Consider the following 57,671-nt stretch of genomic DNA (forward strand, 5'->3'; position numbering starts at 1 on the left):
TACGGTGGGGTCGCTCCCAAGAACGAGAGCATATTCGATATGCCTACATAATCAACAGCAGCAGCATACAATTCCGGCGTTTTCGTAATGCCCGTCAAGGTTGAGAATCCGCCAAACGATTGGCCATAAATACCAACTCGTTTCGGATCAGCAATCCCTTGCTGAATCGCCCACTTCACACCGTCAGTAATATCATCTTGAATTTTCAATCCCCATTGTTTATCTCCTGCATTCATAAAGGACTTCCCATACCCCATGGATGCACGGAAATTCATTTGAAGTACGGCATACCCGCGGTTTGCGAGCAATTGTGCTTCCGGGTTGAAGCCCCACGTATCACGTGTCCACGGCCCACCATGCGGATTAACGATCATCGGCAGGTTTTGAGGCTTTTTATTTTTCGGTAGAGTTAAGTAACCGTGAATCGTTAATCCGTCTCTGCTCTTGTAAGAGATCGGGTACATATCAGCCATCTGATCTGGTTTAAGCCACGGACTCAGATTACCTAAGGATGTTAACTCACCGGATACGCTATCATAAAAATAATACATCCCGTAAGTCTTGTCATTCGAAACACTAACGATCACCTTCGTCATATCCTCGTTATAATCGTTTAGCCCGATTTCACTTTCACTGACGCCAAGCTTCTGCTGCATCTTACGGTACATCGCCTCGAATTTATCATCGAAAAACTCCAAATGCGCTTTATCTGTCACATAGATAGCCGCCAGCATTTTATCTTGATTTTTGTCGTAATATGCTCCAGTCACATCAACTTCCGGATGCTGATACAGAACTTCTTCCTTACCCTTTAAATTCAGCTTGACGAGCGCCGTCTTGTCCCGACCGTTATTGGAGACCGCATAGATCGATTTACCGTCTGCCGAGAAACCAAGCGGATTTATCGTATCCCCAAAATTTAACGTAACCAGCGGTTTGAACGCCTCTTCCTCCGTATCGCGGTACAACAATGTACTTACGACACCGTCGCTTTCAGAAGCGAGCCGAATCTTACCTTGGCGATCAGCTACCCATGCCGTAATGTTCCCTGGGTTTTTGGCGATCAGCTTCGTTTCCCCTGTCTTTACATTCAATTTATATACATCGAAGATGGTAGCATCTTCTTTATTCATCGAGATTAGAATTTCGTCTTTCACACCAGATAAATCGCTCACGAGTTGAACACTGACCTTACCGTAAGGCGTCAAATCCACTTCCTTATTGCCATTAAAAGTGGACGAATACAAATGGAAATTCTCGTCTCCGCCCTTATCTTTGCGATATAGAATGTTATCGCCTTTCCAGAAGAAGCCAGCGATATCGCGATCCTTCGAGCTTGTCACGCGAATAGGCTCACTTTTCTCTCCAATTTTCTCTACGAACACATTGGAACGGTTCTCCCAAGTACCCGCATAAGAAAGATACTTGCCATCTGGAGAAAGCTCATACCCAAAGCTGCCCGGATTCCGCAAGAAGTCTTCCACGGAAATTTGTGACACACTTCTGTCGTCCATTGTGGATAGCATTTTATGGCTGTAATTTTTAAGCACAACAGCCGCTTGAGCTACAGTCACTGGCTGATCTTCGTGTAAGCTTCCATCTGTATCCCCTTGAATGAGCCCAAGTGCCTTGGCGCTTGCCGCATATTCGGCCAAGCTCGTTTCTCCCTGTTCCTTACCGAGTGCTCGCACCATCATGCGTGCCATCTCGCCGCGTTTGATCGAAGCGTCAACGGAAGTGAATTCTCCTTCCTTCAACCACCCTTTCTCGGAAGCAACCTTCATCGGATCGATGCCATGTTGATAGGTAAGCGATACTACCGCATAGCGGATAAATTCTTTAACAGAAATCTCTTGATTTTGTTGTACCCCTTTGTCAACAATTCCCTTCGTTACGAGTGTCTGTACTCCATCTTGATACCATGGTGCTGCCTGTTTCGCTCCATCCTGTGCCATGACTGACACGGAAACGGATACGGCCATAATAGCCGCAACCGCTGTGGAGACTAGTCTTTTTCTTGCATTCATGATTTAAGTTTCCCCTCACTACTGGTAGCGTTACCCTAAATTTCTTAGGGAATTCGCGTAAAAATATCAAATATACTCTACCAAGTTAACGAATATCGATCTGATCAATTTTGCGAATCACCATGTATCCGACCACTATTCCAAGCACGGCTAGTAGAATCGAGACGACTTCCTGCCCTTGAAAAGCCTTGGTCAATCGAATCGTTCGTACTATATGCTCCATAATCTTTCCTCCTCTCGCTCTCTCATAACGATATCTTACAGGACGTCATCTTCTTTTTTCTTTCTTTACTCTTACGAATTTCTTAAGCTGACTCTATGTGCGATGATGCTCATGAAAAACTAGCGTATACATCATTCAAACACATGATCGAGATACCGGAGCCAGCAATCCGTTGGGATCATTGCAGAAGTTTATTCAGAAGTCAGTTCCTCGCTAAGTATTTGGTAGCTGCAAGGCGGACGGCAGGTTTCACCGGAGCAGATGGACAATTATCTTCATGAACTGCTTAATAAGGATTTATTCTGGAAGTAGAGAAACGCCCAGGAGAATGAAGCCATACCTGCCAGCAGCACCTAACTCGTCAAATTCTAGTACAGAATAGGTACAGATCCGCGTCAATAACGGAAAGTTATTGAAATCCCTTATATCAAACAGAAAACCCTCTGATGCCAGCCATTGTAGCGTGACATCAGAGGGTTATTTCACTATTTATTTACAGCTACGATTTACGCTTGGTTCGCAGCGTTAGCGAGCTTCTTCTTGCGTCCTATTACTAATGGAACAGTTGGGGATGTGTTGTAATAAACAATTGCTACATATACTTCCGATGCTAGCTTTCCTTCGGAAAGCTTTTAGGCGAATGCAGCAAATGCCTCCAAGTAGCTTTTTCCCCAAAAATCTTTCAGCTTCGTAAGAATCGATTCCGTCTCCTCCGCTACTTTCGCTTTTTGTCTAGCACTAATATGATGTTAAGAAGCCGCGCTACGATAGCTTCTTTAACGAGATCGTGAAAACGGTCCGTTCATACGGCTTGCTTGCGACGCGAATTTCCCCGCCCATCAGCTCGATCAGTCTTTTCGTAATCGTCAGACCCAAACCGCTGCCCTGGAATCTTTTATTCCTTGAATCCTCCAGCGTATACATCCGCTCGAAAATAAGCTCCTGATCCCGTTCATGAATACCTTTGCCTTTATCCCAAATGTCGATAAGCACCCGGCCCTGCTCATCCCGCAGCTTCATGCCGATCACCTTGCCCTGTGAACCATAACGGATCGCATTGCTCAGCACATTGTTTAATGCGCGGTTTAGTCCCTCTTCATTGCCCCATGCATAAAGCGGCGTTTCCGGAATATCGATGTCAGCCTGCAACCCTTCGGATTCGATCAGATCATAAAACATCAGCATGCTGTTTCTGGAAATTTCATTGATATGTATGCGGGTCAGGGGCATCTCCTTATCCCCCGATTCCAGCTTGGCCAGGTCAAAAAAACGGTTGATCAACTCTACGATCTCTACAGTCTTCGTATGCACCTTATCCAGTAGCCGCTCCCTTTCCTCCATTGGCAAGTCGGCCTTCTGGTTCAACGTTTCGATATAACCGAGCACCACGGTAAGCGGCGTCTTCAAATCATGCGATATGTTTGCCAACATCCGGCGCATCGCGATTTCTGTACGCATAAATCCTGTCTCGGACTGCCTGGTTTGCAAAAGCAAGTGATTGATAGCAATCAACAGTCTACGATATCCTGGATCCTCCGTAAAAAGCAGCAGTTGCTCCTGCGAGGACGAATCCTCAATCGTATTCAGTTTATCGATGATGTAGCCGAGCTGCTTAGCTCTTTTTTTCCGACCCATCCACTGCATCACATTCAGCAACGCCAACATGATCACAACAATCAGCAGAACGGCAACCACTAAAATTCCCCCAAACGGTAGCCGATGCCCCACAGCGTTTTGATGTACTGCGGATCGGAGGGCTGATCTTCAATTTTGTCGCGCAAACGGCTCATATGCACATTAATGACATTTTCATCGCCGAAATAGTCGTCATTCCAGACGGATGTGAAAATGTGCTGCTTGGTGAATACCTTTTTCGGATTCGTCATAAACAGCTTTAAGATTTGCAGTTCTTTGGCCGTCAGCTTGATCTCCTGGCCGTTTTTGGTCACGGTCAAATGATCCAGATCCATCTCTAGTTCATGGACCCGGATGATTTTATTTTGCTCAGTTGGGGGTGCTATTGCATAAGCCGTCACGCGGCGGATAGCGGCCTTCACTCTAGCCGTCAGCTCAATCATCGAAAAAGGTTTCGTAATATAGTCATCCGCGCCAAAACCAAGGCCGAGCGCCTTGTCCACTTCCCCATCCTTTGCGGATACGATCAGTACCGGCACATGGCTTTTCTCCCTGACTTTTTTAAGAAAATCCATACCGCTGATCTTGGGCAGCATCATATCCAGCAGTACGAGGTCATAATCTCGTTCGGCAAACCGCTCGAGCGCCTCCTCTCCGTCTTTGGCAAGCACCACCTGAAAACCTTCCATCGTCAAATAGCTCTCTACCATTTCGCCAATCGAGCTGTCATCCTCTACAAGAAGTATGTTCGAAGCCACGTCATTCACGCCTTTCTTTTTACGTCCATAACTCTAATATACTGGAAACAACGGCTCCGAGGTATATTCAGATTCATCTTCAAATAACCGCTCAAACTAAAATAACCCCACAAACTGATCTGTTGCAGCCTTGCGTACCGCCGAGTGTCGCATGAAGCACGTGTACAAAAATACAAATCGAAGGCTGCATGACCCGCATCTTTTAAATGTGAGGGATGCACAATGGACGCTATTTTAGAACGTTGTTGCGGTCTGGACGTTCATCAACTCATGCCAGCTCTTGGGCGGGGGGATGTCCAGGCAACCATGAGAGTGCTGGCAAAAAGAAAAGTTCTCGCATTCCTAAGGGCAAACGCATGCTCAAAGCGGTTTTATGCCAATGCGCATGGTCGGCCTCCATGACCAAAAGCTCTAGAATGCGGGCATTTTTTGACCGGATCGTCAAACGATAAGGGAAGACGGATTGTAATATGAAGTGCGACACCTAAAACAAAATGACCCATGCTGGTTTCGTGTAACATATTCCATTCGACTGATTCCTTCCATCCGGCTAAAGCCTAATTAGTTTCTAATGACTTTGTGTTAATACTTTCGTTCCATAAAAGAAATAGACCGCCCTTGGTCAGGATCACGGTCTATTTCTGATCGAATTCCTATAGTAAGGCCGCTCTTATGGCGGTACGCTGTACTCGGGGATCGTGTTCGCGCACGGTCCCTCTTCCATTCTACGCATGAGTACGGCTCTTCCGCAGATTCCGGTTCATTCTATCGCCCTTAGTGACCGGACTGGTGCGTCTTTGATTGTTCCTGCGCATGTGCGCTGCCGGATAGATTCAGCAGAACGACCCCCGCGATGATCAGCAGGATCGAGAATATTTTCAGACCATTAATCTGCTCCGCAAAGAACATATAACCGATGACGGTAATGATCATGATGCCAAGTCCCGACCAGATCGCGTAAGCTACGGATATTTCAATCTGCTTCAAGCTCAGCGTCAGGAAGCTCAAGCTGCAAATATAGAACACCACCAGCAGCACGCTGGGCAGCGGTTTGCTGAATCCCTCCGACAGCTTCATGTTCAGTGTCCCAGCCACTTCAAATAGAATAGCCAAACTTAAATATAACCAATGCATAATCTCAAGACTCCTCCCGTTTCTCTGCGGCAATGCCGAACAATAAGATGTCCATGACGGACTGCAGCAACTCCCCTAGCGGCAATTGATGCTTCACCGTTGCCCTCGAATCATAAATCTGATGGAGCGAGCCGAGATACAGATCAATGAACAGCGGCATATGAATTCGTTTGATACTTCCCTCGGCCATCCCCTGCTCCATCAGCTCAGTAACAATGCCCCATTCCTCTCTGAAAAAGGTGTCCAGCTTCTCCCACTGCGCATAAAGCGAGCGCTTCAGATCCGGCAGCATTCCCAAATCCATCTTCTCCATCTCCTGCGGCAGACAGATTAGAATCTGATGAATCTTCTCCAGAACGGTAAGCTCCTCATCCCCCGCAATTTCATGTTCGCGCTGCTGAATATGCCGGATCATTCCGTCGATGATATGTTCGACAATCTCTTCCTTGGATGAAAAGTGCTCATAGATCGTCCGTTTACTAATTGCAAGGCCGCGGGCCAGATCACTAACCGTAAAAGTAAACCCCTGCCGCTGAATTAAGCGGATCGTTTCATTCAATATTCGCTCGCGCAAGTGAACAAACTCCCCTTCTGGTACTAAAAATACTTTACCGGTACCATTAGTATTATAACGCCTCCATCGGCATAAAATCCAGACATGATTTCTATAAAATATACGTGAAGAAAAATGCGATCGTGCACTTTCTCAAGAGCCGGACCGCCGCTTAGCAGGCTAGACCCTCTGGAGTTAATCTGATCTCATAAAAAAAGAGCCTGCTTACATACCGTAAGCAGGCTCTTATCCAGAAAACAACCCTTTAATCAAACCGCACGTCGCCAATGCCGAACCAAGGAAAATTTCCGGCCGCAGCATAGGCGCAGAACGCGGCAGCTGTCAGTAATCCGACGACCAGAAGATCGTAGCGGGAATAACGAGACGGGTAATAATACGTTCGGGCCTTCGCCCGGTCTCCGTCAAATTGCTTGGCCTCCATCGCAGCGGCTACCCGATGGGCCCGGCGGATGCTCTGCGCCAGCAGCGGCACCACATACAGTCCTGCGCGATTCACCATGCCGCGAATCCCGCGAATCGGGCGAACTCCTCGCACTTTCAAGGCTTGGCGGCGGATTACATATTCCTCCCACACCATGGGCAGCAGCCGGATCGAAGCCATGAAGCTGTAGGCATATTTGGGCGCCAGCCTCAGCTTCTGCATCAGGCTGTAGAATAAATCCACCGAGGACGTTGTCGTAACGAGCAGCAGTCCCTCCGAAGCAAAGGCAATTCCTTTAAAGCCCAAATGCAGCCCCCGGTAGAAGCTTTCTTCCGATACCCGGAACAATCCCCACTCCCACCAGATCGTCTCCCCCTTACCGAACAGCATCATGGAAGAGGCGGACGATATGAAGGCAAGCAGAAACGGAATAAAGAACAACAGCATTTTCCACGGCTTCACCCCGCTGAGCACCACCAGACAGACCATAAAGATAAGCGCCTGATACAAAACAAAATCAAGATCATGGGTTAACACCGTCATGAAAAACAGCGCACAGATCAGTCCCAGCTTCACCACCGGATTCGCCCGGTGCAGCCAAGTGATCCGCACGGGGTTCCATATATTCATGCGTTCACCCCCGTGAGGCGTTGATCGGCCGCGGCTAAGATACCCCGTGGGACGACAGCGCCCTTCACTCCCTTAGCCGTCTGCTCGGATGCAATCCCGCCAGAGCAGCGCGGGGAAGGCATGCTCGAGGTCAGCCGTCCCTCCCGGATTTCCCATATATGCGTGGCAACCCGCTGCGCTATCTCCATTTCATGCGTCACCATGAGAATGGCGGTTCCCGCGCGGCGCAGCTGCTCGCACATCTCCAGAATCGCGAACGTATTCCGCGCATCCTGCCCGAAGGTTGGCTCATCCAGGAGCAGGACGGACGGCTGTCTTGCCATGGCCGTAGCCACGCTCAAGCGGCGCTTTTGGCCTGTCGACAGCTGGTACGGATGCCTAGCCTCCATGCCCTTCAGTCCAAAGCGTTCAAGACAGCGGTCGGCCTGCGCCTTCGCTTCCTCCGGCGGCACATGATCCACCAGCAGCGAGTAAACCACCTCATCCCCGATGCGCTCCGTCAGGAATTGAAGCTCCGGATTCTGAAACACGAATCCGATTTGGCGCAGCTGCTGCTCTCTCTTCTTTCGCACCTTCCGGCGCTTGCCCTGAATGACCTCTTCCCCGCAAAGCACATAGGTCCCTTCGGAGCGCAGCAGCCCCATCAAACTTAACAGCAGCGAGCTTTTGCCTGCTCCGTTCGGCCCTACCACCGCAATGAATTGTCCCGGAAACACCTCTGCCGAAGAGAGCGTGATGACAGGTTTATCCCATCGGAACCCTCTGAAATCCGCCAGTTGAATGACAGGCTCCCCTCGCTGAGCGTACGTCGGAGCAGCCTCATGTACAAGATTACCCGACTCATCGTCAAACACGTCGACCGGAGCGAATAACTCTCTGCCCGCCCGGGTCTGCGCGTAACCTTCCCATACGCCGGGATACCAGATTCCATAAGCTTGGAGTTCCCGCTCATATTCAGCGAATATCGCTGCTGGGGGACCTTCGCCCAGAATCACCCCATCCGGGCTGAACAGCACGACACGATCCACATATTGGGCCATTTCTTCAATCCGGTGCTCCACGATGATCAGCGTACGCCCTTCCGAAACGGCCTTCACCGCGGACCAGATTTGCTCCCTGCCTTCCGGGTCGAGCAGCGCAGACGGCTCGTCAAGCAACAGCACTTCCGGCTCCAGCAGCAGAGCCGATGCCAGCGCAAGTCGCTGCTTCATGCCTTGGGACAAATGCCCGATCGGCATATGGAGCTCCTCAAGATCAAGCCCCACCTCGCGCAGGGCCGCTTGCATCCGATCCTTCATCTCGTCACGAGGGACACTTAGATTTTCCAGTACGAAAGCCAGCTCTTCATCCACGTACGGCATACAGAACTGGGTATCCGGATCTTGAAATACATAACCCCAAGAGCGTGGAATCAGCTGGGCCTCGCATTTCATCGGCACCTCCGTCGCGCGGGGAATCATCCCGCTAAGCACCTGCAGCAGCGTGGATTTGCCACAGCCGCTCGGACCGAGCAGCAGCACCTTCTCCCCGCGGACAGCCGAGAAGGAGAGGTCTTTGAACATCAATCGCTCCTCGCCCGGATACTTCAGACGCAATCCCTCTACATACACGGCCGGTTCCGGAAGCATCTCAGCAGACTGAGCCGGAACCTGGCTAACCGTGGCATTAGACATGGCGCGGATCATCCAGTGCTTCGTAATCCTTCTTCGACGCAGGACGGAGCAGGGATGTCACGCCCGTACGGTCGAGCGCTTTAGCCAGCAGGAGCATAAGAAGGCCTGCAATGACAGCGCCGCTAAGTACCCGCATACCGTATTTAGCGAGGAACATCCACGTCTGCAGGTCATCCGTATAGCTGTAATAGAAGTCCATGATCATCGAGCCGATGGCTGCACCGGCACCGGCAATCGCCAGCGTCCACGCCGAGGTGCTCCGATAACGGAACGCCGCGAATACCAATTCAGCCCCCAGTCCTTGAATGACGCCATACAGCAGTAGGGTCAATCCCCAGCCGCTGCCAAACAGCACTTCTACGTGGGCCGCCGCCACTTCCGCGATAATGGCCACTCCCGGCTTCCGGATCAACAAGTAAGCAAGCGTGGCTGCAGCGAACCACATGCCGTATAACAACTCATCCGCTTCAAAGAACAGCGGTTTTAACAGATTGTAAACCGAACCCCAGAAGTGATAAATGACGCCAAGCACCAGTGATACCAGTACCGTAACCAAAATATCGCTTAACCGCAGTCCTTTTCGGGGCTGAACCCCCAACTTCTCTTGCACAGACGTTCCCATAACAACACATTCCCCTCTCCACCTCTATTTTTGTGTAAACACAACAAAAAACCGTCTGGAAAAACGCGCAGACGGAAAAATAGGCCCTATGTAGGCAGGGTCGGATATTCTCTACGCTGGCATTACCCAGTTCAGATTAACGGTCAACAGCGGATAGCAGCTGCAATCTCAGCCTGATTCACTCAAGCCCCCGTATTCCTATTCGGTTTTATGTTAACTTTAAAATACACATTCACTCCGGAATAAGCAAGAACCTTTTTTCAAAAATGGCTATTTATTGATTTCCATCTCATTCTATGTCAATATCAGAGTGATTGGCTTTTCCACCAACGTTTATTGCTGACACCTATGTACAAAGGAGAATGACATGGCTAAACAATTGCTGCGTCTGATGACTGAGCTGTCTTCCCGCAAGTGGCTGTCCCGAATCATGGGGCATTGTTCCCACAGCCGGCTGAGCCGTCATCTAATACCTGCATTCATACGAATTTATCAAATTCCGGCGCACGAAGCGGAGAAAGAAATCAACGAATACCGCTCACTGAACGAGTTCTTTTCCCGCCGGTTAAAAATAGGCCTCCGCGCCATAGATGACACCGCCGACGCCATGGTAAGCCCAGTCGATGCCACAATTTCGGCAATGGGCGTCGTCAACGCCGGTACCATTCTGAGCGTTAAGGGACAGGATTATACCTTGAGCGAGCTGCTCGCGAAATCACCGAGAATGGAAAACTACATCCACGGTTATGCATTTGTATTGTATTTAAGCCCGACCGACTATCATCGCATTCATTCCCCGGTAACCGGTGTTCAGGCGGAAAGCGAGCATTTGAAGGGACGCGTTTACCCCGTGAACGATTTTGCGATGACCCATATCCGGAATGTGCTCAGCCGCAATGAGCGCCTCATTACCTATATTGCGCATGAGTTCGGCGAAGTCGCCGTCGTGAAGGTCGGAGCCATGAACGTAAGCAGCATCCGTTATGCTGACGAGAACGTGAAAAAATACGAAATCGGCGATGAACTCGCGTACTTTGAATTCGGCTCTACAGTTGTACTTTTGACGGAGAACGGCACGTTTACCCCTCGCGGTGATCTGGAACCCGGCTCCAAGGTGAAGATGGGAGAACTGCTCGGTTTGCTTCACCCGTCCCCATCCAGAAAAGGGTGATTCCATTTACCTTACCAAACATCGCATGACAAGTTAAGGCCATGAATCATTCGCTGCATGCATGATTAACGCCGACCCAGCATCCGATAAATGATCCGCTGAAACAGCCGATCCGGCAGTACGCCCTTGATCCATGCGATCACCCGCGTGCCTCGGGGCAACATATAGCGGAACCTGGGCTTAGCCATGGACGCAATTTTTGCCACAAGCCTGGCTACCTCCTGCGGATCCCCGCTTCCCCTGGCTGTCCGCTCGGAATAGTCCAGCACGCCCTTCAGCAGACCGCTGTAGGGTGATCCTTCCTTCACCGTAAGCTCCCCAAAGCTTTTGTTCCAGATCGGCGTACCATAGGCACCAGGCTGGATCAGCACGACATCAATGCCAAAGGGCATTACTTCCATGGACAGGCTTTCGCCAAACCCTTCCAGCGCAAATTTGGAGGACGCATAGGGTCCATAACCCGGAAATCCGACCACGCCGCTAATGCTGCTCATGAGAATGATTTTGGATTTTTCGGTTCGCCGGAGCAGCGGCAGCATATGCTGTGTCACCGATACGGTCCCGAAAAAATTCGTCTCCATCTGCTTTCGCCAGCCGCTAAGCGGCACTTCCTCCACCATGCCGCCTACCGCCTCCCCGGCGTTGTTCACCAGCACGTCCAAGCGGCCATACCTTTTCTCTAACTCCAAGGCAGCGGCCTTGACTTGTCCCTCGATGCAGATATCCAGCTGAAATACGTGAATACGCTTGGCAACATCGGCTTGTTCGGCTCGGGCCAACAGTTCTGCAGCCGCCTCCGGCCTGCGCAGACCCGCTGCCACGTCATAACCTGCTTTTGCCAGCTCCAAGCTGATGTGCAGTCCGAACCCGCTCGACGCGCCCGTGATCAGCGCAACCTTTCCTGCTCCTGCCGTTACCACCGGATCACCGCTTGCTCGGCCAATGCCACTCTCTCCATCACACCCATCACCCTTCCGTTTTCGAAATGCCTGCCCGGCCATTTTTCTAACCCTGCGTTTAGCGCTTTATGCTTACTCCTAATATAACAAAATTTCGCAACGTAATCAGAGCCCCTATCCATATGTGCATCCTTTTACAACGTAATCAGACAGAGTCCCTATCGATATATGTATCCACTAAATAGCCCCACAAAGTGGAGCCTATGCTTCGATGCTTATTCCAAATACTTTGCGGGGACCCTAAAAACATATCGAAAAAAGGGAGCCATTTAGCTCCCTTTTGCGTTCATCCAGAGAAAAGCGTATATGATAACGGGATTCAACGTCACCCGTATGTAGGCCAGGTTTCATTTAAAACCATACATCCTGATGATCCTGAGTCGTTGTCTTCATGCGGCGCAAGCGATTTCTGAAAATAGCGCAGCCACCACGACTGAAGAAACGTCCACGCACCCGTCTTCTTGGGCTCATTCCTCTCTCCCCCCTTCATAAAATAAAACTGTATCTCGTTTTTTACCCTAAATCGCTTGCTATGAAACCATTAACCCCTCCTACCAATCAGGTAAGTTATGGAAGGGCGAGGAAATCACCGAATCTCGGATGGGCTCTTGCCCGTATACTGCTTAAATTGCCGGCTAAAAAAGAAAATATCCCGGTAACCCAGCGCGTCAGCTACCTCCGTTACGTTCATGCCTTGGTGCAGCAGCAGATGCTGCGCTCGCTCGATCCGCATCTGAATGATGTATGATTGCACCGGCGTGCCGATCAGTTCCTTGAACTTGATCGAGAAGTAACGGGGGGACAACCCCGCTCTAGCGGCCAAATCTTCTACCCGATGGGGAACCCCCGGGTGCTGACGGACATAATTCGCGATTTCATGGATAGCCTCTGACAGCTGATTGCTTGCTTTTTTGACCACCGGCTCAGCAAGATCTGAACGCAGCAGATGAATCATCAGCTGTTTCAGAATAAGCTGCCCCTCCTCCAATGATCCATAGGGCTTGTCCAGATACAAACGCACGTAGCGCGCGAGCAAATATTCAAAATCCATCGTTTCCGTCAGCTTGCGATAGGATGCAGGGATATGCTGCACCGGGTCGGCCACATCAAAATGGATATATGTCAATACGAGCGGTTTCTGCGGATTGTGCGTCGCACTCGTATGATCTCCTGGTCGGAACAGGAAGCAGCTTCCTTTTCCCACAGCAAAGGGCTCGTCATTGAGCTCGACCGTGCCTTCACCGCTCCATACATAGAACAAATCATAATTCTGCATGGGTCTTTCGCGTTTTTGCCATTTCCAGCCTGGCTCACATACGATTTTGGCAAGCGCAGACATGATTATAAAAGAAGACGGCGATGCATTTAGCATCACGTCATAACCCCCTCATCTCATTCAAAAATTGACCTCTTTTCCATCATACCCGTTTTTTATGTTTTTTGCATGTCCAGCCATGCCTGCGCAATCCGGGTAACCCCTTCTTCAATGCTGGCTATGTCCAGATGCGAGAAGCCAAAGCATGCGGCAGGCAATCCGGGTATACGATGATATACCGATGCATCCCGAAACATGACACCGCGTTTGCGGGCAGCTTCTTGGAACTGGGCATACTCTTCCTCGGAGCGCAGCCAGTTCGCATAAACATGCAGGCCGGCATCGCCGGGATGAAGACGAAACAGTTCGGAGGCATGCGTATCCATCGCCTGGCGAAGCGCCTCATACCGTGCGCCATACAGTCGAGTCATTCTTCTAAGATGCCGACCGTAACCCCCTCGCACAATAAAGCGCGCCAGCGCGCGCTGCTCCAATACGGCTGGTGAGATCGGCTCGTACAGAGCCTTAGCCTGCACAACCGCCTCAACCAGGCTTGGGGGCAGCACGGCATACCCGATGCGGAGCCCGGTGAACATCGTTTTGGAGAACGAACCGACAAAGATGACACGTCCCTCGTTATCCAGCATTCGCAAGGGCTCAATTGGCTTGCCGCCCCAGCGGAACTCGCTGTCGTAATCATCCTCGATAATAAAGGCCTGACGGCTTCGCGCCCAATTCAGCAGCGCCCGTCTTCGCTCCAGCGGCAGCACCGCTCCCGTCGGGTATTGACGGCTGGGGCTTACGACAAGCAGACTTGCGTCCCAGTCACGCGGTATCAATCCGGTATCGTCTACCGGGGATGGCAGCGGAATCCCGCCACTCAGGCTGATGCCCCGATAGATTCCTTGATAGCCGGGATCCTCCATGACCACCTGATCGCCAGGATCAACCAGCAGCTGAAACATGAGGACTAACCCCTGCATGGATCCGCTGAAGATCACGATCTGCTCGGGGTCGGCCTGGATTCCCCGCGTAAAACGCAGGTGTCCGGCTATCGCCTGGCGCAGTTCGAGGTCTCCCTCCGGCGGCGCTCCGTTCTGCAGCTCGACTCCCCCGCTTCCACCTGCATAGGATAACGCGCTCCGCCACTCCGAATACGGAAAATCCTCCATGGGCATCCGTGCATTCGCGAATGAGATTGTACCTGGGGGAGGTTCTCTCAGCAGCATCTGTGCCGAGGTATAATCCCCGCTTTGGCTCACCAGTCGTTGCCCCCAAGTAGAGAGCACCGGCGCTCCCTCGGCCAGCGGCGGCTGGTCTATCATGGCAATCCCCTCTGCTACGTAAGTTCCGCTGCCCTGCCTGGACACAACATAACCTTCGGCCATCAGCATGTCATAGCTCTGCGCGGCCGATCCTCTGGACACACCATACAGCTTGGCCAGCTCGCGTGTGGCGGGAAGGCGGGTTCCTTCCGGCAGCTTGCCGCTATGAATGGCAGCGCGAATCGCGTGGTATAGAGCCAAATATTTATATCGATATTGTTCCACATATGTCTCAAACGGCAATCCCAGCTCCATCATGACGACTCCTATCATTCTTGATATAAAATTGGACTATATAAATTACTCTAAATTGGCGCTTTTTCCTTGTCAATATTCATCATAAACTGTTATTCAAAATGATAGGGGGAGCGTTTAACCATGAGAAGAGACGAGTTTGCGATGGAGGATCAACAAGAGATCGAGGATTTCCTCAGCGGCATAAGCTTTGGTTTCCTTGGAACAGCCGATGAAGAGGGGATTCCGCGTGTAACGCCATTGAACTTTGCCTATGTTAACGGAGCGTTCTATTTTCACGGCAGCCGAATGGGTGAAAAAATGGATCATCTGCGCCGGACGCCCGCCGTGTGCTTTACCATAGCTGATGAGTATGCCCTCATCCCTTCCTATTTCTCCGATCCGGAGATGGCCTGCCCGGCTACGGCCTACTTCAAAAGCGTAACGGCGATCGGCGAGGTGGTGATCGTGGATGATCTGGAGGAAAAGGCTCTTGCGATGGAGGCACTGATGACAAAACTGCAGCCTGAAGGCGGATACCGCGCCATTGACGCGAATGACCGGGCTTATATCCCCAGACTGAAAGGGGTAGCGGTCATCAAACTCGCTCCGCAGCGAATGAGCGCCAAGTTCAAGTTCGGCCAGAACCTGAAGCCGGATTCGCTTCAGACCGTAGTCGAAGGGCTTGAATGCCGGGGCAAAGAGCGGGATAAAGAAACCGCCGGACTGATATGCAAGTATCATCCTGGACCGCGTTAAAGCATTACAATTATCCGTGACGGTTACTGGGCTAAGTGGTATAATGTTAGGCAATGAAAACGTAAAGGCAACTTGTCACCTACACTTACCTTAACCAAAAGTATTCGGAAGGAAGGAATCAGTTCATGAACCCATTGGTTGGTCAATTGAATGGAAAAATGCAAGCCGGCAATCCGCATGTGTATGACATGCTCTCCACACTCGGCAAAGAAATCTACTTCCCGAAAGAAGGCATCCTGAGCCAATCTGCGGAAGCGACGAGCCATGCGAAAAAATATAACGCTACGATCGGTATTGCAACCGAAGGCGGAGTCCCGATGCATCTGGGCGTCATCCAGGACAAACTTTCGGCTTACCAGCCGAAGGATCTGTACCCGTATGCCCCTCCAGCAGGCAAACCGGAGCTGCGCTCCGTTTGGCGAAACAAGATGATTCAGGAGAACCCTTCGCTCGAAGGCAAAAGCTTCAGCAATCCCATCGTCACGAATGCGCTGACGCATGGTCTTAGCATCGTAGCCGATTTGTTCGTGGATGAAGGGGACGCCGTGATTTATCCCGATAAGAACTGGGAGAATTACGAGCTGACATTCGGCATTCGCCGCCATGGCATTCATGTAACCTATCCTCTCTTTACGGACGATATGAAATTTAACGCCGAAGGACTTCGTCAGGCTCTGCTCAGCCAGAAGGATAAAGGCAAAGCGGTTGTTCTGTTGAACTTCCCGAACAACCCGACGGGCTATACGCCTGGCGCTCAGGAAGGGGCTGCCATCGTGTCCGCGATCCAGGAAGCGGCCGAAGCCGGCATGAATATTGTCGTCGTTACGGATGATGCGTATTTTGGATTGTTCTTTGAAGATTCGCTGAAGGAATCGCTCTTCGGACGTCTGGCAGGCCTTCACCCTCGCGTGCTTCCTGTGAAGGTCGACGGTGCAACCAAGGAAGAATTCGTATGGGGATTCCGTGTCGGCTTTATCACGTATGCGGCAGAAGATAAAGACGTGCTGGACGCACTGGAGCAAAAAACGCTCGGCATTATCCGGGCAACGATATCCAGCGCCTCCCACCCTTCGCAAACCTTTGTTCTGGAGGCGCTGAAGGCGCCGGAATTCCACGAGCAAAAGGAAGAGAAATTCGTTATTATGAAGGGCCGCGCCAACAAAGTGAAATCCATTCTCGACAGCGGCAAATACGGCGATGCATGGGAATATTATCCGTTTAACTCCGGCTACTTCATGTGCCTGAAGCTGAACACGGTAAACGCCGAAGAGCTCCGTTCCCATCTCATCCATGAGTATGGCGTAGGAACCATCGCCCTAGGCGAGCATGATCTCCGGATCGCCTTCTCTTGTATTGACGAGGAGTATTTGGAAGATCTGTTCGATCTGGTCTATAAAGGGATTCAAGACCTGCAGAAAGCTTAATGATAAGTGGTATCTGAAGAAGATATAAGCTCCAAATAACGAGAACATTAAACTCTTCAGCCCTCTCACTTCCCTACAGGAAGTCGGGAGGGCATTATTTATGTTCTGCGACATTCCTAAAATACACCGTTTATGCCGCCAAATATCCGACCTAAAACATTAAAATAGATCATGATAAAAGACTATATAAGGGCTATAGGTAAAACGACTACAAATTGCATTTTATTTTTAGGAATGATAAGTAATAAAACTAAGATCATCATTAGATATACTCCCATAAGCCATGGGATTAAATAGTAATGAGTGTGAATGGGTAAGTAAGCATGACGTAATTCAAACCCTTCTGACAGCAAAGCTGTGATGGGAAGCGCCGAAACCATATGAGAAAACAATCCATTTCCACGCGCATACCACATAATATAAGCGCAAACAGGAGATATCACCGCGCATATACCCCAAAAGACAATGGCTCTCTCTGGGAAAAAGTGTAGAAAAAGCACGGTGTAAGCATAATAAACGGTAAGCATGGATCCAAAGAAGACGAATACTTTTACAGCTGCTATTTTGGGCGAATAGCTGAACACCGATAAAAGCGCGGCAACAAATACCCATATGCCAAAACGTCCACCGATATTGTCAAATATGGGGTTAATACCCGGTGCATCCACAAGTTTTGCTGCTAAACCCAAAATAGCTCCGATTATCATTGCACTTACTATTGAAAAGACTTTTTGTTTTGTATTTGATTTGTTCTGCACTCTAATCTGATTCAACTTATGATATATTTCCATTTCTCCCTCCAATTTTCATGATTATTTAACATCCTAACATAAGTGAAAGGCCCCTTCTTGCTGTTAGAAGACGCTCCATGTACGAATCGTTCCTCCCATCGCTGATATGAACGAGACCTGTCAAATAGCAGTTTGTAACTCCCTTGTTTTCCCAATCCCCTTTATACAAGAGAGGGTGTAAAAACTGAACTAGAAGGCAAAAGCTATCAACGGTGAGCAGTCTGATATCCGCGGGTTTTGTATACCGCATGTTTTCTCTCCGTCTGCAGAGAGTGCACCACGAACTGTTGTCGTGCGTCGTTTCCTTTGGAGGGATGGCACATAGCGATGGACGTGGATTCTCTCTTACGGCTTTTCCCTTTGCCTTCTAACTCAGTTTTTCATCTTCCACCTGTTTTTGGGGGAACGGGATCACCTTGAATCAACAATTCTCACAATACGACTAGATTCCAATAGGAATGGTGATCACCTATTTATCCCTTTCTCTTCAAGTTCTCGGGCAATCGACCAAATAAATCCACTTAGTTCACGCGCCACGGCCACAACTGCTTTGCCACTAGGCTTACCTTTTGACAGCATTTTCGTGTATTTTCGATGTAGTCGATGCTGTGCCTTCCAGGATATGGCCTGAATTTCAGGAGATTTTCCTTGTTGACGTTTCTTTAACTCTCCTTGTAGCGCAGGTTTATAGCGGTAACTCCAAGCGGATTCGACCAATAAACGACGAAGGTGGGTATTCCCCGATTTCGTAATGTTTCCCTGCCATCGGCTTTGGCCACTTGAGTATTCCCTCGGCACCAAACCTGTGTACCCCATGAAAGCCTTCGCATTACCAAACCGGGTAAATGAACACACTTCCGCTACGATTCCTGTTGCTGTCGTTTCAGCTACTCCACGTAAGGTTTGAAGGGCTTGTATTAAGGGGGCGTGGTGCCCTTCCGTGGCTTCTTCGTGAATGGCTGCTTCCATACGCTTCAGACGTTCTTCATTTTCATCCATCTGATGCAGCATTTCCTGCAGAACCAAACGTTGTGAAGCGGACTCGAATGGAATACGTCCTAACCATAACCGGTATTTAGCCGTCCAACGGCGAAGTGGCTCTTTAGGTGCAATCTGATGACGAAGGAGAAACTTCCCGATCCGCTGCCGGATTCGAGCTCGATCTTCCTTAACATCTTCACGCATTCGTACCAAATCACGAAGCGCTTCTTCCTCTGGAGTAGGTACATGCACATGTGTTAATTCACCTGCTCGAAGTAATTGTGCCAGACGCATCGAATCCCTACGATCCGTTTTTACCCGTTCTCCTGGACGACTAGGCATAAGTGATGGGGCGATAACAATGCAGTCATATCCATGTGCAGTTAGCAAACGAACTAAAGGATATCCTGTTGGACCTGCCTCGTAACAAACGCTTAATTCATTGGGTTGGCCTAACTTCCTCAATACTTTCAAGATGTGATACTCGGTATGAGGAATCGTGCCCAAATACCGAGCGCCTTCTCTTCCTGGATCAGCTACAGATACAGCAATATTTTCCTTCGACACGTCTAAGCCTACGTATTTTATGGTATCCTTCATAGTACAGACTCTCCTTTGCAATTTAGCTCTGATTTTGGTTTTGGTTTAGCTTCTACTACACCATTATTCCCAAAATTAACCTAAGATGTTGCAATTACGGGGAGTCTGTCTCGTTCATGATAACTGTTGCCCCCACAAACGGATCTACTCTTCTCGTCAGATCGTAAAAGCCGTTCACGAGAATGTCCTGTTCATGTGGATTGCCAGAAACAGCGTCCGGATTTCCGAACCATCAATCGCTTTCGTCCCGAGCGTATGAAAGACGTACTGGAGAAGATCTTCACGAGCGTGCTTCTGTTTCTTGCCCAGGAGAATTACGTCAAATTGGAACATTACTTTGTGGACAGCACCTTCATTTTTCTTCTGCCATATCTATACGCTCGCCCATACACATAGACGATTAGCCACATACAATACCGTGTACTACAAATCAACGAACTGAAAGGGGAATGAACATGGGTGCAGTTGAAGAAGTAAGACACGGTGGATACGGCGGTGGATACGGAGTTGGAGCAATCCTGGTTCTCTTTATCCTGCTCGTTATCATCACTCGTTCTTTCTGGGTGTAATGACAACTAGATAACAGCCGAACAGAAATCGCAGGTCGCCACACCACGCACTGCGATTTCTGCAAACGAAATAACCCATACTATAAATGACAATAGAAGGCCGGGACGCTAACGTCCCGGCCTCTTCCCATTTATTCGTCGTCATCGTCTTCACGCCGGCTCTTCCGAGCAGCAGCGCTTCGGAACAGAAATACAAGCACGATACCTGCAACCAGCGTACCCAATATACGCCCGGGGGCACTAAGAATGCCCGGAATGAGCGGGAGCCACAGCAGGACAGCCCAGAACAGCTGCACCTGGAAGATGAGCTTCCCTTCATTGTCGCGGCGCGTTCCTTCCGGAAGCGGGTAGACATGCAGCCAGAACGATTCCGGATGAAGCTTTCGCAGTGCAGACAGCTGGAGTCCGATGATCATCAGGCTGATCAAATACACAATCGCCGATACCAGACTCTCCCGGGTTGCCCACACAAGAAAGGCACCCAGCAGTCCGACCCGAATCAGTATACCCAGAATATCACTGCGCGTCAGGCTCTTAATAAGAAGAAATCGATAGGCGCTTTCCTTCTTCCACGCCAATCCCTTGCCCCATCCGGACAGCCATTTCCGCGCATGGACACGCTGCCCGCGCTGAGGCACATTCACGAACCAGCTCAGCACCATCATCACCCGGCTCGCCTGTCTCTCATCGACGGCGATTAATCGCTCCCAAGCGACCAAATGCTTGACGGGGACTGACAAGGCGGCAACATACGTGAGGCCGAGCAGAGCCATAAATAGGAGGGCGCGGCCCGATGGATGCCATAACCAGGCGGCTAAGCTCAGCGCCGGAACGATCCAGCGGAGTGCCCGGTAGGCTGCTGCCGCGTTCCTTGACACCATAAGCTGCTCCTTCCAGCTCCCATAGCTGGATAGCAGTTTAAACAGCGTCAGAACAACAAACGTAGCGAGCAGCGGTTTTGGCGAAACATCGCTGCGTATGTATAGAGGCCATAGAATTAACATCACCAGTCCTAAACCGATGATTTTATAAATGACGCCGCTGAACCACGCTTTACGGAAGTATTCCTTCATCCGGGATTCCTGCGGAATGAGGAACACCGTATCCGCCGAACGCAGATACGTGCGGATACTGCTGTTGATCATGAGAGGCACAAGGAAAATCATCATGATCCAGCGAATCGGCAGATCTGGTGGAATATTCTGCAGTAGTGCGGTGTACCAGGCAGCGAACGCAATCAGAACGAACAGAAATACGACGGCTACCCCGCTCTGTATGACATAGCCCAGATAGGGGAAAATTTCACCCCAGAACTGTCCGCGTCGTTTGACATACAGTTCACGCAGATTCATTCGCCGTTACCGTCCTGAATCAGCACATTAAACAGCTCCTCCAGCGACATGCCGGGTCTTCCGGCTTGATCCTGAATTTCCTTCAGCGTCCCCTGAGCAATGATGCTGCCGCGGTGCAGCACGATGAACCGGTCGCAATAATTCTCAATCGTGGAGAGAATATGAGAGCTCAGTAAGACCGAAGCGCCGGACGCCTTCAGCTCCAGCATGAAGTCAAGAAGCGAACGTATCCCGAGCGGATCAAGCCCAAGGAAGGGCTCATCAATAATGTACAGCGACGGTCTGGCTACGAAAGCGCACATGATCATCACTTTTTGGCGCATACCCTTGGATAAATGCGTGGACAGGCTGTCCATCTTCTCTTCCATACGGAACATCTTCGCCAACTGCTCCGAACGCGCCTCATAATCTTCATGGGATACGCCATAGGAACGTGCCGTAAATTCCAGATGCTCGCGTACCGTCATCTCCTCATACAGCAGCGGGGATTCAGGAACAAACGCCAGGGCGCCGTGATAAGCTTCCGAATGCTCTGTGCGGCTCTTCCCTTGAACCTGAATACTCCCTTTTTGCGGATTCATCAGCCCGAGAATATGCTTCATCGTGGTACTCTTGCCCGCGCCGTTCAGGCCGATCAAACCTACCATCTCACCCGGTTCAACCTGAAAGGTTACGTCATGCAGAACCGGTCGGTTCATGCTATACCCGCCGCTTAATCCTTGAACAGACAATACCGGCTGTTCACTCATTATTGATCACCTCTTATTCTGAAAAGTCCGGTCCTTATGGATTTCGACCACATCCGCTGAATCGGACCCGAAAACAACATACCGGTTACAAGCTTCGCGTTTATAGAGTATTAGCTCCGTGGAGGCTTGTTCTTCAACCATTTCGGAGCGCCCTTGTTCTTGCGGTCCCGCTCCCTTTCACTCTGACGCTGACCCGATGCCTTTCCGCTTCCCGCCTTTCCATTGGCGCTGGTGGAAGCAGGCTTTCGGGCTGGTTTCTCTTTACGGGCAGTATCCCCGGCTGACCCACGTGGACCATGTCCTCGATCGGTTTGTGTTGAACGCGGGGCTCTTACCTTGCCGCCATAAAGGGCGCGTTCTTCGATCGATATGCCCAGCTCGCGATTGAACTTGCGCATGATAAACGTCTGACGGTCCGTTACGAGCGTTATCGCCATGCCGCTCCGCCCCATGCGTCCAGTGCGTCCTGCGCGGTGTGTGTAATGCTCGGCATCAATAGGAGGATCGTAATTGATCACCATGCCGAGTCCTTCGATGTCAAGTCCGCGGGCAGCGACATCGCTAGCGACCAAGAGCTTGGTACGCCCTTCTCTAAACGAATTCAGAACCCGGCTTCTAGTCATCTTGTCGGCATCACCATAGATGGCAGCCGCATTTAAGCCGAGGTAGTTCAACTTCGCTTCAACCTCTGCCAAATTCTCGGTGGCATTGACGAAGACAATCGCACGGTCTGGATTGTAATGCCGGACCACGCGGCGCAGCATGTCCAACTTGTCACGCTCTTCCGTCACAAAATAATAATGCTCCAGCGCAGACGGCGTCCGCTGCTCCGGATCAATCCCGATTTCGACCGGCTGATCCATCTCCTTCTTAACGAGCTCTGCCGTTTCCGGACTTACCGTGGCAGATAAGAACACCAATTGACGGTCACGTAATGCACTGCGCAGAATGCGATCCACATCGCCGGCGCCGCCCAGATTAAACACCTGATCCACCTCGTCCACTACGATCGTAGTCACTTGGTGCATTTTCAGTTTCCGGATTTCGATCAGTTCACGCACACGTCCCGGTGTCCCTACGATCAGCTGCGGATGCAGCTTAAGCTTCTCAATCTGACGCTTGGCAGCGGCACCGCCGATAAGACCAAGCACACCGATTCCGCGGGCTTCCCCGTAACGCTCGCTCTCTCTCACAATCTGAACAGCAAGCTCTTGAGTCGGAGCAAGAATCAATTTCTGGGCTCCCTTGATCTCCGGATCGATGCCCTGAAGCACAGGCAGCAAATAAGCAAGCGTCTTTCCTGTGCCTGTCTGTGAAGTCGCGAGCACGTCCTTGCCTTCGAGTATGCGCGGTATAGCCTCAGCCTGAACGGGAGAAGGCGTGACAATGCCAAACTCCGTTAATCTGGAGGACAAATCCTCGGCTATTCCTAATGTATGAAATGTAGTTGCAGTCATATGTTAGTCCATCCTTTTTTTAGATATCAGAAGTCTATCATTCCAAAGCGCGTCTGCCTGATATCGCTAGAAAAACCTTCCGATACATGTGGTTTGTTTACTTTAATAGTGGTGGTAGCAGGCGTGTTTCCTAATAAGTGTTATTCACTCTTTTTCATTATATGCCAAAACAGGAGTCCTCACCAAATCAAACATCCTAAACGGCGTGAACAGCACATCATACATCGTCATACGAATAGGCTTGATCACCCATCTGTTTAAGGCAAAAGAGAAAGAAACGACTTCGCGGCAGCAGATAGCGGAACACCTCGAAGCGTTGCAATTCCTATGCTGCGCTCGGGAATTGGCGGATGGAGCGGCACCTCGATCAGCTGACCTGCTTGCAATTCCTCGTTAGCATAGTCTCGAATGACAAAAGCCAAGCCAAAGCCGCTCCGGGCAAACTGTACCAGCAGCTCAATGCTGCCAAGCTCAAACTCGGGTTTTAGCGTGACACCCTGCAGCTCAGCATACTGATCGACATACATTCTTGTGCTCCCGCCCCTCTCCAGCATAAGCAGCGGGTAGCTCCCGATATCACGAAGGGACAACGGGTGTTGTAATTTGGCCCGCTCCGCAAATGATTTACCGGCAACTAAACAATCATGGATCGGGGAACTCGCGCGAAAATCGATTTGTTTATCGGAGGCCGGTAAATGAACGATGCCAAAATCAATCTTCCCTTCCTTGAGTAGGGACAACGTTTCCGGGGTTGTGCGGTTAGTAATGCGGATGCGAATATCCGGATAGGCGGCGTGGAAATACTCCAAATGCGGCAGCAGGTAATACTTGCACAGCGTATCGCTTGCTCCGATATTGATTTCGCCGCTATGCAAATTATGCATGTCCGCAATCGCCTTCTCGCCGATCTCGATAAAGCTGAAGGCCTGCTCGATATAGCGAAACAGCACATCACCCTCCGACGTAAGTTTAACCCCCCTGGTTGTCCGGAAGAACAGCGGCCCTCCGATCGTTCCCTCCAAATGCTTAATGGTATGGCTGACGGCCGGCTGGGTGATATGCAGATGCTCCGCTGCCTTCGATAAACTGCCGAGCCGGGCAGTCCAATAAAAGACACGATACCACTCCATATTGATTTCCATCATGATAACCTCGATTTTATCAAATGATAACGGGAACCTGTATTGAAAGATATAGCTAAAAAATTCATCCGTTACCCGTATTCTTCTCTACAGAATCGTATAACATAAATTAATCTAATGTCTACTATTACTAATATCAATTTTATTTATAATGCTACAACTCATATAATGAGCCCTGTAAAAGAAAAAGACCGTAGGAGGCGAACACGTTTTGACAGTCACAGCCATTGTAGGAGCCAATTGGGGAGATGAAGGCAAAGGAAAAATGACGGATGTTCTTGCGGCGCAATCGTCGTATGTCGTTCGATTTCAGGGAGGGAGCAATGCAGGGCACACCATTATTAACGATTATGGGAAGTTTTCACTGCATATGCTGCCGTCGGGTGTATTCTATCCCAACGTAACGAATATCATCGGTCCGGGAACGGCTTTGGATATGGAGGTATTGATCAAAGAGCTGCAGGAGCTGGAAGCAAGGAACGTTCCCGCCCCCAAGCTGTTTATATCGGAGCGCGCCCAAGTCGTGCTTCCTATTCATCGGCTGCTGGATGAACTGGAAGAAGAGCGGCTAGGTGCCCGGGGATTCGGTTCTACGAAACGCGGGATCGCGCCATTCTATGCGGATAAATATGCCAAGCTTGGCATCCAGGTGGCTGATCTGTTCCACCCCGAGCGACTTCGTGAGCGGCTCGAGCAGATGCTCGCCATCAAGAACGTGCAGCTGCAGCATCTGTACGGGAGAGACCCGCTAAGCGTTGATGAGATGGTCACGCAACTGCTGGAGCCCTTTCAGTTCCTGTCTTCGTATATCGAGGACACGACCACGCTGCTGCAGCAGGCCTATATAAAAGGCGATCCCATCTTGGTTGAGGGCCAATTAGGAGCACTGCGCGACCCGGATCACGGGATCTACCCGTTCTCGACCTCCTCCTCCACGCTGGCAGGCTATGCACCGGTCGGGGCAGGACTGCCCCCGTACGCCATCAGCCAAGTCATCGCCGTTGTTAAGGCTTATTCAAGCTGTGTCGGCGCTGGCCCCTTCGTGACCGAACTGCACGGGGATGAAGCGGATGAGCTCCGCCGCCGCGGCGGGGACGCAGGTGAATACGGTGCAACGACCGGGCGGCCAAGACGAATGGGATGGTTTGATACGGTAGCCACTCGATACGGCTGTATGGTGCAGGGAGCTACCGAAGCCGTTCTCACCAACCTTGATGTCCTGGGGTATCTGGATGACATCCCCGTATGCGTTGGTTACGAGTTAGAGGATGGAAGCATCATTGACCATTTTCCGGTTACGGCCGATTTGCAGTCTGCGAAGCCTGTTCTGAGAACGCTGAAGGGCTGGAAATGCGACCTGTCGCATATCCGATCCTATGACGAGCTCCCGGAAGCCGCGCAGCAATATGTTCAGTTCATTGAATCATCCATTGGCGCTCCCATCAAGACGATCTCCGTCGGCCCGAGACGGGATCAGATTATGATGAGATAACCGGGTGACGGCTTTCTTTCACTTGATTTACGAAGCCTTCCAGAACCCGCCGGACTCCACGGGGATCGCTCAGCATTGGCAAATGGCCGGTGCTGAGGCTTTCCACCCCATCCGCAGACAGATTGGCTATCATGCTTTCCTGCATGGATAATCCGAACTCTTTGTCTTGGGTGAATTTCACATAAAGCTTTGGCACATCGGGAATGGACGCTTGAACGCGATCCGTATAGACTCTGCGAGCTTCCGGAACAAACTCCGCTACGATTCGGGAGGCCACTTCCTCCGGCAGATCACTGCACAGCCCAGTACGGATTGCGGATCCGGGCGGTTTCGTGCCAGCCATTTTTAGAATGAGCGGCATGATGACCCTGAGGGGAAACGGAAGCGCCGAAACAAACGAACCGCCGCGCTTAGGAATGGCCGCACCGATGGCAACAAACCCGGCAACACGGCCGGTGAACCGGGATGCCAGTTCGATAGCCAAAACCCCGCCCAAGGAATGCGCAACAATGACAAACTTGTTCGTCCCCCACGTTCTCACCTGCTCCGCCATATGGTTTACGTAATCCTCCAGCGCCAAATGATGTCCGGATATCTCTGCCCCATCCCGCAATGGATAATCCACTTTCAAACACGGATGACCCAGCCCTTCCACAACGAAATCCCATACTCCTCCGTTCAATCCTGCTCCATGAATAAAAACAAATCCCAGCTCTTCTTTAAACTTGTCTTGTTTCATCCTATATTCTCCTCCCATGGTGGACCCTGTCCCAAGGATTCATCGTGAACCCTTGCTGCTTGAGAACATCATATCCCTTAAATAAGACAAATATTGTCTTATTTAGAGAATAAGATAAAATAAAAATGATATGAGACGGAGGTAGTTCTATGCAGAAATCCCAGCGCCTGATTCAATTAATGATGATGATCAATGCAAAAAAATCGTTTACCGTAAAAGAACTGGCCGATGAATTCGGTCTCTCCGTCAGGACCCTTTCAAGAGATTTGGATGAGCTGAGCGGGCTCGGCGTTCCCATCTACTCTGTGCAAGGTCGAGGCGGCGGCTACAGACTGCTGCAGGAGCGGATGCTGCCGCCGATCAGTTTCACGGAAAGCGAAGCGATCGCCATCTTTTTTGCCTGCCAATCCTTAAGCTATTTCAGCACCCTGCCATTCGGTGACGGAGCCGCCACGGCACTCCACAAGTTCTATCATTATTTGCCGGCAGATATCAAAGAGCAGATCGACCGTCTTAAGGATCGCGTTATGATTCACAGTCCATTCCGTGCGATGTCCACCGAGATTTTACAAACGCTAATGGAAGCCGTCATGGTTCGGCAAGCGGTCACCATCTCCTATCGTTCATCCGCCGGAAGCAGCCAGCGGCATATTCAGCCTATCGGTTTGTATGCAAGCTCGGGCTACTGGTATTGTCCTGCCTACTGTTTCACTCAAGAGGATATCAGACAGTTCAGAGTCGACCGGATCATTGCGGCCAGTCCCAATGCGTCCATCGCGATCCGTGAAGATATCGCTAACCAAACGCTGCGTAACATACCGGAAACCGGGAATGGGGAAATGAAGCCGTTTGAGGTACAATTAACATCTAAAGGGGTTTGGCTGCTTGAAACGGATACTCGCCTCGGTCCCCACATCGATAAGAACAAAGATGGCAGCGGAGTCGCTCAGCTTGAAATACCAGCGACCGACGTCATCTTCTATTCGGACTATGTGTGGCGTCTCGGAGAGGAAGCAACCATCATCTCGCCTGCCGAAGCGGTTCAATGGACCCGGGAGAAAATTGAAGCCATGAGGCTAAGGTATACATAAGGGTAAAATCGATTCCGTATAAAACATATAAAGGAGGAGAAGGTACATGACTTCACAAGTTGATCGTTTAATCCAGCGGATAACAGAAGAACTTCGGGAGGTGCCCGGCGTTATAGGGGTCGTACTCGGGGGATCCAGAGCCAAAGGAACCGCCAAACCGGATTCCGATATCGATATCGGCATTTATTACGATGAATCACAAGGATTTAAGGTGGAGAACATCGCTAGGGTGGCGCAGAAATTAGATGACGAGCATCGGGATGGGATTATCACTTCATTAGGCGAATGGGGTGCCTGGGTTAACGGTGGCGGATGGTTAGTGATCGAGGGTTATCATGTGGATTTCTTATTCCGTGATGTACACCGCGTGTCCGGCATCATCGACGACTGTTCCGCAGGCTTGGTGTCAGCCCATTACCAAACCGGACATCCGCATGCCTATCTGAATGTGATGTATATGGGGGAACTTGCGATTTGTCGTATACTGTCGGATTCGGATAACCGAATACAGACCTTGAAAGCCAAAACGATTCCTTATCCAAAAACATTAAAGGATGCGATGGTCGGCTTCTTTACCTTCGAAGCCTCCTTCTCCTTGATGTTTGCGGATAAAACAGCTGCCAGCGATGATATCACTTATGTTACCGGTCACTGCTTCCGCTGCATTTCGTGCTTGAATCAAGTGCTGTTTGCCAAAAATGAGTTGTACTGCATCAATGAGAAGCGTGCGGTAGCCATGATCGAAACCTTTCCCATCAAGCCGGCCAATTACAAGCAACGCTTGGATCAGGTAATCACACTGCTCTCCTCAGATACAGAAAAAACAAAACAAGCCACTGCACTGCTTCAGGAGCTTGTTGCCGAAACCGAAGCGTTGTAGCGCCGCAGCCGTTATTTCTTATTCATCCATTTGTAAGACACGCGGTCTGCAAACCTTGGAAACAGCTGGTACAGCCTTATGCCCAGTGAGGCCAGCCTCGGAAGATTGAGTTCTTCCTTGCGTTTTTTCACCAGCTTCACGACCTGTTCCGCAACATACTCGGCCTTCATCATGAACCAGCTCACATTATTGACATAACCGCCTGTCGGATCTGCCAAGGAAAAGAACGGGGTATCAATGGGGCCAGGGTTTACAGTAGATACGGTTATGCCCGTGTTCCGCAGCTCCTGCCGGAGTGAATTGCTAAACCCAAGCACGGCATGCTTGGTGGCCGAATAGGCGGTGGATTTGGCCGTTCCGATTTTTCCGGCCATGGACGCAATGTTGACGATTTGGCCGTCAGCCCGCTTCAGCATCCCTGGCAGCACGGCTTGCGTACAGCGCACGATGCCCATATAATTGACGTCCATCATGTCCTGAAACTCTTCTTGACGCATGTCCATAACAGCTTCGAACTTGCCGTAGCCGGCATTGTTAATCAGCACGTCGATTCTGCCATGGCGGCTAAGAAGGCCTTCCATGACAGACTGCACCTGCTCGGGGCTCTGAACATCCATGGTTGCAAGCTCGTGGGGGCCTGGTATTCGCGCACCCACCTCCTGCAGACGTTCTGCCGAACGGGCGCACAGAACCACGTATGCTCCTTCCGCAGAAAGCTTCTCCGCGATCAAGGCGCCGATTCCGCTGGATGCTCCCGTAACGACGATAACTTTATTTTTCAGCATGATTTCATATCCCTTTCTTCGCCGGCACAGCTCTTGATTCCTTATCATTAAAGAGCCTTACATACACGGCCATTGGGTTCGTTACTCCTATTTTATGAAATCATGACTTGAATATCCAGCTCTCCGATTCCTTCCATTCTCAGCGGAATACAAAGCGCCTTCTTCTGAATAAGAGTGGATGTGCTATCCGACCTCATTACTTTGGGAGGCGTAATATCCACGCTGACGCCCTGGTTCGATAAAATGGTGCTGGCATTGCCGCTGATCATGTTGCCGAGCTCCGAAATCGCGCTTTGTCCCATCTCATCCATCTCGGTAATGACATAGCCGCCCATCATCACCGATACCATCTGCAGGGCTACCTGCTCCTGAATTCCAAATACAATGTCACCGTTCATTTGGCCTGTCATGCCGATTTGGATCCAGATATGATTCTCCAAATATCCGATCTCTTTGACCCCAAGATTCCCCGTGGAAGGTGAAACCTGTATGACTTGTTCGATCACGTGTCGTGCGGACTCTAAAAAAGGATTGATGACTTCCGCTTTCATTCCTCATTACGCCCCTTTCACTGGGTTGTTGGTCAGGGTCCCAAAGTCCCACCTATATATTTAAACATTATAATGGATACCTTGTAATAAATCATCACAAAATAGCGACAGTCCTCATTCCAACAACTGTCTTGCCATGTCAGCTATCGCTTGAAACGCTTTAGTACGAAGATATTCCTTTCGCTTAAACGGGCCTTTGGTCTCACCTTTGTTCTATGTCTACTTTACTATTATCGGAAGGTTTCCCCATCTTTTAATAATAATTAAATGGAAATTAAAATGTTTTTCATTTTTTCGGCCGAAAACCACCAGGTTTGCTCCCTTCATTGCTCCACCGGGAAGAATAACCTATAATTTAAATAATACAGATTGCACGCGATAGATGAGCGGAAGAATATATCAAGTAAGGAGGAAGGCTATGAACATCAGCCAATTGGAAACGCTTATTACCATCTCCAAAACGATGAGCTTTCGCAAAGCGGGAGAGCTTCTTAATCTGACACAACCGGCGGTATCCGCCCAGATCAAGAGCCTGGAAGAAGAATTTAAAACGGTGCTGGTGGACCGGAGTCAGCCCGTGACGTTAACCGACCGGGGGCAGGTCTTCGTGGACCATGCCGAACAGATCCTCGGGATCGTGGATGAGCTGAAGCAGCGGCTATCCGACCTTGATCAAACTCCCCAGGGTCATATTCAGCTGGGTACAACCACTTCCATAGCGATTCAGATCCTGCCACGGGTACTTTCCTACTTCCAGGATCAATTCCCTCATATTAAAACAACCATTCAATCCATGGCCTCATCACAAATCTATCACAGCGTAGAGAACGGGCTCATCGACATCGGGATCGGTTATCTGATCGAGCGCAATCCCAACTTGAGCACATCCATTCTGTACTACGATACCTTTGAGCTTGTCGTATCCCCTCAGCATCCGCTAGCCAAACTCTCCACGGCAAGCATGGATGTGCTGGGTGGAACCCCCCTTATTCTGCTAACACGTGACACCGTCGGCCGCCGCTTCGCAGATGACGTAATGAAGAAGCACGGCATTGAGCCGCAGGTTGTCATGGAACTGTCAAGCAGTGAAGAAATTAAACGGATGGTCGAGATCAATTTGGGCGCAGCCATTATATCGAAGCAGTCCGTCGCGACGGAGCTGCGCAACGGCACCCTGCAGATTGTTCCCCTGAGCGAGCTTGAAGTTAGCCACCCTGTCGGCGTAATCTATAAGAGCGGACGATACGTCAGCTCCGCTATGCGTCAATTCCTCAGTGATCTGAAGGGCATGCCCGAGACACAGTTCATCAGCAGCGAATAACGCCACATCAAACCTAGAATAATAACCAATCAAGCGATATGAAGGAGGTCAACATGAAATTTGATCTGCACACCCATCATTTCCGCTGCGGCCACGCAGACGGCAACATTAGAGATTATATCGAGGCTGCGATTGCGGCAGATTTACAGGTGATTGGAATCTCGGACCACACTCCATACTTCGGGAGCCCGGAAGAGCAGCCCTTTCCAGCCATCTCCATGGCAAAAAGGGACTTTGCGGAGTACGTACAAGAAGTTCTGGACTTAAAGCGGGAATATGAAGGTAAAATCAAAGTCCTGCTGGGCATTGAATCCGATTATTTTCCGAATCATGCTAAAGTTTATCAGCAGGCATTAAATGCCTACCCTTTTGACTACATCATCGGCTCCATCCATCACGTCAGGGATGTCAGCATCTTCAATAAAAACCGCTGGAAGAACCTGACGCAGCAGCAGCAGGTTGCCGATAAAGAGGAATACTTCAATCTGATCCGCCAATCCGCACGAAGCGGCATATTCCAGATCATCGCCCATATGGATGCCATGAAGGGCAATTATCCGCTGTTCTCCGAAATCAAGGCCGACGAAGCGATCGAGGAAACGTTGAAAGTCATCGCGGAATCAGGCCTGGCGATCGAGATCAACACTTCCGGCAAAACCAAGCTGTGCGGCGGCTGGTATCCATCGAGCGCCATCTTGGAGGTCGCGCACCATCACGGCGTTGACGTCACCTTCGGCTCCGACGCCCACAAACCGTCACGGGTCGGAGATGAATTTGACGAAGTGGCCAAAGTGCTCAAAGAAATCGGATACACGGAATGGGTATATTTCGAACAAAAACAGAAGGTGACCGTACCTCTTTAAAGGGGTACACCCTCCTTCTGTTTTTTTGCATTTACATAGGCAGCACAGCAAAATAGGCAAAAAAAAAAGTGGACCCGTTACCGGGTCCAAAACATAATATATATTCTCAAAAGGGGGTCATGTGATAAGTTTAACCCGCGGCTGTTAGAGTTTGATAACAGGTATATTTCATTTGTGTAACAAATTCCAAGTGAACCTTTCCTCTTGACATGTTCAGATCACAGATTTCATTCCCTTCATGCCATTGAGCGCAAAGTGAGCACGGTAAGCTCCGGTTTGCACAAGAAACGAAAAGGCAGCTGCGTCGTGCCGATTCCCCTATTTACATAGAGCAGCATTCCATGTGAACCGATGGTATATAGGCCTTGCACATAACGCTTTGCCCCGGGCGGCGTCATCACCTCTCCCATCCAGGGCAAGCGGATCTGGCCCCCATGGCTGTGTCCCGACAGCTGGAGATGGAATGAATGGGCTGCAGTTGTGTCAGCATAATCCGGCTCGTGCATCAGCAGCAGCTTGAACATTCCGTCAGGTAAATCTTGAATGACTGCTGCCGGATCCGGCTGGCCCCAGAATGCATCGTCCAAACCTGCCACTGCAATGACAGCACCATCCCGCCTTAGCTTCACGGCGGTGTTCCGCAGCACCTGAAATCCGGCCTCTTCCTCCATAGAAATCAGTGTCTCCACATCTTTGTAATCATGGTTACCCAATATAGAAAATAAGCCGAGAGGGGCCTTCAGCTCGGTGAACGGTTGAATGGCGGCCCTCATATCCTCTGTGTTACCGTCCACCATATCCCCTGTGAAACAGATCATGTCCGGTTTCTCATTTTGAATCGCTTGTACCACACGGGCCACGTCTTTTGCCCCGGTGTGAAAGCCCAGATGCAAGTCGCTAAACTGAACGACCTTCATCCCATCAAAAGCCTTAGGCAGTGAAGGAAGCGCCAATGTCCGTCTCGTAATGTCCAATTGATGAGGCTCCCATAAATACGCATAAGCCCCGCCTGCAGCGCCAACACCAACCACGGCGGAAACACCGATCTTCAGAAATTGGCGGCGCGTCATCTTCGTCTTCATGACGTCTCGCTTTGCCCCGTCCTGGACTGTGCCATGGGGAGTAGACGAGGATGGATTTCTCATAGGTGGACTTCCTCCTATATAATAATAAAAGAGTACAAGTTTTAACGGCCTTACGGTTATTCATATATATGGAATAGCAAGAGAAAGGGGTTTACGTATGACTGATAACGATTCAATCACAGCATTAGTTTCAGATCAGCGGCGTTTTTTTCATAAAGACATCACCAAGGAAGTGGATTTCCGACTGCAGCAGCTGACCAAGCTCCGCCAAGTACTGATTGCCAGGGAAAACGATATCATGGAGGCCCTTCGTAAAGACTTGAACAAAAGCGAGCAGGAGGCCTTCACGACTGAGATCGGGATTGTCTATAAGGAGCTTTCCTTTGTCATAAAGAATCTGAAGCGCTGGGCCAAGCCGCAGCGTGTCAAAACCGCACTGACGCATGTAGGCAGCAAGGGAATGGTCTACGCTGAGCCCTACGGGACGGCACTGATTATTGCTCCCTGGAATTATCCTTGGCAATTGGCCATCTCTCCACTGATCGGAGCTTTGGCCGCCGGAAACACCGCAATTGTAAAGCCCTCCGAGATGACACCTAACGTATCCCGACTCATTACGTCCATCATCACGGAGACGTTTGAGCCGCAATATGTAGCTTCGGTGGAGGGAGGACCCGAGGTAAGCACGAGCTTGCTGGAGCAGCCGCTGGATTATATCTTCTTTACCGGCAGTACCCATGTCGGCAAAATTGTCATGGAAGCCGCAGCCAAGCAGTTGATCCCGGTGACGCTAGAGCTTGGAGGCAAGAGCCCATGTATCGTCCACGAGGATGCCCCCCTGGCCCTGGCGGCTTCACGCATCGCATTCGGCAAATATACAAATGCCGGCCAAACCTGCGTCGCGCCGGATTATGTTCTCGTACACAGCAAGGTGAAGGAGAAGTTCATCGCGCACCTGAAAGACGCCATCACTTCGTTCTACGGCGAGAACCCGCTAACCAATCCCGACTATGGGCGCATTGTTTCGGAGAAGCATTTTGACCGGCTGTCCGGCTTTCTGGACAACGGAACCCTGCGCCATGGCGGGAACAGTTCAAAGGAAAAATTGCTCATCGAGCCCACCGTGCTGGACGATATCACTTGGGATATGCCAGTCATGGAAGAAGAGATTTTTGGCCCCCTGTGCCCAATCCTGACTTACGAGAATGTACACGAAGCTGTCCAGGCGATTAATCACCGCCCCAAACCGCTCGCCCTTTACTTGTTCACGGAGAATGAAGACGTTCAGGATTACGTACTCTCCTCGGTTTCTTTTGGCGGGGGATGTGTTAACGATACGCTGATGCATCTGGCCACTCCCTTCCTTCCATTCGGAGGTGTCGGTGAGAGCGGAATGGGCGCCTACCACGGGGAATACAGCTTCCACACCTTCTCCCATAAGAAGAGCGTGCTGAAGCAAACCAACCGGTTCGATTTTAAATTCCGCTACCCTTCCAAGAACGGGCTCGGCATTCTGAAAAAGCTTATGAAACCTTAGTCTTAACTAAGACTTCGCTCACTTCATTTGAACAAATATAATAAAGGCGCATCGTCAAAGATGCGCCTCTTTTAGCTGGACGAATGCTTTCTCCGATGCGGTTTATTGGCCTTCGACTTCTCTTCACTGTCATCCATCTCCAAGCCGTCATCGCCGGGCTTAAAGATCCGGCGCAGCGTCCCCAGCATGGACAGCGCATACGCAACGGTAATGAAACTGAAGGCGATCTCCATCACCACGACAAGCCGGGACGTATTATCGACTGGGGCTATATCGCCATATCCGACCGTGACAAACGTCGCCATACTGAAATACAGGAAGCTAATGAACTGGCTTAGCAAATCCTGGCCGATATTCTCGCCTTCGAAGGAAATGCCTCCGAACAGCTTATAGATCGACATATACACCATCGTGAAAAACAAAATGCACATCCCCGCCGCCATGCTAATCCGAACTAAGGTTGTTTTCATATCAACATGCTGATTGACGGAGTCTGCAATTCTATCGAATATATACAGCACATAAAAAATAACGGAGCATAATGCAAACAGCAGGATCAGAGCGCGCATGCCGCCTTCACCGGGCACCACGTTCATCAGATCGATCCACCCCAGCAAATCTTCAACCGATACCAGGACATAAATGAGCAGTGGAGCAAGCAGCAAAGGCCTGCTGGACCACTTCTTGTCCATACTGTAGAACAAATAAATCAACAGCAGGAAGCCCGTCAAATTGAGCAGCCACATCCACCATGACATCTTCAAGTCCCTCCTTTGGCTTGTGGCCCTCAAACGGCAGCCCGCACCATTACGTCTTTATTACCCTCGTAACGGTATTTATGCACCTGAAGGTCGCTGGTAGTCGGCCCCTGCTCGCTTTAAACTACATTCATCTCCACCTGATCTTTTGTTAAAAATAGCGACAAAACACGTACAGCGAGTCGAACGAAAGCCGTCCAACTGCTTTAGATCTAACGGTTCTTCTCCAACCACTGCGCAGCATGATCCACCATCGCCCGCTGTTCTGCCAACACACAGTCTGCCTTTCCTACACGACCATGCTTATATGCATCGGGACATTGCGCTTCAAACGATGCTCCAATCGCTTCAAAATCGTCGGAATGATAGTTGATATCCTGGAATGCCTCCCACTTTGTTATTCCCTGCATCCTGCGTACTGGCGCGTGGGCGGTTACCACTTTCTTGCCAGCCCAATCCGTGCGGTATTCGCTAAGGTGGAAGGAAGTATTATTGCCATAGCCACTACCCAGCATAAGCACGTAAGCACCCGCTTCATATAAGCGTGCCAGCGGCGAGGCTTCGCCCAAGCTATGATCGAGCGGATGGGATTGCATAAGTGCCTTTGCATCCCTGCCGCGTGCTGCAAACGAAACATGCGGATGACGGCTTCGGATGACCCCTTCTTGTTTACGGAACACTTCCGGAATGATCCCCATCCCTGATGTAACGGTCAGATCTGGGTCATAGGGAGGCATACTCTCGCGGATCAAATCCCACCATTTTGGGTCGGCCGGAGGATTTCCCCATGTCTTCGGATCGGTTAAGTTCGCAGACTGCGTTGGCATCACCAGTGTCCCTTCATCGCCCAGTACGTCTTCCAGGGCCAGTATAACCGCCTCCGGACCACCGACAATCCATCCGCCCACGCTTTTGAGCGAGGAATGGACGAGCAGGGTCATTCCCTTCCGTACGCCAAGAGCGAGCAGGTCATCGCTTATATCCTTTATCGTAATCGGTTTTTCGATGATCAAGTGACTCATCTCCATTTCAATATCCTAATAAACACATGTTTTATATCATACAACAAAAAAAGCGCCTGCCCGAAGCCATGCCCCGGTCAGACGCCTTGGTGTTGAAGCTAAACCGATTAAACGCCAAGCCAGCGCTTAAACAGATGTTTGGTTGTGTCCTTGTTCATTTCCGCAATCGACGTAGTCAGCGGAATGCCCTTCGGACAAGAACGCACGCAGTTCTGCGAGTTGCCGCAGCCCTCGATGCCTCCGTCCTGCATCAGCGCTTCCAGACGCTCTTCCTTGTTCATCTCACCTGTCGGGTGAGCATTGAACAAGCGAACTTGGGAAATAGCGGCTGGTCCGATAAAGTCTGTTTTTTCGTTGACGTTCGGGCAAGCCTCAAGACATACACCGCATGTCATACATTTGGACAGCTCGTAAGCCCACTGACGCTTCTTCTCCGCCATTTTAGGTCCGGGGCCAAGGTCGTAGGTACCATCGATCGGAATCCACGCCTTCACGCGCTTGAGGGCCGTGAACATACGACTGCGGTCGATAACCAAGTCTCTTACAACCGGGAACGTCTTCATCGGCTGAATCCGAATCGGCTGTTCCAGCTTATCGATCAATGCCGCACACGCTTGGCGCGGCTTGCCGTTAATGACCATGGAGCAAGCTCCGCACACTTCTTCAAGGCAGTTGGAGTCCCAGCATACTGGTGCGGTGGTTTGGCCCTGTGCATTTTTGGGATTGCGCTGAATTTCCATCAGCGCACTAATGACGTTCATGCCGGGACGGTACGGAATTTCGAATTCCTCAGTATAGGATTTCGTCTCCGGATTGTCCTGACGTGTAATGATAAACTTAACGCTCTTTGAGGCGGCTGCCGTTTGAGACATCGTAAATCCCCCTTCCTTCTTACTTGTCTTTCGAATAGTCGCGAATACGCGGTGGGATTAAGGAAACATCCACTTCTTCGTATGAAATCTGTGGTCCATCAGGCGTCCAGGTTGCTTTGGTTGTCTTGAGGAACTCTTCATCGTTACGATCAGGGAAATCCGGCTTGTAGTGAGCGCCCCGGCTTTCGTTACGGAGAAGCGCACCCAGCGTCATGGCCTCGGACAGCTCCAGCATGTTCCACAGCTGGCGTGTGAACGCCACGCCCTGGTTGTTCCAGCGGGAGGTATCCGTCATATTGATATTGCGGTAACGTTGCTTCAATTCCTTGATTTTGCCGATGGTAGCTTCAAGCTTGTCGTTGTAGCGAACCACCGTCATGTTGTTGGTCATCCATTCGCCGAGCTCTTTATGGATCACATAAGCATTCTCGGTTCCTTCCATCTTGAGCAGGCCTTCATACTTGGTCGTTTGCTCTTTCGCTACGCGGTCAAATACGGTGGAGGAAACATCCTCAGCGGACTTCTTCAAGCCTTTGACATATTCAATCGCTTTCGGTCCGGCCACCATACCGCCGTAAATGGCGGAGACCAGGGAGTTCGCTCCCAAACGGTTCGCACCGTGATATTGATACTCGCATTCTCCGGCTGCAAACAGCCCGGGAATGTTCGTCATTTGGTTGTAATCGACCCACATGCCGCCCATGGAATAATGGACTGCCGGGAAGATCTTCATCGGGATTTTACGCGGATCGTCGCCCATGAATTTCTCATAGATCTCGATGATACCGCCAAGCTTTACGTCCAGCTCTTTCGGATCTTTATGGGAGAGGTCCAGGTAGACCATGTTCTCGCCATTGATCCCAAGTCCCATATCGACGCAGACGGAGAAGATTTCACGCGTAGCAATGTCACGCGGCACCAGGTTTCCGTAAGCAGGGTATTTCTCTTCGAGGAAATACCACGGCTTGCCGTCTTTATAGGTCCAGATCCGTCCGCCTTCACCACGTGCCGATTCCGACATCAAGCGGAGCTTGTCATCGCCTGGAATGGCTGTCGGGTGAATCTGGATAAACTCGCCGTTCGCATAATGCACGCCTTGCTGATAAACGGCACTGGCCGCTGTTCCCGTGTTGATCACCGAGTTGGTCGTTTTACCGAAAATAATACCAGGACCACCGCTTGCGAGTATAACGGCTTCAGCTTTGAACGCCTTAATCTCCATCGAGCGCAGATCCTGGGCAGCGATACCGCGGCATACGCCTTCGTCGTCGATGATCGCATTCAGGAACTCCCAGTTCTCGTACTTGGTCACAAGACCCGCAGTTTCCCAGCGGCGAACCTGCTCGTCAAGCGCATAGAGCAGTTGCTGTCCGGTCGTTGCGCCGGCGAATGCCGTCCGGTGACGCTTCGTTCCGCCGAAACGGCGGAAATCGAGCAGACCTTCCGGCGTACGGTTAAACATAACGCCCATGCGGTCCATCAAGTGGATAATGCCCGGAGCCGCTTCACACATCGCTTTGACCGGAGGCTGATTCGCAAGGAAGTCGCCGCCGTATACCGTATCGTCAAAGTGCTCCCAAGGAGAGTCACCCTCACCTTTCGTATTCACGGCTCCATTGATGCCGCCTTGCGCGCACACGGAGTGAGAGCGTTTAACAGGTACAAGTGAGAATAGATGAACGTGAGCTCCTGCTTCTGCCGCTTTGATGGTTGCCATCAGCCCGGCGAGGCCGCCACCCACTACAATAATATTAGATGCCATTTTTCGTTCACTCCCCTTAACTTAAGACTGTCTTAACTACATCGATCATTGCTGTCGCCGCCTCGAATTCGGAACTGCGGAATGCTGTCATAGCCAGAACAAACAGCACGCTCATCAATACGAACAAGCCCATGCAGATGTAAGTGGATACCTTCTGCGCGCGTGGACCGACGGTGATGCCCCAGCTAACGAGGAACGCCCACAGGCCGTTTGTGAAGTGGAAGACTGCCGACACAACGCCGATGACGTACAGAGTAAACAGAATCGGATTGTTCATGATGCCATGCATGGTCGCGCCCAAATCGTCATGCGTGATTTTGCCGATCATGATTTGGAAACGCGTATCGTACATATGCCAGATAACAAAAACGAACGTAATAACGCCGGTGATCCGTTGGACGGTGAAGCGGATGTTCCGTTCATAGTTGAAATTGCCCACGTTGTTATTTGCCTGGTAAGCAATGTATAACCCGTAGACACCGTGATATAGCAGTGGCAGCCAGATCAGGAACAGCTCGAGGAAAAATATCAGCGGCATGCTGTTCAAAAAATGGACCGCGCTTGCAAAGCCTTCCTTTCCACCCTCGAAAGCCTTATAGTTGGAAATCATATGGCTGAGCAAAAATGCTCCAAGCGGTATGACACCGAGTAAAGAATGCAGCTTTCTGGAATAATACCCTTTCATCAGTCGACGTTCCCCTTTCCAATGTGCAGCGTTTTCATTTTCAATCTTTCCTATTTCCAGAACAATTACACTTACCCTGTCCTAAAACCGTTGCAACGACAAAAAGCTGCCTATTTCGGCAATCGTGTGAACAACTTGTGTCATGTTTCATGTTACTCCTTTTTTTCTTATAATGGAATTGCAATATAATTATTAATCGTTATAATCTATACGCATAAGCAATGTTTTGCACATATGTCTATTTTATATAGGAGGAATTCCATGTTTGAAGAACTGGACATGTTCGCCGTCGTTGTAGAGCAATCCAGCATAAACCAAGCCTCCAAGCTGCTTAACTTGTCACAGCCAGCCCTGTCCAGGAAAATAGCCAAGCTGGAGGACCAGCTCGGGCTGCAGCTGTTCAACCGCCGCGGCAAACGGCTGGAGCTTACCTCCATCGGACAGATTGTGTACACCTTTGCCCTGGAGCAGCGCCAGCAGCAGATCAAATTCATGCAGACGTTGGCCCATTACCGGGAGGGGGATCAGATCTCGATCAACCTGGGGGCCAGCCTAACCACACTGCAGACCACCTTGCCCCCGCTCGTTAACGCATTCATGGAGCGTCATCCCGCGGCCGAAATCAAGCTGATCACCGGCAAGACCCATGAGATCGTTTCTTATGTAAGAGATAAACGGGTCGATGTCGGCATTGTCGCCTCCTCCATCAACCAGCCCGGCTTAAACTGTATTCCGCTGTTTGATGACCATCTGGAGCTTGTCATCCCGTCTTCACACCCGCTGGCGGAGATCGAGGATGTCGGCATCGAGCAGCTTCAAGGCTTGCCGATGATCATTTTCTCAACCGGCACCTGGTACCGCAAGTTGACGGATGACCTGTTCCACCGCTGGGGCATTATGCCGGATATTCGGATGGAGATCGATTCCTTCGAAGCGATCGTCAGGCTCATCCCGACCTGCAAGGCAGCCGCTCTTCTGCCCAAATCCTATCTGAGACCGCAGCTGTTGTCCGATAACGGGCTTGTCGACATTCATATTCCGGCACTCATTGAAACCCGGCGAACAACTTCGCTGATCTACGGCCAAGCCTCGGAGCTGAGCAAGGCAGCCAGCCGCTGGATTGACGAAACGGAAATCCTGTTCCGTAAGCTGGAGGAGGATAAAACGAAGAAAACCTGACGGTATATAGGGTCGTCAGGTTTTTTTCTTCTTTATTTATTTTTCGAGCATATTCACGACCTCAGACTCAAAGAGATCCACATTATCATTGGAGCCGATAACGACCATAATGTCGCCGGAGTTCACCACATCCATGGCTGTTGGCGCTACGATGATGCCGGATTGTTTATTCAGGGCCACCACGCTGACACCGTAGCGAACCCTCGTATTGAGCTCGCTAAGCGTTTTTCCGTCCATGCAGTCCGTGACCGTCATCTCCACAATCAGATAGTCCTTGGATAATTCGATATAGTCGAGCAGGTTGGGCGTGACAAGTTGGTGAGCTACCCGGATCCCCATATCCCTTTCCGGAAAGATCACCCGGTCCACGCCCAGCTTCTCCAGCGCCCGGCCGTGCAGCACTGAAATCGCCTTAGCAACGACCATGGCGACACCAAGCTCTTTTAACAAGATGGCGGATAAGATGCTCATCTGAATATCGTTCCCGATCGCCACAATCCCGCAGTCGAAGTTACGGATACCGAGCGATTTAAGCACCTCTTCGTCCGTAGCATCCGCCACCACCGTGTGCGTCAGCAGTTCGCTCATATCCTCGACAACCTCTTCACTGCGGTCGATGCCGAGCACCTCATATCCCTGTTCCATCAGTTCAAGCGCCAGGCTGGCGCCAAATCGTCCCAAACCGATGATTGCAAATTGCTTTGGTTTCATGTCTCTCCTGTACTCCTTATCCAATAATCATTTTGCCTTCCGGATGACGATATAATTCTTTACCCTTTTTTGGCCCCAGTGCATAAGCAAGCGTCAAAGGCCCCAATCGCCCTGCAAACATCGTAATACTGATCAAAATCTTCCCGAATCCCGTCAGTTCAGGCGTTAAACCCATGGAGAGACCCACCGTACCGAAGGCGGATGTCGTTTCGAATAGGATCTCCAGGAAGCTCCCTTCCTCTGTCGTTGACAGAATCATCGATACGATTAGAACGAGCAGCAGTGCCAATAATGCAATGGTCAGTGCCTTGAGCACCCGCTCCTGGGCCAGGCGATAACGGAACATGACGATGTCTTCACGCCCGCGCATCATGGCGATAACCGCCCCCACCATAATGGTGAAGGTTGTTGTTTTGATACCGCCACCGGTTGACCCTGGGGATGCTCCGATAAACATCAGAATCACGATAAAAAATTGCGTGGCCTGTCGAAGCCCCGTAATATCTATAGTATTCGCGCCAGCTGTACGCGGCGTTACGGACTGGAATAACGCACCGAAGAATTTTCCGCCCCAATTCAGAGAGCCGAGCGTCCTCGGATTGGTGAATTCAAATATAAGAATGACGATAAATCCAACCAGCAGCAAGGTAGCCGTCATGGTGAGCACCACTTTGGAGTGCAAGGAAAGTCTCCGCTGTTTTCGGAAATCAATCAGATCGGATAATACGATAAAACCAATCCCACCTGAGACAATCAAAAACATCACGACTATGTTGACTACAGGATCGTAGACATACCCGGTCAAACTCCGAAAATCACCAAACAAATCAAAACCGGCGTTGTTAAACATCGTGACTGCATGAAAAACGCCATAATAAATCGCCTGGCCGATCGGCATATCAAACGCCCAGCGGATCGATAGAATGATGGCACCACAGGCCTCGATGATGAGGGAGTACAACAACACTCTGCGAATCAGCCTTACGATTCCTTCCATCGAGGACTGATTCATCGCTTCTTGCAGAATGAGGCGATCCTTGAGCGAGATGCGTCTTTTCAGAGCCAAGGCAAATAAAGTAGCCATCGTCATGAATCCGAGCCCGCCGATCTGAATCAGCAGCATAATCACGACTTCTCCGAAGGAACTGAATGTCGTTCCTGTATCCACCACAACCAGACCCGTTACACATGTTGCCGATGTCGAAGTGAACAAGGCATCGATAAATTCAAGCGGTTCACCTGTACTTGTGGAAATCGGCAGCATTAACAGCGCCGTCCCGATGAAGATAATAGCCGCAAAACCAAGCACGAGAATCTGCGGCGGAGACAACCTGAGCCAGTTAAATTTAGAGTTCAATCGGTCACCTTCTTAAAAAAAATCAAGAAAAAAGACACTGGAAAACGCAGTGCCCTTTACGGTCTGGTTCCTGTGCTGCAGCCTACGAGGTTAGCTGACGGATTCGGGCATTTCCACAGGTCGCCCTATTCATTATTCTAGGAATAATGAAATTCACCCCAATTACATGGTTCCCCCATTTTCAGTACGAAATTCGGCTGGAATATTCGGTTCCTTGAAGCATGATGTGATTATAACGCAATCTGGTACGTAACCCAATGCCGTTTTTCACCCAAAAAATCTTTAAAAGAGCGCGAATTGGGCATATTCAAGAATACAAGCATAGGGTTCTCTAACGTTTTCGAAACCTTTCATTCATTTTCATCGATTTGTTTCATTATTCCGGATATTGGGATAAGCTGCTTATGACTTTCATAACTATGTTATATTGACTCTATGCGTACTTAATCAGGCATATCGAATACCAGTGGGAGTATCAACTTTCCTAGAGGAGGAATTTCATGAATCGTGCAAGAGAGCCCTTGAAGCTGAAGCCCAATCTCAAACAGCTCATCGCGCCTGCCGCAGTCGGCCTGATTCTGTTCCTATTATTTCAGGTGTTTCCGTCGACGAATCCGGATTCTACCGAGATGGCATCTCCGAATATCATATCCAAGGAGCAGGCTCGGCAAGCGGCTTCAAGCTTTGCTCAGGAGCATTTGCAGTTTACGGCTGCAAAAACGGATGACACATTGGTTACATATCAATCCAAATCGGAACTTTACGGATATCTGGCGAAGGAAAAGAAACTTTCGGAATACAACAAAACCTATGAAGCCAAATATCCCTATGACGTATACCGCGTTCGCTTCAGCGAACCGGGAGGGGATGCCCTCAATGTGGACGTGCACATGCAAAATTCAGGCATCGTCGGCTTCTCGTACGATTACGCCCGCTCCAGCTATGACCGGATTGAGCTGAACAAGGGCGATGTACAAAGGCAGATGCTGCTTGTCGTCGAGGACGGCATGTCATTAGCCGAGAAGCAAGCGCTCGCGGAGCCTTGGCTCCAGCGAGCGGGCTATGACCTGTCGCGCCTTGAGCTGGTTACGCGGGAAGGGGAACCCCGGCTTCGATATGTGGACCCGGAATCCAAGATTGGCGATTCCCGATTGGAGCACCGTTTCACCTTCGAACATGGGAAATTACGCTCCTATGAGCCATCCTTCTCAGTCCCGTCCGCCCATTCCGCCTATGTCAACAAGCAGACTCAGGATGCAACGCTGCTGACACTCGCAGGGTATGGCCTGTTCACCCTCATCCTTGGCATTCTTGCCATTGTGTACAGCGTAAAGACCAGAGCCTATACGTCGTTTAAGCGCGGCCTGTTCCTAGCGGTGCTGCTGTTTATCATTCAGATGCTAAATACGTATAATCTGATTCCCGTTTTCAAATCCGAGGGGATGTCGCAAACTGGTATATTCGGGATGATGATTTTCTATGCGGTCTATTCGCTCATATTCTCCGCCCTGCTCTATTTCTCCCTTGTCGGGGGCAACGGACTATGGCAAAAAGAAGACGGGCTCAATCCATGGCCGCGCGCCAAAGAACCCGGATACGGTCATTATGTACTGGACAGCATGAAGCTGGGATATATGTGGGCTTTCATCCTGCTTGGGGTCCAATCCATTATCTTTATCGTTCTGGGCCTAACCTTAAATACATGGTCCACCACGGATGCCACACAGTCGCCTTACAACATGCTCTATCCTTGGCTGTTTCCGCTGATGGCCTGGCTGGCCGGCATATCCGAAGAGGCCGTCTATCGACTGTTCGGAATCAAAATGGTGAAAAAGATCGTCCGCAATACGTTCGTTGCCAGTTTGATTACCTCGCTCATCTGGGCGCTCGGGCATACGCTTTATCCGATATACCCTGTAATTTCCCGGCCCATTGAACTGGTTATCATCGGCTTGCTGTTCAGCTACATCTTTTTGAAATATGGGTATTTGGCGGCCATGTTCTCCCATGTCATCTTTAATAGCATCTTGATGGGTATTAGCCTGATCTTGCTCAAGGACACCACCAACTTGCTGATTGGTGCTTTCTACATGGTGCTTCCTGCGCTTGTTGCGTATGCGATTTACCGTTTCAATCCAACAAAAAAAGAGAAGCCGTATGTCACGACTCCTCCTCACGAAGTGCCTTAAGAATTTCCGTTGCTAATTTCTCACCGATTGAAAGGGGCTTGAAGTCTTCGACTGAAGCCTCTTTTATTTTTTTGACCGAGCCAAAATGCTTCAACAGCAGCTTCCGGCGCTTCTCACCAATGCCCGGGATGGAATCCAGCTTGGAGGATACCATCGATTTGCCGCGCTGTTCGCGGTGGAAGGAAATCGCAAACCGGTGAACCTCATCTTGAATACGCTGCAGCAAATAGAACTCCTGGCTGTCCCGGGGCAGCGTAACCGGCTCCGGCGGGTCTCCGACCATGAGCTGCGCTGTTTTATGCTTGGCATCCTTCACAAGCCCGCAGACCGGGATATACAACCCCAACTCATTCTCCAACACATCGCTGGCGGCGGAAATCTGTCCCTTCCCTCCATCGACCACAATCAGATCAGGAAGCGGCAAATTCTCCTTCAAGACGCGCTCGTACCGCCGCCGGATCACTTCACGCATCGTATCATAATCGTCCGGTCCCAGCACGGTACGGATCTTGTATTTCCGATATTCCTTCTTGTCCGGTTTCCCATTGGTGAATACAACCATGGCCGATACCGGGTTGGTCCCCTGGATGTTCGAGTTATCAAATGCCTCGATCCGGTTCAGCGACTGGAGGCCGATCACTTCGCCCAGATTCGCCGCTGCGACCGAGGTGCGTTCTTCATCGCGCTCAATCAAGCGGAATTTCTCGTCTAAGGACACCTTTGCATTATCCGACGCCATGCCCACCATCTGTTTCTTCAAACCACGCTGCGGCACATGCACCTTCACGCCGAGCCATTCCTGCAGGGCGGCAGCCCCTCCGGCTGCATCCACGATGCCAGCGGCTTCGGCCTGCTTCTCCTGTGCCTGGGCAAGGGCTGCCTGCTGCTCATCAGATGTTCCTGCGGAAAGCGTACTCGCCGAATCCACGGCTTCCTCTGGGCCTAACACACCTTCATCCACAGCCGTTCCAGCAACCGACTCTGGATCAGCCTCGTCTATCAACAGGGGCTCAGGCAGCAGAATTTCTTGCGGCAATGCAGGATTATCACTGTAATACTGGGCAATAAAAGACATAAAGTCACTGTGCGCATCGCCGTAGAATGGAAAAACGGACTTGTTGCGCTGTACCATTTTCCCTTGGCGCATGTACAGAATCTGTACACACATCCAGCCTTTATCCACAGCATAACCGAATACGTCGCGGTCCCGTGTATCCGTCGTCGTAATCTTCTGCTTCTCCATTAGCGTATCGATATGGATGATCTGATCCCGCAGTTCTTTGGCACGCTCGAAATACAAATCCTCCGCGGCCTCCTGCATCTTGCGCTGCAGTTCCTTCTTGATCTCTTCATGTCCACCGCTCAGGAATGAGGTAATCTCCCCTGTGATCTGTTCATATGCAGAATTTGGAATTTCCTTTACACATGGAGCCAAGCATTGTCCCATATGGTAATACAAGCACACTTCTTTCGGCATGACGCCGCATTTGCGCAAAGGATACATCCGGTCCAGCAGCTTTTTGGTCTGCTGTGCCGCATACGCATTCGGGTAGGGGCCAAAGTATTTGGCTTTATCTTTAAGCACCCTTCTGGTCACTTCCAGACGGGGATGCTCTTCATTCGTTATTTTAAGATATGGATAGGTTTTATCATCCTTCAGCAGCACGTTGAATCTCGGCTGATGGGTTTTGATCAGGTTACACTCCAGAATCAAGGCTTCCATGTTGCTGCCGGTCACAATATATTCGAAATCGCGGATTTCCGAAACAAGCATCTGGGTCTTCCCGTTATGGCTTCCGGTAAAATAAGAGCGTACCCGATTCTTCAGCACTTTCGCCTTGCCCACATAAATAATCGTGCCTTCATGATTCTTCATCAGGTAACAGCCGGGCTGGTCCGGCAGCAATGCCAGCTTATGGCGGATATTCTCCAGCGCCCTCTCCTGCTCCTGAAGCTGTTTGGCAAAATCGTCCATGCTATCCCTCCTCTCCAAGGAGATTATATAGTATTAACCATAAATATAAAACACTATGAATAACCACACAAAGCGCCTCCGGGTTTCACCGAAGGCGCTTTATGAAAGCAGATTGCAGTCTATGACCAATCCTGCTTATTGATGTTTTGCAATGATGCCCTTCAAGGCTTCTTTGGAGTTCAGACCTACCACTTTATCGACAGGCTGGCCGTCTTTAAAGAAAATCATAGTCGGAATGCTCATCACGCCGAAACGTGCTGCGGATTCCGGATTCTCATCCACGTTCACCTTAGCAATTTTCACAGCATCACCAAGATCTGTGGACAGCTCTTCCAAAATCGGGGCAAGCATTTTACAAGGACCGCACCATGGCGCCCAGAAATCAACTACAACCGTTCCTTGACCTTCCACTTCACTTACGAAGGATTGATCGGTAACGTTTACGATAGCCATTATATTCTCCTCCTCACGGATAATTTTACATATAGTACGACCATAATTGTTGAATGGGTCGACGAATTTAGTATACCACAACCGGTCGGAAAAAGTGAAATATACTCACCTAAAGAAAGAGGATTTCACGGGTTTTTTATGCAATCTTTACAAATGATTTGCGCATTGGGTATACTACTAGTAACAAGTCGGGTGACTGTCAAGTTTTTCGTGTTGGCACGGCATGTTCACCTTTTGAGGAGGCAAGCACCATGGATGTAAACGTACGCGTTAACGATCCACGGGAGCACATCAATGAAGAACCACGCAATGACTTTGGCGATTTGATGATGGGCTTCGTGGGGATGTTTGGTTTCATGACCATCATCTTTTTCGGTTTCGTCATTATCAAGTTCTTGGTTGGCTAATTATTGATGACTCCTTGTGCACAAATAAAAAGTCTGATCCTGCCGCGTTCCATACGCTAACGGGATCAGACTTTTTACAATTCAGGGAAAGCTTGTCTATAGGGAGTTCACTTGCAATGCTAGAATTTCCCTCTCTGGTTCTCGCCGAATAAATGAACGACATCGACAAAAGGCGCAATTCGGTTCATCAACCGCTGTCCTTTGTGTGCCTCCTCCCCATCCTTGCTCGTGAAGCTCAGATGCTGTTCAAGCCCGTCGAGCGGATAGTTCGACGTATAGAAGGTCGGCAGCCGGTTCATCCGGAAATTCAGAATGGAACCGAGGACATGATCCCGAACCCACGGATTCAAATTCTCCGCTCCGATATCGTCAAAGATCAGCAGATCGCAATGCTTCATCGTCTCCACCATGTCCTTCAGCTTCTGGCCGTCCTGCATCATGGTCTTCAGATCTTCCACGAAATCAGGCATATACACGATAACGCCCGAATGGCCCGCTTTCGCGAGCTCATGCATCAGGTAACCCATCAGGTAGGTCTTACCCGTACCAAACGAACCGGTGAGATACAGGCCGCGCGGAGACAAGCCATTCTCCTTCGTATCCCGGATGTATTTAAAGACCTGGTGCACCGCCGGTGCCCGCAAGCGGTCCTTCGCCATAATCTCCATGTTGTCATAACCTTCGTTCAAGGCATGCTCATCAACATAAAAGCTGCGAATCCGTTTTTTGATCTGATCCTCATTTGTCTTCGCAATCTGCAGGGAACACGGCGACTTACGCTCATAGATCTCCACGGTTCCGTTCATCCGCTGGATATCCAGCTTGCTGAAATGCCCCTGGAAATCATTGGGACACCGGTCAAGACCGGGACACGCCTTGCAGTGGGCCTGATCTCCCGCATATTGATACAGTTTGCTTAAATTCAATCGTATGACCCGATCATCGATCTCCCGGTATTCGCTCCGCAGAGCTTGAATCAGAGGATTCCTAAGCAAATCCTCCGTAATCTGTTCCGTTCTGCGCCGGAGCGCAGGACTTTTCATGCTTTCCAGCAGTTCACCAAGGGACTCCATCTCTTGTTCCCTCCTCTCTTCAGCAGGATTTCTTTATCCGCCCTTCTTGTTGCCAGCCTGCATTTCTGCCGCAAATCGCATCATTTCTTCGAATTCCTCATCCGATACGGCCTCCGCCTGATCGGACTCCAGAGCCACTGGAATTTCCGGCTTCACCTTTCCACCTTTAGCGTATGTACGCGTACGTTGTGTGGTTGCCTTCTGCTTGCCTTTCATCTTGGCTTGATCACGTATATACTGAACAGCTTTCTCATAGCTGTTAATCTGCTTCAGCAGCATATTGGAAGCAATGGCCTCCACGAAATTACGGTTGATTCGCTGCTCGCCGCCTGCGGCCATGAGTGACATTAAATAATGAATGAGCACGTTGATGACTTCTCCCGGCAGCTTATAGCTCAGGTCGATCTTTTCGAAGATGTCCAGGAACTGCGCTGGGACCGAGCCCGGAAAGAAGGTCTGCAGCAGCCGGGTATAAGGCTCGTTGCGGAGCATCATATTATATTGGTGAATATCGCATTTCGATTGGAACTGGGCAGGAACTTCTACATAGTATTCCATCTCTACGGCATGCTCCTGTGCAGGCTCTTCCGGATCGGCCGTCATCTCCTGATGCAAAGCAACGACCTTGCCCGCGGTAATCTGCCGCTTCTCCTGCATCTTCATTCCCTGCCTAAAGTGAAGACTGGCCTTGTGCTGCAGATCATCCAGCACGACCTCACCATGCTCGGTAAATATGCCGTCCTCATCCAGCAGGCGACACAAATCCTGCGTGCTGAGATCATATTTGCGCACCACGTAATTCACAATGCCCATCTGTTCATGGTCGTAGCGAAGACGCTCCACAAAGACCCGATTGCGGGATTCACGCGGGAAACGGAGAATAATGTCCGCATAGTTCAGACCCTCTCCTTGCGGATTTGGCGGCACCACTGACTTCCGTGACACCGCGACCTCTTCCAGCGCTTGCTCCAGTTCATAATCAATGACATGCGTGTTCAGCTCAAAAATATCATAAAAGGGAACCGAAATGTTCTCCTTGTTGAAGGAAATACCGGACCATTCAAGGGGTTCCTTGCTCCAGAGCTCTTCTCTTAACGACAGAACGGCGAATTTCCCCACCTTGTCGCGAAGCAGCAGCGTCAGATGCTGGGTGTTGAAGAACTCCGCTGGACTGAGCGGTGCTTGCAGCTCATATTCATAGATATGGTCGTCCGTTTCCGGGACAAACATCCGGCTTGTCTGCAGTAAACCTACCGCTTCCAGCTTGGAGGTTTGCTCAATGAGAAAGCGGCGTCCTTTTTCACTAGGCTCAAGCCCTAATGTCAGAAATAATCTTCGCTGCTGTTCAATAGCCGAGTAACCCACCTTCTCCACCGGCACATGCGATACGAGAAGACGGTACAGACTGATCGCAAACGCGCCAACCATCGGTTGATATATCGAACCAAGCATTTTGTCATCCAGGCCGCTTAAGCAGAAGTCACGGTATACGCAGTAACGGTGGTTCTCTGTAAAATGTAAAAAATTAGTCATGCGCATCGTTTATGCTCCCCCTGTCGCCCAAAAATAGACTTCCTCTATTCTATCATAAATCCGTCGTTTCGAAGTCGGTTCTTTCGCATCAAAAATTCTGGAATTCGTGCACCCGCCATTTGCATGCTTCCATAAATAATAAATGACGGCCCCCGGGTATTGCAGAGCCGCCATCAACACTACATTCAATTTGCGCCACGCGCCTTAAAACATTCTAAAGCCTTTAATACGCAATGTCTTAATGGTCCATCCGCTCAAGTAGGCACCAATCAGACCTGCAACTCCCGTTAAGTAATCCACCAATTGGAATGATCCGACGTGAGTCCAGAACGACATTTGGCCCCGATCCCACAAGCTGTATACAACGACCGGCAAAATGACAATCACAAACAGATAGCAAGGAAACCAGGTCGTCTTCATCAACATATTGAGGATAAAACCGATACCGAACATCATGACAAAAAACAAAATCATCAGCACGAGCACAGGAATAAATTGAAGCATGATCGCTGTTTTCACCTCTTCTTTATCACCTACGCGTAGCAGCTATTCTACTTTATTGCAGCAAGAAACAGCACACCAAGCTTTAGCTAATAGCTAGTTTACTAAAAATAATGTCACAGATCAACGAACAATCGTGAAATCATTGTGTCGGCGTTTGCCCTTCCGACTGCGCTTACAGTACAATATAGGAAGTTAATGCAAGCGGCCATCCGCTTCTATAATAACGAACATAACGTTTAGGAGTGATCACATGAACGAAGCTGCAATGACGCTTGAGGGCTGGTATGCGCTGCATGATTTCCGCACCATCAATTGGCCGGCCTGGAAAGCTGCAGATGAAGAAGTACGTGCTTTTGCGCTGGACGAGCTAAATGCGTTCCTAGAGGAATGGGATGCCGTCGAAGCTGCCCAGAAAGGCAGTACCGCTGTATATACCATCGTCGGTCAGAAAGCCGATTTCGTATTCATGCTTTTGCGCGAGACGCTCGAAGAGCTGAACGCGATCGAGAACGCCTTTAACAAAACAACGTTTGCCCAGTTCACCATCAAGTCATATTCGTATGTAAGCATTGTCGAGCTGAGCAACTACCTGGCTGGCTCCTCCGATGAGGATCCGATGCAGAATCCGCATGTCATTGCCCGTCTGAAGCCGGCTCTGCCTAAATCGAAGCATATTTGCTTCTATCCGATGAACAAAAAGCGGGATTTGTCGGACAACTGGTATATGCTGAGCATGGATGAACGCAAATCGATGATGAAGAGCCATGGGATGATTGGCCGCGGATATGCCGGCAAGGTCAAACAGATCATCACCGGTTCCGTTGGATTCGACGATTGGGAATGGGGCGTAACCCTGTTCAGTGACGACGCGCTTCAATTCAAGAAACTCGTGTACGAAATGAGATTTGACGAGGTAAGTGCGCGTTTCGGCGAGTTTGGTCCGTTCTATGTCGGCAACCTGCTCGATCAGGCTTCGTTTACAGATTTAATGAAGGTATAATTCCTTCTGCACATAAAAAGCATGTACAAAACCCCACAAAGTGGAGCCTATGCTACGATGTTTATTCCAAATACTTTGCGGGGACCCCAAAAAACTTATAAATTCTAATATGTCAAAAAAGGGATGCTCTCAACACTGAGAGCATCCCTTTTTCTATTACTCACTGTCGTCCTCATCTTGCTCTTGCTTGCGCAAGGTTTCAAGATATTCAGCCGTTGCCCGGTCCCGGGCACGTCCCTTATCCTTGAGCCGCTCAATTGCAGGAAGTATGAGAATGTCGACCTCCTGCTGAATGGTGTAAGCCAGATCGTACCGCTCTTGCAACTCCAAATAGGAGCCGACCTCCATCAGCGCGTTATATCGATCCAGCTCATCTCTTGTGAGCAGCCCCCGTACTTGAACGCTGCAGTGTCTCATTTATAGAAACCTACCTTTTTTCAGGACGAGCGGAATCCCTCCAATAATGAAGAGGTAGCGCAGATCAACCAATTTTTTCAGCTGAGCCGCTTTCCATCCCTGATATTTCTTATCGCCGACTACCGCAATGCCTTCGCCCCGGCCGAGGGAAGCAACCGTGCCCTTATTGTGGAACTCGAATTTGCGCATGGACTTGTCCCGAATCGCCGCAACGATATTTTGGGCACAACACACGCCCTGCTGCATCGCCATTTGAGCGGTCGGCGGATAAGGTCTGCCTTCCTCATTAAAAATCAGGGAGTTATCGCCGATAATATAAATGTTCTCATATCCGGGAGCGCGCAAGTATTCATCCACCTTAACGCGGCCTCTCATCGTTTCGAAACCAGCTGCTTCTACCAGACGGTTCCCACGGATGCCGCCGGTCCATATCACCGTTGCCGCCCGGATCTCTTCACCATTGTTCAGAACGACTCCGCCTGAGAGGCATTCCTTGATCGCAATGCCCATTTTGAAGGTAACGCCTTTCTTCTCAAGAACGTTCATGGCGTACTCCACCAGCTCAGGTGCAAACCCAGGTAACGCGGCAGGCGCGGCTTCAACATTATAGATATTCACCAGCGTCGGATCCACGTCATACTCCTTGCACAGTCTCGGAATGCGGTCCGCCAGCTCGGCTACAAACTCGATGCCGCTGAATCCGGCCCCGCCAACCACAAAGTTAATGCGCTCTTGCGGTCTGCGCTCATTTTTATATAAAGCAAATTGATACTCAATATGCTCACGAATCAATCGTACCGAGTTGATGCTTCGGATCGTCATCGCATGCTCTGCGAGTCCTGGAATGCCAAAGGTTTCCGGCTCTCCGCCGAGTCCAATGACAAGATAGTCATAGGATAACGTTCCATCTTCAAGAATAACCTTCTTATCGTGGAGGCGGATTTCCTGAACCGAGGATTTGACCAGGTCGATTTTGAATTCGTCTATCAACTTGGAAATGGATACCCGGGTGTTCTCAATGCTGTCTGTTCCTGCTGCCGGCATATGCAAATGCGTTGTAATATAATGATAATCATGGCGATTCACCAATGTAACATCGGCCTCATTATAATTCAGCTCTTTTTGCAGCCGCTGCGCTGTCAATATGCCCCCGTAACCCGCGCCAAGGATTACGATCTTCGGTATGCTGCTCATTCTATTGCTCCTTCCAGCTTACTCTTTATATATACAGTATGGTACACATGTTAACATTCTGTGAAAATGCATCCAAAAAAAGAGAAGAGCCCTTATCAGAGCCCGTTTCATCATTTGACCTGAAGGTTCATTAAGGTTCAAAAACAGCTGAAATACTAAGTTTCCTTAATGCTGCTGCAGTTGATAATATATGGGACTACCCTGTAATGAACACAAGTTATCACGTTAATCATATGCATAAACCATGCAAATATCAAGAAATTTTTTGCCATATAATGTGCAAATAATTCCGCCATTTATCCCCTTACTTACTAAGTAAGCGCATCCATTCCAATGTTAGGTATTTTAACTCAATTCTCGTCTTTTCATGCCGGTTCGGGACGATTATAATAGGTAAGGAATTCATGAATCAGCTTTATCCGGACAAGAACGTCTGTCTGATTCGAATATAAACTCATTTTATGGAGGTGCTTACCGCATGACAACGATGCCACAAGACAGCAATATGACGGATCTTTTGATTATCGGTGGCGGACCTGCAGGTATGTTTGCTGCTTTTTACGGCGGAATGCGCCAAGCTTCGGTAAAACTTATCGAGAGCATGCCTCAGCTTGGAGGCCAATTAGCTGCGCTGTATCCTGAGAAATATATTTATGACGTAGCAGGCTTTCCAAAAGTAACCGCTCAAGAGCTTGTGAACAATCTGTCTGCCCAAATGGAGCTCTTTAAAACGGACATTCGTCTTGAAGAGAAAGTACAGGCTGTGGAAAAACTCGAAGAACGTCATTTTGTCGTAAAAACAAATCTGGGTGAACACCACGCCAAAGCTGTCATCATTACAGCCGGTGTAGGAGCGTTCCAACCCCGTCGACTGGAGATTGAAGGGGCAGAAGCATACGAAAAGTCCAACCTTCATTATTTTGTCAACGATCTCAGCCGCTTTAAAGGCAAGAAGGTTCTCATCAGCGGCGGCGGCGACTCTGCGGTAGACTGGGCGCTCATGATCGAGCCGATCGCCGAGCAGGTTACACTGGTTCATCGCCGTGACAAATTCCGTGCCCATGAGCATAGTGTTGAACAGCTGATGGCATCGAAGGTGAACATCATTACGCCAACCGAGATCACCGAATTGCATGGTGATGATACCATTACGAAGGTTACGCTTTCGCATATTAAGACCAAAGAGACGCAAGAGATTGAAGTGGACGATGTCATTGTCAATTTCGGGTTTGTGTCCTCCCTCGGTCCGATCTCCGAATGGGGCATCGCCATCGAAAGCAACTCCATTGTGGTGGATTCCCGTATGGAAACAAGTATTCCCGGTATTTTTGCAGCCGGCGACATCACCACCTATCCGGGCAAGGTCAAACTGATCGCTGTTGGATTTGGCGAAGCACCTACCGCCGTAAACAATGCCAAGGTTTACTTCGATCCTGAGGCCAGATTGGCTCCGGGCCACAGCAGTAACATGAAATTGTAAGGACAGCTCGGATTTTAACTTCATATACATCTATATTCATAGAAAAAAAGGTATCTTCATTCCGAGGGGGTATGCACCGCCCCGGAATCGAAGATACCTTTTCTATTCTTCAAACCATATGTAGAACTTGGTTGAAAGCTCCCACATTATATACGTATCATGTCGTAAGTTATCTATTCTATATACGAAAAATCTGATTAATGCAGGATGCTGCCGGAATCGGTGTCCAAGTTCCGTTTATGAATCTCGGCTAGCAGTAGAGTGATGAACTCTCGCTCCAACTTCAACTCAATAGCCATATGATAGGAATCGAGAAGCATCTCATCCGTCAACATAGCCATCCCTCTCACACCCCTTCCTCAAATTTCCTGAATCTATCATATCAGACATACCAAAACGGAACAACTGTTCGCTTATCCACAACCTCTTGTGGAAATCCTGTGTATAATTTGTTGGTAAGTGTAAAAAACAGGGTCATATCAAAGTGGATTATGGGGATAAATGTTATACACAGGATCTTGGGGAAATCTACTATAAAAAAAATTAATCAATTATAATATCGGTAGATTATCGTTATTTTTTTATTACCCTATTAAAAAATCATTAAACGGCTGCATTTGGGAATATTAAACAAAAATTCAGCTTGGTCTTGTATTAACCTCCAAAATCCAAATCTTGCCCTCATTGTCTAACCCGTAATCAAATCCCAGTTCGCCGATCCCTGGAAAACGGGATTCCAGTATTCCTATGCACTGTCTGGTTACTTGGCGCATTTCATTGCGCTTTTCCCTCGCATTAATATGGGGCAGTGACAGCCGGAGTGCATGACCACAACGAAGCAGCGTCCCCCCTTTACAAATATTCGTCACAAAAAGCCCTGGGTTCGCGAGTCGCCCCAGCATGGCCCGGAATTTCCATCTTCCTCGATCCTTGACTACCTTTATACGGTAATCCAGCGGACGTCCCTGAATTTTAGCCAAATGAATCCCCTGCTGTATCATGTAGCTCCGTCTCAGTCTTATTCTGCCCAGTACGTATAACAGGGAATTCAATGTATCTACATGAACAGTACGCCTCTTATGAGTTACCAAGTATCCCGTTCCGTCTTTCTGTATTCGGATGACTCCGTTACCACCGGTTCCTACAATCGGCTTGATCACGACCATTTCGTGTTCGGCCAGCATTGAGGCCAGGGTATCCCCTCCATACGACTGGGTAGCCGGAATGTAGGGAGCAACCTGCGGATCGGTCAGCAGCGCTTCCGTCTTCAACCACTTGCTGGCCAGTTGTCTTCCCGCCATGCTGCTTTCGCCTCCTTTTATTCATGACATACGTTATCCTATTCCCCAATCCGCTCTTTGTCTTGGATGATTGTCCGTGATGGTATGCCTAATAATTGAGGTTCTTGTGGCCTCACGGGAGCCTCCCTTTGCAAATGCTGTGATCTATCGTATAGTAAGAACAGAGCTTTGTCCGTAATAAATCCATCACCTTGGATAACGATAAAGGAGGCTTTGTCACCTTGGCAGCATTGTTTGAAGTTTTATACTGGATCGCCATTGTCGGCATGTCGATTGCACTTGCAGCCGTAACCGTTCTTATCTTTGCCATGGGCTTCAAGTTCATCAAGGATAAGCGCAGAGGACTCGGAGCGGGCTGCATCATATTTTCGCTTGTGGCCGCCGGCATGATCGTGCTGATGCTGAACGATACCTTCTTCTTCCCGGTCTGAACTATGAAGAACCCGAAAAAGCAGCCTCTTCTTATCGCGGAGTTGGCTGCTTTTTCGGGTTCTTATGTCTATAGCGGATGTTCCCGATAACGCAAAAAAGACCTCCCCGACAAGATTGTCTGGAGAGGTCTTTCACTGTTGGACTCAGGCTTAACCCTCTAGAGAGTCCTTATTAGCAAGGCTCTTCGTTCGGTTTGCCCGCATCCGTTGCCGTACGGAATGACGAACCGCAGCCGCACGTTACGGTCGCGTTCGGATTGTGGATGGTGAAGCCCCCGGTCATGCCGGATTCCTCAAAATCGATTTCCAGACCATTCAGGTATTTCAGATCGTCCTTTTCGACAACGACCTTCATATCCTGCAGATCCATATATACGTCAGCTTCCGTTTCATTATCGTCAAAGCCCATTGCATATGAAAAACCACTGCAACCGCCGGCAGTGACACCCAGTCGAAGGAACATGTTGGGCGTTTCCTGTTCAGCAAGCATTTCTTTTAA

57 protein-coding genes and 2 riboswitches (2 of these 59 only partly in view) are annotated in these 57,671 nt (G+C 49.9%); of the genes, 18 read left to right on the top strand and 39 right to left on the bottom strand.

The window, feature by feature from the left end; translation table 11 throughout:
• The 4 genes from NYE54_RS28610 to NYE54_RS28625 form a co-directional block, all read right to left on the bottom strand.
• Positions 1-2,027, bottom strand: partial view of a S9 family peptidase gene (locus NYE54_RS28610; protein ID WP_339267913.1) — the 5' portion only. Its footprint begins 313 nt before the window's first position; the window shows 2,027 of its 2,340 coding nt (coding positions 1-2,027); it begins with the start codon at positions 2,025-2,027; its stop codon lies beyond the left edge, outside the window.
• Positions 2,028-2,112: 85 nt separating this feature from the next.
• The gene (locus NYE54_RS28615) at positions 2,113-2,250 is read right to left on the bottom strand and encodes a hypothetical protein (protein ID WP_339267915.1); all 138 of its coding nucleotides are present in this window, start codon (positions 2,248-2,250) and stop codon (positions 2,113-2,115) included.
• 762 nt (positions 2,251-3,012) lie between these two features.
• On the bottom strand, positions 3,013-3,945 hold the full coding sequence (locus NYE54_RS28620) for a sensor histidine kinase (protein WP_280530279.1): 933 nt from the start codon (positions 3,943-3,945) through the stop codon (positions 3,013-3,015).
• A complete protein-coding gene (locus NYE54_RS28625; protein ID WP_244878861.1) occupies positions 3,945-4,595 on the bottom strand; it encodes a response regulator transcription factor in 651 nt (216 codons plus the stop codon). The genes NYE54_RS28620 and NYE54_RS28625 overlap by 1 nt, the downstream gene beginning before the upstream one ends.
• A gap of 263 nt (positions 4,596-4,858) precedes the next feature.
• Between NYE54_RS28625 and NYE54_RS28630 the strand changes: the two genes are divergently transcribed.
• A complete protein-coding gene (locus tag NYE54_RS28630; RefSeq protein WP_100539193.1) occupies positions 4,859-5,095 on the top strand; it encodes a transposase in 237 nt (78 codons plus the stop codon).
• 322 nt (positions 5,096-5,417) lie between these two features.
• On the opposite strand, the gene NYE54_RS28635 is transcribed toward NYE54_RS28630, so the two are convergent.
• The 5 genes from NYE54_RS28635 to NYE54_RS28655 all read right to left on the bottom strand — a co-directional run bounded on the left by NYE54_RS28635 (position 5,418) and on the right by NYE54_RS28655 (position 9,697).
• Positions 5,418-5,777 carry a multidrug efflux SMR transporter gene (locus NYE54_RS28635; RefSeq protein WP_339267918.1) on the bottom strand — a complete coding sequence of 120 codons (360 nt, stop codon included), beginning with the start codon at positions 5,775-5,777 and terminating at the stop codon, positions 5,418-5,420.
• A 4-nt stretch (positions 5,778-5,781) separates the two neighbouring features.
• The gene (locus NYE54_RS28640; RefSeq protein WP_339267920.1) at positions 5,782-6,351 is read right to left on the bottom strand and encodes a TetR/AcrR family transcriptional regulator; all 570 of its coding nucleotides are present in this window, start codon (positions 6,349-6,351) and stop codon (positions 5,782-5,784) included.
• 244 nt (positions 6,352-6,595) lie between these two features.
• Positions 6,596-7,402: an energy-coupling factor transporter transmembrane component T gene (locus NYE54_RS28645; RefSeq protein ID WP_339267921.1), complete on the bottom strand. Its 807-nt coding sequence runs from the start codon at positions 7,400-7,402 to the stop codon at positions 6,596-6,598.
• On the bottom strand, positions 7,399-9,075 hold the full coding sequence (locus NYE54_RS28650; RefSeq protein WP_339267923.1) for an ABC transporter ATP-binding protein: 1,677 nt from the start codon (positions 9,073-9,075) through the stop codon (positions 7,399-7,401). The genes NYE54_RS28645 and NYE54_RS28650 overlap by 4 nt, the downstream gene beginning before the upstream one ends.
• Positions 9,068-9,697: an ECF transporter S component gene (locus tag NYE54_RS28655; RefSeq protein WP_076324794.1), complete on the bottom strand. Its 630-nt coding sequence runs from the start codon at positions 9,695-9,697 to the stop codon at positions 9,068-9,070. Before NYE54_RS28655 ends, NYE54_RS28650 begins: the two co-directional genes overlap by 8 nt.
• A gap of 91 nt (positions 9,698-9,788) precedes the next feature.
• Positions 9,789-9,901: riboswitch (TPP riboswitch) on the bottom strand.
• A 163-nt stretch (positions 9,902-10,064) separates the two neighbouring features.
• Between NYE54_RS28655 and asd the strand changes: the two genes are divergently transcribed.
• Entirely contained in the window at positions 10,065-10,868 is an 804-nt protein-coding gene (gene asd, locus NYE54_RS28660; protein ID WP_339267925.1) for an archaetidylserine decarboxylase, read from the top strand.
• 65 nt (positions 10,869-10,933) lie between these two features.
• Here the strand turns inward: asd and NYE54_RS28665 are convergent, their stop codons facing one another.
• From NYE54_RS28665 to NYE54_RS28675, 3 genes are all read right to left on the bottom strand, one after another.
• Entirely contained in the window at positions 10,934-11,869 is a 936-nt protein-coding gene (locus NYE54_RS28665; RefSeq protein WP_339267927.1) for an SDR family oxidoreductase, read from the bottom strand.
• A gap of 544 nt (positions 11,870-12,413) precedes the next feature.
• The gene (locus NYE54_RS28670) at positions 12,414-13,199 is read right to left on the bottom strand and encodes an AraC family transcriptional regulator (RefSeq protein WP_076324797.1); all 786 of its coding nucleotides are present in this window, start codon (positions 13,197-13,199) and stop codon (positions 12,414-12,416) included.
• A gap of 59 nt (positions 13,200-13,258) precedes the next feature.
• On the bottom strand, positions 13,259-14,722 hold the full coding sequence (locus tag NYE54_RS28675) for a PLP-dependent aminotransferase family protein (RefSeq protein ID WP_339267929.1): 1,464 nt from the start codon (positions 14,720-14,722) through the stop codon (positions 13,259-13,261).
• A 123-nt stretch (positions 14,723-14,845) separates the two neighbouring features.
• On the opposite strand from NYE54_RS28675, the gene NYE54_RS28680 reads away from it, so the two are divergent.
• Together NYE54_RS28680 and NYE54_RS28685 are read left to right on the top strand one after the other, a co-directional pair.
• Positions 14,846-15,460, top strand: coding sequence for a pyridoxamine 5'-phosphate oxidase family protein (locus tag NYE54_RS28680; protein ID WP_339267931.1), 615 nt, complete (start codon positions 14,846-14,848; stop codon positions 15,458-15,460).
• A gap of 125 nt (positions 15,461-15,585) precedes the next feature.
• On the top strand, positions 15,586-16,884 hold the full coding sequence (locus NYE54_RS28685) for an aminotransferase class I/II-fold pyridoxal phosphate-dependent enzyme (protein ID WP_339267932.1): 1,299 nt from the start codon (positions 15,586-15,588) through the stop codon (positions 16,882-16,884).
• 182 nt (positions 16,885-17,066) lie between these two features.
• Here the strand turns inward: NYE54_RS28685 and NYE54_RS28690 are convergent, their stop codons facing one another.
• Positions 17,067-17,675, bottom strand: a complete 609-nt coding sequence (locus NYE54_RS28690) for a hypothetical protein (protein ID WP_339267933.1) — start codon at positions 17,673-17,675, stop codon at positions 17,067-17,069.
• 465 nt (positions 17,676-18,140) lie between these two features.
• Entirely contained in the window at positions 18,141-19,256 is a 1,116-nt protein-coding gene (locus NYE54_RS28695; protein WP_339267935.1) for an IS110 family transposase, read from the bottom strand.
• A 195-nt stretch (positions 19,257-19,451) separates the two neighbouring features.
• Here NYE54_RS28695 and NYE54_RS28700 point away from each other — a divergent pair, with 195 nt between their 5' ends.
• Positions 19,452-19,652, top strand: a complete 201-nt coding sequence (locus NYE54_RS28700; RefSeq protein WP_339267937.1) for a hypothetical protein — start codon at positions 19,452-19,454, stop codon at positions 19,650-19,652.
• A 59-nt stretch (positions 19,653-19,711) separates the two neighbouring features.
• Entirely contained in the window at positions 19,712-19,825 is a 114-nt protein-coding gene (locus tag NYE54_RS28705; protein ID WP_339267939.1) for a YjcZ family sporulation protein, read from the top strand.
• Positions 19,826-19,956: 131 nt separating this feature from the next.
• On the opposite strand, the gene NYE54_RS28710 is transcribed toward NYE54_RS28705, so the two are convergent.
• The 4 genes from NYE54_RS28710 to NYE54_RS28725 form a co-directional block, all read right to left on the bottom strand.
• Positions 19,957-21,177, bottom strand: coding sequence for an ABC transporter permease (locus NYE54_RS28710; protein WP_339267940.1), 1,221 nt, complete (start codon positions 21,175-21,177; stop codon positions 19,957-19,959).
• A complete protein-coding gene (locus NYE54_RS28715; protein WP_213643262.1) occupies positions 21,174-21,926 on the bottom strand; it encodes an ABC transporter ATP-binding protein in 753 nt (250 codons plus the stop codon). The genes NYE54_RS28710 and NYE54_RS28715 overlap by 4 nt, the downstream gene beginning before the upstream one ends.
• Before the next feature lie 110 nt (positions 21,927-22,036).
• Complete coding sequence (locus NYE54_RS28720; protein ID WP_339267942.1) at positions 22,037-23,383, bottom strand: DEAD/DEAH box helicase; 1,347 nt, start codon at positions 23,381-23,383, stop codon at positions 22,037-22,039.
• 257 nt (positions 23,384-23,640) lie between these two features.
• The gene (locus NYE54_RS28725; RefSeq protein WP_339273690.1) at positions 23,641-24,525 is read right to left on the bottom strand and encodes a LysR family transcriptional regulator; all 885 of its coding nucleotides are present in this window, start codon (positions 24,523-24,525) and stop codon (positions 23,641-23,643) included.
• A gap of 211 nt (positions 24,526-24,736) precedes the next feature.
• Between NYE54_RS28725 and NYE54_RS28730 the strand changes: the two genes are divergently transcribed.
• Complete coding sequence (locus NYE54_RS28730; RefSeq protein ID WP_339267943.1) at positions 24,737-26,017, top strand: adenylosuccinate synthase; 1,281 nt, start codon at positions 24,737-24,739, stop codon at positions 26,015-26,017.
• On the opposite strand, the gene NYE54_RS28735 is transcribed toward NYE54_RS28730, so the two are convergent.
• Complete coding sequence (locus NYE54_RS28735; RefSeq protein ID WP_339267945.1) at positions 26,004-26,756, bottom strand: alpha/beta hydrolase; 753 nt, start codon at positions 26,754-26,756, stop codon at positions 26,004-26,006. The genes NYE54_RS28730 and NYE54_RS28735 overlap by 14 nt on opposite strands.
• Positions 26,757-26,905: 149 nt before the next feature.
• Between NYE54_RS28735 and NYE54_RS28740 the strand changes: the two genes are divergently transcribed.
• Positions 26,906-27,847, top strand: a complete 942-nt coding sequence (locus NYE54_RS28740) for a YafY family protein (RefSeq protein ID WP_339267947.1) — start codon at positions 26,906-26,908, stop codon at positions 27,845-27,847.
• A 46-nt stretch (positions 27,848-27,893) separates the two neighbouring features.
• Positions 27,894-28,727 (top strand): nucleotidyltransferase domain-containing protein, encoded by an 834-nt coding sequence (locus NYE54_RS28745; RefSeq protein WP_339267949.1) that lies wholly within the window; start codon positions 27,894-27,896, stop codon positions 28,725-28,727.
• Positions 28,728-28,738: 11 nt separating this feature from the next.
• On the opposite strand, the gene NYE54_RS28750 is transcribed toward NYE54_RS28745, so the two are convergent.
• A complete protein-coding gene (locus NYE54_RS28750) occupies positions 28,739-29,512 on the bottom strand; it encodes an SDR family oxidoreductase (protein ID WP_339267951.1) in 774 nt (257 codons plus the stop codon).
• Between the two features lie 92 nt (positions 29,513-29,604).
• Positions 29,605-30,063, bottom strand: coding sequence for a chemotaxis protein CheX (locus tag NYE54_RS28755; protein ID WP_076324811.1), 459 nt, complete (start codon positions 30,061-30,063; stop codon positions 29,605-29,607).
• Positions 30,064-30,481: 418 nt separating this feature from the next.
• Here NYE54_RS28755 and NYE54_RS28760 point away from each other — a divergent pair, with 418 nt between their 5' ends.
• On the top strand, positions 30,482-31,384 hold the full coding sequence (locus NYE54_RS28760; RefSeq protein WP_071222421.1) for a LysR family transcriptional regulator: 903 nt from the start codon (positions 30,482-30,484) through the stop codon (positions 31,382-31,384).
• Positions 31,385-31,437: 53 nt separating this feature from the next.
• Complete coding sequence (locus NYE54_RS28765) at positions 31,438-32,247, top strand: histidinol-phosphatase (RefSeq protein ID WP_339267955.1); 810 nt, start codon at positions 31,438-31,440, stop codon at positions 32,245-32,247.
• 236 nt (positions 32,248-32,483) lie between these two features.
• Here the strand turns inward: NYE54_RS28765 and NYE54_RS28770 are convergent, their stop codons facing one another.
• Complete coding sequence (locus NYE54_RS28770) at positions 32,484-33,392, bottom strand: metallophosphoesterase (protein ID WP_339267957.1); 909 nt, start codon at positions 33,390-33,392, stop codon at positions 32,484-32,486.
• 97 nt (positions 33,393-33,489) lie between these two features.
• Between NYE54_RS28770 and NYE54_RS28775 the strand changes: the two genes are divergently transcribed.
• Positions 33,490-34,869, top strand: coding sequence for an aldehyde dehydrogenase (locus tag NYE54_RS28775; protein ID WP_339267959.1), 1,380 nt, complete (start codon positions 33,490-33,492; stop codon positions 34,867-34,869).
• Between the two features lie 71 nt (positions 34,870-34,940).
• Here NYE54_RS28775 and NYE54_RS28780 read toward each other — a convergent pair whose 3' ends face one another.
• The 5 genes from NYE54_RS28780 to NYE54_RS28800 all read right to left on the bottom strand — a co-directional run bounded on the left by NYE54_RS28780 (position 34,941) and on the right by NYE54_RS28800 (position 39,968).
• Positions 34,941-35,627, bottom strand: a complete 687-nt coding sequence (locus NYE54_RS28780; protein ID WP_339267961.1) for an ion channel — start codon at positions 35,625-35,627, stop codon at positions 34,941-34,943.
• Between the two features lie 212 nt (positions 35,628-35,839).
• On the bottom strand, positions 35,840-36,640 hold the full coding sequence (locus NYE54_RS28785; protein ID WP_076324822.1) for an AAC(3) family N-acetyltransferase: 801 nt from the start codon (positions 36,638-36,640) through the stop codon (positions 35,840-35,842).
• 116 nt (positions 36,641-36,756) lie between these two features.
• Positions 36,757-37,521, bottom strand: coding sequence for a succinate dehydrogenase iron-sulfur subunit (gene sdhB, locus NYE54_RS28790; RefSeq protein ID WP_076324823.1), 765 nt, complete (start codon positions 37,519-37,521; stop codon positions 36,757-36,759).
• Positions 37,522-37,540: 19 nt separating this feature from the next.
• On the bottom strand, positions 37,541-39,283 hold the full coding sequence (sdhA, locus tag NYE54_RS28795) for a succinate dehydrogenase flavoprotein subunit (protein WP_076324824.1): 1,743 nt from the start codon (positions 39,281-39,283) through the stop codon (positions 37,541-37,543).
• A gap of 16 nt (positions 39,284-39,299) precedes the next feature.
• Positions 39,300-39,968, bottom strand: coding sequence for a succinate dehydrogenase cytochrome b558 subunit (locus tag NYE54_RS28800; RefSeq protein ID WP_339267964.1), 669 nt, complete (start codon positions 39,966-39,968; stop codon positions 39,300-39,302).
• A 261-nt stretch (positions 39,969-40,229) separates the two neighbouring features.
• Between NYE54_RS28800 and NYE54_RS28805 the strand changes: the two genes are divergently transcribed.
• Entirely contained in the window at positions 40,230-41,147 is a 918-nt protein-coding gene (locus tag NYE54_RS28805; RefSeq protein WP_076324826.1) for a LysR family transcriptional regulator, read from the top strand.
• 36 nt (positions 41,148-41,183) lie between these two features.
• On the opposite strand, the gene NYE54_RS28810 is transcribed toward NYE54_RS28805, so the two are convergent.
• Entirely contained in the window at positions 41,184-41,858 is a 675-nt protein-coding gene (locus tag NYE54_RS28810; protein WP_076324827.1) for a TrkA family potassium uptake protein, read from the bottom strand.
• A gap of 16 nt (positions 41,859-41,874) precedes the next feature.
• On the bottom strand, positions 41,875-43,215 hold the full coding sequence (locus tag NYE54_RS28815) for a TrkH family potassium uptake protein (protein WP_076324828.1): 1,341 nt from the start codon (positions 43,213-43,215) through the stop codon (positions 41,875-41,877).
• A gap of 64 nt (positions 43,216-43,279) precedes the next feature.
• Positions 43,280-43,424, bottom strand: a riboswitch (cyclic di-AMP (ydaO/yuaA leader).
• A 291-nt stretch (positions 43,425-43,715) separates the two neighbouring features.
• On the opposite strand from NYE54_RS28815, the gene NYE54_RS28820 reads away from it, so the two are divergent.
• Entirely contained in the window at positions 43,716-45,404 is a 1,689-nt protein-coding gene (locus tag NYE54_RS28820; RefSeq protein WP_339267967.1) for a CPBP family intramembrane glutamic endopeptidase, read from the top strand.
• On the opposite strand, the gene uvrC is transcribed toward NYE54_RS28820, so the two are convergent.
• Complete coding sequence (gene uvrC, locus NYE54_RS28825; RefSeq protein WP_339267968.1) at positions 45,376-47,379, bottom strand: excinuclease ABC subunit UvrC; 2,004 nt, start codon at positions 47,377-47,379, stop codon at positions 45,376-45,378. The two genes, NYE54_RS28820 and uvrC, sit on opposite strands and share 29 nt — an antisense overlap.
• 135 nt (positions 47,380-47,514) lie before the next feature.
• Complete coding sequence (trxA, locus tag NYE54_RS28830) at positions 47,515-47,832, bottom strand: thioredoxin (protein ID WP_076324831.1); 318 nt, start codon at positions 47,830-47,832, stop codon at positions 47,515-47,517.
• Positions 47,833-48,083: 251 nt separating this feature from the next.
• Here trxA and NYE54_RS28835 point away from each other — a divergent pair, with 251 nt between their 5' ends.
• The gene (locus NYE54_RS28835) at positions 48,084-48,239 is read left to right on the top strand and encodes a hypothetical protein (protein ID WP_006212594.1); all 156 of its coding nucleotides are present in this window, start codon (positions 48,084-48,086) and stop codon (positions 48,237-48,239) included.
• A gap of 119 nt (positions 48,240-48,358) precedes the next feature.
• Here NYE54_RS28835 and dnaI read toward each other — a convergent pair whose 3' ends face one another.
• From dnaI to NYE54_RS28850, 3 genes are all read right to left on the bottom strand, one after another.
• Positions 48,359-49,312, bottom strand: a complete 954-nt coding sequence (gene dnaI, locus NYE54_RS28840; RefSeq protein WP_339267970.1) for a primosomal protein DnaI — start codon at positions 49,310-49,312, stop codon at positions 48,359-48,361.
• Between the two features lie 33 nt (positions 49,313-49,345).
• Positions 49,346-50,851: a DnaD domain protein gene (locus NYE54_RS28845; protein WP_076324833.1), complete on the bottom strand. Its 1,506-nt coding sequence runs from the start codon at positions 50,849-50,851 to the stop codon at positions 49,346-49,348.
• Positions 50,852-51,049: 198 nt separating this feature from the next.
• Complete coding sequence (locus NYE54_RS28850) at positions 51,050-51,349, bottom strand: YuiB family protein (RefSeq protein ID WP_339273692.1); 300 nt, start codon at positions 51,347-51,349, stop codon at positions 51,050-51,052.
• Positions 51,350-51,599: 250 nt separating this feature from the next.
• Between NYE54_RS28850 and hemQ the strand changes: the two genes are divergently transcribed.
• On the top strand, positions 51,600-52,349 hold the full coding sequence (gene hemQ / locus NYE54_RS28855) for a hydrogen peroxide-dependent heme synthase (protein WP_076324834.1): 750 nt from the start codon (positions 51,600-51,602) through the stop codon (positions 52,347-52,349).
• 156 nt (positions 52,350-52,505) lie between these two features.
• On the opposite strand, the gene NYE54_RS28860 is transcribed toward hemQ, so the two are convergent.
• Both NYE54_RS28860 and NYE54_RS28865 read right to left on the bottom strand, forming a co-directional pair.
• Positions 52,506-52,766 (bottom strand): hypothetical protein, encoded by a 261-nt coding sequence (locus NYE54_RS28860; protein ID WP_339267973.1) that lies wholly within the window; start codon positions 52,764-52,766, stop codon positions 52,506-52,508.
• Positions 52,767-53,960 (bottom strand): NAD(P)/FAD-dependent oxidoreductase, encoded by a 1,194-nt coding sequence (locus tag NYE54_RS28865; protein WP_339267975.1) that lies wholly within the window; start codon positions 53,958-53,960, stop codon positions 52,767-52,769.
• 478 nt (positions 53,961-54,438) lie between these two features.
• Here NYE54_RS28865 and NYE54_RS28870 point away from each other — a divergent pair, with 478 nt between their 5' ends.
• Positions 54,439-55,440, top strand: coding sequence for an NAD(P)/FAD-dependent oxidoreductase (locus tag NYE54_RS28870; RefSeq protein ID WP_285228812.1), 1,002 nt, complete (start codon positions 54,439-54,441; stop codon positions 55,438-55,440).
• A gap of 197 nt (positions 55,441-55,637) precedes the next feature.
• Here NYE54_RS28870 and sda read toward each other — a convergent pair whose 3' ends face one another.
• On the bottom strand, positions 55,638-55,781 hold the full coding sequence (gene sda / locus NYE54_RS28875; RefSeq protein ID WP_098748866.1) for a sporulation histidine kinase inhibitor Sda: 144 nt from the start codon (positions 55,779-55,781) through the stop codon (positions 55,638-55,640).
• Positions 55,782-56,078: 297 nt separating this feature from the next.
• Positions 56,079-56,741, bottom strand: a complete 663-nt coding sequence (locus NYE54_RS28880; RefSeq protein WP_215157967.1) for a YheC/YheD family protein — start codon at positions 56,739-56,741, stop codon at positions 56,079-56,081.
• Positions 56,742-56,962: 221 nt separating this feature from the next.
• On the opposite strand from NYE54_RS28880, the gene NYE54_RS28885 reads away from it, so the two are divergent.
• Positions 56,963-57,172 carry a hypothetical protein gene (locus tag NYE54_RS28885; RefSeq protein ID WP_076324839.1) on the top strand — a complete coding sequence of 70 codons (210 nt, stop codon included), beginning with the start codon at positions 56,963-56,965 and terminating at the stop codon, positions 57,170-57,172.
• 172 nt (positions 57,173-57,344) lie between these two features.
• On the opposite strand, the gene NYE54_RS28890 is transcribed toward NYE54_RS28885, so the two are convergent.
• On the bottom strand, positions 57,345-57,671 hold the 3' portion of the coding sequence (locus NYE54_RS28890) for an iron-sulfur cluster assembly accessory protein (RefSeq protein WP_076324840.1). It continues 33 nt past the right edge of the window; the window shows 327 of its 360 coding nt (coding positions 34-360); its start codon lies beyond the right edge, outside the window; its stop codon occupies positions 57,345-57,347.

It is taken from the genome of Paenibacillus sp. FSL K6-1330 (assembly GCF_037976825.1).
In the GTDB taxonomy this organism is placed as follows: domain Bacteria; phylum Bacillota; class Bacilli; order Paenibacillales; family Paenibacillaceae; genus Paenibacillus_AQ.

Coding starts and splice junctions, on each gene's coding strand:
- NYE54_RS28720 (WP_339267942.1), bottom strand. CDS start 23,383: ATGACTGCAACTACATTTCATACATTAGGAATAGCCGAGGATTTGTCC.
- NYE54_RS28760 (WP_071222421.1), top strand. CDS start 30,482: ATGAACATCAGCCAATTGGAAACGCTTATTACCATCTCCAAAACGATG.
- NYE54_RS28695 (WP_339267935.1), bottom strand. CDS start 19,256: ATGAAGGATACCATAAAATACGTAGGCTTAGACGTGTCGAAGGAAAAT.
- NYE54_RS28805 (WP_076324826.1), top strand. CDS start 40,230: ATGTTTGAAGAACTGGACATGTTCGCCGTCGTTGTAGAGCAATCCAGC.
- NYE54_RS28635 (WP_339267918.1), bottom strand. CDS start 5,777: ATGCATTGGTTATATTTAAGTTTGGCTATTCTATTTGAAGTGGCTGGG.
- NYE54_RS28670 (WP_076324797.1), bottom strand. CDS start 13,199: ATGCTAAATGCATCGCCGTCTTCTTTTATAATCATGTCTGCGCTTGCC.
- sdhB (WP_076324823.1), bottom strand. CDS start 37,521: ATGTCTCAAACGGCAGCCGCCTCAAAGAGCGTTAAGTTTATCATTACA.
- NYE54_RS28685 (WP_339267932.1), top strand. CDS start 15,586: ATGAACCCATTGGTTGGTCAATTGAATGGAAAAATGCAAGCCGGCAAT.
- NYE54_RS28880 (WP_215157967.1), bottom strand. CDS start 56,741: ATGGCGGGAAGACAACTGGCCAGCAAGTGGTTGAAGACGGAAGCGCTG.
- NYE54_RS28665 (WP_339267927.1), bottom strand. CDS start 11,869: ATGGCCGGGCAGGCATTTCGAAAACGGAAGGGTGATGGGTGTGATGGA.
- dnaI (WP_339267970.1), bottom strand. CDS start 49,312: ATGGAGTCCCTTGGTGAACTGCTGGAAAGCATGAAAAGTCCTGCGCTC.
- NYE54_RS28755 (WP_076324811.1), bottom strand. CDS start 30,063: ATGAAAGCGGAAGTCATCAATCCTTTTTTAGAGTCCGCACGACACGTG.
- NYE54_RS28845 (WP_076324833.1), bottom strand. CDS start 50,851: ATGCGCATGACTAATTTTTTACATTTTACAGAGAACCACCGTTACTGC.
- sda (WP_098748866.1), bottom strand. CDS start 55,781: ATGGCTATGTTGACGGATGAGATGCTTCTCGATTCCTATCATATGGCT.
- NYE54_RS28870 (WP_285228812.1), top strand. CDS start 54,439: ATGACAACGATGCCACAAGACAGCAATATGACGGATCTTTTGATTATC.
- NYE54_RS28725 (WP_339273690.1), bottom strand. CDS start 24,525: ATGGAAATCAATATGGAGTGGTATCGTGTCTTTTATTGGACTGCCCGG.
- NYE54_RS28780 (WP_339267961.1), bottom strand. CDS start 35,627: ATGTCATGGTGGATGTGGCTGCTCAATTTGACGGGCTTCCTGCTGTTG.
- NYE54_RS28715 (WP_213643262.1), bottom strand. CDS start 21,926: ATGAGTGAACAGCCGGTATTGTCTGTTCAAGGATTAAGCGGCGGGTAT.
- NYE54_RS28615 (WP_339267915.1), bottom strand. CDS start 2,250: ATGGAGCATATAGTACGAACGATTCGATTGACCAAGGCTTTTCAAGGG.
- NYE54_RS28775 (WP_339267959.1), top strand. CDS start 33,490: ATGACTGATAACGATTCAATCACAGCATTAGTTTCAGATCAGCGGCGT.
- NYE54_RS28820 (WP_339267967.1), top strand. CDS start 43,716: ATGAATCGTGCAAGAGAGCCCTTGAAGCTGAAGCCCAATCTCAAACAG.
- NYE54_RS28850 (WP_339273692.1), bottom strand. CDS start 51,349: ATGCTTCAATTTATTCCTGTGCTCGTGCTGATGATTTTGTTTTTTGTC.
- trxA (WP_076324831.1), bottom strand. CDS start 47,832: ATGGCTATCGTAAACGTTACCGATCAATCCTTCGTAAGTGAAGTGGAA.
- NYE54_RS28860 (WP_339267973.1), bottom strand. CDS start 52,766: ATGAGACACTGCAGCGTTCAAGTACGGGGGCTGCTCACAAGAGATGAG.
- NYE54_RS28655 (WP_076324794.1), bottom strand. CDS start 9,697: ATGGGAACGTCTGTGCAAGAGAAGTTGGGGGTTCAGCCCCGAAAAGGA.
- NYE54_RS28680 (WP_339267931.1), top strand. CDS start 14,846: ATGAGAAGAGACGAGTTTGCGATGGAGGATCAACAAGAGATCGAGGAT.
- asd (WP_339267925.1), top strand. CDS start 10,065: ATGGCTAAACAATTGCTGCGTCTGATGACTGAGCTGTCTTCCCGCAAG.
- NYE54_RS28705 (WP_339267939.1), top strand. CDS start 19,712: ATGGGTGCAGTTGAAGAAGTAAGACACGGTGGATACGGCGGTGGATAC.
- NYE54_RS28630 (WP_100539193.1), top strand. CDS start 4,859: ATGCACAATGGACGCTATTTTAGAACGTTGTTGCGGTCTGGACGTTCA.
- NYE54_RS28865 (WP_339267975.1), bottom strand. CDS start 53,960: ATGAGCAGCATACCGAAGATCGTAATCCTTGGCGCGGGTTACGGGGGC.
- sdhA (WP_076324824.1), bottom strand. CDS start 39,283: ATGGCATCTAATATTATTGTAGTGGGTGGCGGCCTCGCCGGGCTGATG.
- NYE54_RS28650 (WP_339267923.1), bottom strand. CDS start 9,075: ATGTCTAATGCCACGGTTAGCCAGGTTCCGGCTCAGTCTGCTGAGATG.
- NYE54_RS28765 (WP_339267955.1), top strand. CDS start 31,438: ATGAAATTTGATCTGCACACCCATCATTTCCGCTGCGGCCACGCAGAC.
- NYE54_RS28745 (WP_339267949.1), top strand. CDS start 27,894: ATGACTTCACAAGTTGATCGTTTAATCCAGCGGATAACAGAAGAACTT.
- NYE54_RS28645 (WP_339267921.1), bottom strand. CDS start 7,402: ATGAATATATGGAACCCCGTGCGGATCACTTGGCTGCACCGGGCGAAT.
- NYE54_RS28810 (WP_076324827.1), bottom strand. CDS start 41,858: ATGAAACCAAAGCAATTTGCAATCATCGGTTTGGGACGATTTGGCGCC.
- uvrC (WP_339267968.1), bottom strand. CDS start 47,379: ATGGACGATTTTGCCAAACAGCTTCAGGAGCAGGAGAGGGCGCTGGAG.
- NYE54_RS28740 (WP_339267947.1), top strand. CDS start 26,906: ATGCAGAAATCCCAGCGCCTGATTCAATTAATGATGATGATCAATGCA.
- NYE54_RS28690 (WP_339267933.1), bottom strand. CDS start 17,675: ATGGAAATATATCATAAGTTGAATCAGATTAGAGTGCAGAACAAATCA.
- hemQ (WP_076324834.1), top strand. CDS start 51,600: ATGAACGAAGCTGCAATGACGCTTGAGGGCTGGTATGCGCTGCATGAT.
- NYE54_RS28750 (WP_339267951.1), bottom strand. CDS start 29,512: ATGCTGAAAAATAAAGTTATCGTCGTTACGGGAGCATCCAGCGGAATC.
- NYE54_RS28675 (WP_339267929.1), bottom strand. CDS start 14,722: ATGGAGCTGGGATTGCCGTTTGAGACATATGTGGAACAATATCGATAT.
- NYE54_RS28735 (WP_339267945.1), bottom strand. CDS start 26,756: ATGAAACAAGACAAGTTTAAAGAAGAGCTGGGATTTGTTTTTATTCAT.
- NYE54_RS28625 (WP_244878861.1), bottom strand. CDS start 4,595: ATGGTAGAGAGCTATTTGACGATGGAAGGTTTTCAGGTGGTGCTTGCC.
- NYE54_RS28770 (WP_339267957.1), bottom strand. CDS start 33,392: ATGAGAAATCCATCCTCGTCTACTCCCCATGGCACAGTCCAGGACGGG.
- NYE54_RS28800 (WP_339267964.1), bottom strand. CDS start 39,968: ATGAAAGGGTATTATTCCAGAAAGCTGCATTCTTTACTCGGTGTCATA.
- NYE54_RS28710 (WP_339267940.1), bottom strand. CDS start 21,177: ATGAATCTGCGTGAACTGTATGTCAAACGACGCGGACAGTTCTGGGGT.
- NYE54_RS28835 (WP_006212594.1), top strand. CDS start 48,084: ATGGATGTAAACGTACGCGTTAACGATCCACGGGAGCACATCAATGAA.